The sequence below is a fragment of the Acinetobacter sp. TGL-Y2 genome (assembly GCF_001612555.1).
In the GTDB taxonomy this organism is placed as follows: domain Bacteria; phylum Pseudomonadota; class Gammaproteobacteria; order Pseudomonadales; family Moraxellaceae; genus Acinetobacter.
Genome location: NZ_CP015110.1, coordinates 2304434 through 2362104, shown reverse-complemented (window position 1 = coordinate 2362104; position 57671 = coordinate 2304434). Strand labels below are relative to the sequence as shown.

Genomic DNA, 57671 nt, shown 5'->3' with positions numbered 1-57671 from the left:
TATGAAAGTTGGTATGAGAATTGCTTAATATCTACTAACTTCTAACACGCACGAATACGTGCAACAAAAAATTCATTGGAGCAAAATGAGCATGGCGAACAAAGTCCTTCAACTCATACAAGAAAGTGGCGCAAAGTGGGTCGATTTTCGCTTTACTGATACTAAGGGTAAAGAGCAGCACGTGACTTACCCAGCTGACACAGTGGATGAAGACACCTTCGAAGACGGTAAAATGTTTGATGGTTCTTCAATTGCTGGTTGGAAAGGTATTGAAGCATCTGACATGATTTTACGCCCAGACGCTGCAACAGGTTTCCTTGACCCGTTCTTTGCTGAGGCGACAGTTGTTGTGACTTGTGACGTGATCGAACCATCTACAGGTCAAGGTTATGACCGTGATCCACGTTCGATCGCTCGCCGTGCAGAAGAATATTTAAAATCTACAGGGATTGGTGATACTGCATTCTTCGGCCCTGAACCAGAATTCTTCGTTTTTGACGAAGTAAAATGGGAAATCGACATGTCTGGCGCGCGCCATACATTGATCGCTGAAGAGGCGGCTTGGTCGACCAATAAAGACTACGAAGGTGGTAACTCCGGTCATCGTCCACGTGTAAAAGGCGGTTATTTCCCAGTTCCTCCTGTGGATTCTTCTCATGATATGCGTGCAGAAATGTGTGCAAAAATCGAAGACATCATGGGCCCTGGTCGTGTAGAAGTACATCACCATGAAGTTGCATCTTGCCAGTTAGAGATAGGTGTGAGCTTCAATACCATGGTTCGTAAAGCGGACGAAGTTCAACAGTTCAAATATGCTGTTTGGAACGTTGCGCATCAATATGCGAAAACTGCTACATTCATGCCTAAACCCATGGTGGGCGATAACGGTTCTGGTATGCATGTGCATATCTCTATCTCTAAAGATGGCAAAAACTTATTTGCTGGCGACGAATACGCAGGTTTGTCAGAAATGGCGCTTTACTTCATTGGCGGTGTGATTAAGCATGCACGTTCATTGAATGCGATCACGAACCCTTCTACGAACTCGTACAAGCGTTTAGTACCACATTATGAAGCACCGATTATGCTTGCTTACTCAGCACGTAACCGTTCGGCTTCTATCCGTATTCCTTACGTATCTAGCCCGAAAGGCAAGCGTATCGAAGCACGTTTCCCAGATCCAATGATGAACCCGTACTTAGGTTTTGCGGCATTGTTGATGGCGGGTATCGACGGTATCCAGAACAAGATCCATCCGGGTGAAGCTGCGGACAAAAACTTGTATGATCTTCCTCCTGAAGAAGAAGCGAAAATTCCTACAGTGGCACATAGCTTGGATATGGCACTAGAAGCACTTCAAGCAGATCACGATTACCTACTTAAAGGTGGTGTGTTCACTAAAGACATGCTTGATGCGTATATCGAGCTTAAAACTGAAGAAGTGCGTCGTTTGAACACGACTACGCATCCAGTTGAATTTGATATGTACTACAGCTTGTAATTCTTTTTAAGAATTCTGGTTTTAAAAACCCGCCTTGTGCGGGTTTTTTTCGATCTTGGGTTAATATGTTGTTAGAGATCAAGATTGAGAGTTGCTATGGCAAAGCCCCGTAAAAAACACACCAGTTTTTATCCTTGGATTGATCCTAAAGATCATGAAAAAGGCTTTAAACTGAATTTTTCGGAAGTCACGTATATGGAAATAGGACGGACAGCTGAAGGATATAAACAAGCTGAATTTATAGAACTCAAAAATCCAGAATTGGCTTTAAGTTTTGATTACCCAAAAAGCTTTTATCTCAGTGCTGAAGGTTTTATTTTAATTAAAACGCCACAAGGACAATTTGAAGTGATTGCTAAAACGGACAATTGTTAATCTTAACTATGTCTAAATCCATATGAACCATATTTTTGAATATAACAAGCAACTGAGTGATTTATGCAGCAGATTCCTAAACATCTAAAAAGTTGGCTGAATGCATCTGGATCATTGACTCAGCAACTGACCGATTTGGCAGATGGTACATTTAAAGTTGAACCTGTGAAAGAGCATTTTCAGCGCTTAATGTTTTTAGATGCACAGTGGATGCAGATGCCAACGCATCATACCTCATGGGTGAGAGAAAGTTTTCTCTATGGCTGTGAAGAACTACCTTGGGTCAAGGCAAAAAGTATTTTTCCAATTTTAAGTTTGCAAAAAAAAGCACGAATATTTCAGCATATTGGTACTAAGCCTATAGGCTTATTTTTATTTCAGCGTACAAATCCTGTGTGTGAAAGAAGAGTGATCTGGCTTGAAGATGGTTGGACTCGGCAGAGCTGTTATACTTGGCATGGTTGTAAATTTATTGTACAAGAAACTTTTTTGCCGAGCTTTGAGCAATTTATTCAGCAAAAAAAATGATTTTAGGTGGTTAAGGACAGTCATGGCAACAACAGCGACGATTTCATGGGGTGAACGCTTAAAGGCGTATTATTATTTATGCCGTTTTGATAAGCCTATAGGCACGGAGCTGGTGTTTTGGCCGACCATGTGGGCGCTTTGGATTGCAGCCAAAGGCATGCCAAGTTTTGCTGTTATTGTCCCAATGATACTCGGGGTGATTTTCATGCGTGCGGCAGGTTGTGCCATCAATGACTTCGCAGACCGCAAAGTCGATGGCGCAGTGGAGCGAACCAAAAATCGACCTTTGGCAACGGGAATTATAAGTGCCAAAGAAGCATTAATGGTCTTTGCGATCTTGGTGTTGGCCAGTGCATGTTTACTGTTTTTTTTACCCGTTGAAACCTTTTATTGGTCGTTTGGCGCGTTGATTCTGGCGTTCATTTATCCATTCATGAAGCGTTATACGCATTTGCCTCAAGTTTTTTTGGGCGCGGCATTTTCATGGTCTATTCCCATGGCCTATACCGCAGTGGGGCAAACACCGGATTTAACCTGCTGGCTTTTGTATTTTGCTAATCTGGCATGGACGGTGGCTTACGATACCCAATATGCAATTACGGACCGAGACGATGATCTAAAAATTGGCGTCAAATCGACAGCGATTCTATTTGGTCAATATGACATTGAAATCATTTCTGTGTTGCAGATCATGAGCATGGTTTTAATGGGGTGGGCTTTACATCTCGAAAATATCTTACTGCCTTTTGGGCTGATTGCGCTACTGATGGTCATGGCAGATTTTATCTATCAATGGACCAAAACCAAAGACCGTCATCCCCAGTTATGCTTTTGGGCATTTCGACACAATCGGTGGGTCGGATTGATGATTTTTATGGGGATATTTTTCGCCTTTTTATAAAAAACAAGTTGAGAAATAAGCATAAAGCATCCTAGTCAGATGCTTTTTTTTGTGTTCTATTAAATACAGCTCAAGGTGAGCGTACATAAAACAAAAAAGGAAGTTGAGTATGAAGATGTTCTATAAAAAATCATTATTGACACTGATGTGTTCGACGGCACTGCTACTTTCGGCATGTAATGACGATGATGATAAAGATGAATACAGTTCTGGGAAAACTTACCAATCTGAGCTTAATTACAGTCAAGATACTTTAGCAGAAGCATCCTCAATCAAAGTCATGACCTATTTGATGCCAAATGTTCAAGGGAAAAATGCAAAAGCGACAGCAATGGTCATGTTTCCGAAAACACCGAAGCCAGAAAATGGTTGGCGGGTTGTGATTTGGGCTCACGGGACGACAGGCATAGGGGATTCATGTGCACCAAGTAATAACCCTTTCAATGAACGATTTGAAATTTTAGCCAATAGTTTACTGAAAGAAGGTTATGTGGTGGTTGCACCTGATTATGAAGGTTTGGGAACAAGTGGTATCCATCCTTATCTTAATTTAAGTAGCGCTGCAAAATCTGCAACCTATGCGGTTGATGCAGTGCAAGAAAAATACGGCAAAGATTTAAATAAATCATGGATGTCGATAGGACAATCACAAGGCGGACATGCATCATTGGCGATCGCTGAATTCGCGAATGCCAATGCGGACTACAAGGGGGCTGTGGCCACTGCACCTGCATCGAGTTTAGGCTACATCATTACACAGGTTGCACCGCTTGCGATTGCTCAAATTGCAGCAGGTGAAAAAACAGGCGCATATCCACCTGGTGCATCTATTGCGGTCTATTCTGAACTTCTGGCTTATGCAGCCTACACAGGCGTCGGTATTCGTGCCTATGATCCTCAATTTAATTTAAGTACGATTTTTGAAGATGGTGCCAAACTCATTGCTGAAAAAGCCGAAGGAACGACAGGGGACAATGGTCAGTGTCTACAGCCATTAATGAACGAATTTATGACCGATATTGGGACATTCTTGGCTAAAAATACAGACAAGACCATTTTGGATTATCCAGGTTTAAAAGATGGATTTGAAAAGGATCCTGTCGTTGCAAAGTTCTTGGTCGATAACCAACCAGCAACCAAAAAATTGAACAAGCCGCTATATGTGGTTCAAGGTCAATTGGATACCGCTGTTCCATACCAAGTGACTCAAGGTTTGGTGCAACAATTAAATGCCTTAGGCACAACACCACCGGCTATTTTGGATATTGTGGAAGGAGCAGGTCATACGCAAGCAATTGTTCAGAAAAATACCGAAGTGGTGGCTTTTGTTAAGAAACATATGCCAGCACGTTAATTGATTTTAAAGTATTTTTTACATCGAAGAGAAAGGGCTGAAGCCCTTTTTCTTTAACCAAAATAAAATAAATAGGCACAATGCAATTCAATCTCGACAGAATGAGAATAAACGTTTTTTAAAATAACGATTGATGGCCTGTATTATGGATGTTCGTGCTTCATAGCGACCAAAAAAACGGATTTTAACCTTGTTTGATCCTGAGTATGATGCATTTGGTGCGGGTTGGAACATTACTGGTTCTGGCGGTTTAACGCGTAAGGGCTATTTAAACGGTACCCAGTCACATTATGCTTTTTTACCTGAGCATCATACCGACTTTATTATGTCGACCTATGCTGAAGAGTTTGGTCTATTGGGGGTGTTCGTTTATTTAGCCTGTATGGTTGTATTATTATTCGAGTCCTATATACAGTTCCCTGAACTCATTTCATGATTTCGGACGAATTTTGGCAGCAACATTGCCGCTGTCTTTCTTCTTTTTGGTTGCCGTCAATTCGGGCATGTTCAGTGGTATTTTCCAGTCACGGGAGATCCATTACCCTTTATGAGTTATGGTAGAGCTGCATTGATTACGTTGTTGGCAGGGTTTGGCATTATGATGTCGGTACATACACGTCGTTGAATAATCGTTAAATAGTCGTTGAAGAATGGTGTTTAATTTAGTCCAATTAATGATGGATGTAGAGGAGCGTTCGCTGTGCTCAGGTTTAATTTAAAGCCCCATTCTGCTATATTGCGCATGCTTTTTTACTCTTTCAGCTCAGGTACTATCATGTCTAAACCAGCGAAGAAATTGACACCAAAATTTATTTTACTGATCTGCCTTGGGCCTTTAATTCCTGCACTGATTATCGCGATTGCATTTTTTGCCATTAAAAGTGATGCCAAAAATCAAGCTAAATATGACCGTTTACGCGCAGAACAAGCGATGCGTATTGAAGCCAAGGCACAAGCAGACAAACTTAAAACTGCAGATTCTGAGCATGAGTCTCAAGCAGAATAATCATTTTATGTGCAGTGTTCAGTTAAAGAATATCTTTTTTTAAGGTTTGTACGCTCGGAATTTCGGTATAGCGCTTCACGCGATAGCCTGCTTCATACAGCATGGCATCGCGCTGGGCATCTTCAACTTCTCGTCCAATATGACTTGGATCATCCAGTTCGATCACCATCACCACTTCTAAATCTTTATCCAGCAGGACAAAGTCTGTGACTTTGCGATTAAAGCGCGCGCGAATTTTTAAATTGTTATTGGTAATGAGCGCACTAAATGCCACTTGTGCCAAAACATGATAATGCGGAAAGGCTTCCTTTAAGCGAAAGAACATTTTACTTTCAAAAGCAGTGATCACTTTTTTGGGGAAGTAACGCTGTTTAGGATTAAAGTATTGCTGTAGGAAAAGGGTGAGTAGTGCAAGTGTTGCAATACTGCCAATAATGAGGAAGGTGATTTGACTTGAATCGAGCACGGATCTTCATCTTAAAAGTCGAGATAAGCAAAAGCCCACTTCATCATGAGTGGGCTTTTTGGTATTTGGCTCTCCAACCTGGGCTCGAACCAGGGACCTGCGGATTAACAGTCCGTCGCTCTACCGACTGAGCTATTGGAGAATCTGGTACGCATTCTAGGGTTCAAACTGAACTTGGTCAAGCCTCAAAACCTAAAAATATAAGAAAAATGACTCAAGTGATTTAAAAATAATCTAAATTATACTTGTTGAATATTTTTGATGGCATCTACATCGTTTTCTTGGGTTTTTAAGGGGCTCGCCTGACGGCAGTCGTTCATAAGTTTCATGAGCGTACGTTGATCAAGATCTGCATGAATATTAGCTTGAATATATTGAATCAGTTTTTGATGTTGATCTGAATGTTGACTTAAGGCCTGAGTACATTGGTAGAGCCGTTCAAACATTAAGGCAGAAGGCAGTTGTATGGGCAGCGGATTTTTCGGAGCATTTAAAGATAAATAAAATAATCAAAACGATCCAAAAGATCATAGATTTGGGCCAAGGATGCGTCATGGTGTTTATTTTATGGAAGTTAAATTCAGCTGAGGGTAGCTTGAAATTTTGGTGTGAACAAGAGAAGATATTGGCTGCTTTAAATGGGCATAAAAAAAGCCCACTTCATCATGAGTGGGTTTTTTAGAATCTGGCTCTTCCACCTGGGCTCGAACCAGGGACCTGCGGATTAACAGTCCGTCGCTCTACCAACTGAGCTATGGAAGAATATATGGCTCTCCAACCTGGGCTCGAACCAGGGACCTGCGGATTAACAGTCCGTCGCTCTACCGACTGAGCTATTGGAGAATCTGGAGCGGATTTTAGAGATGAAAACCAATAAGGTCAACAGCTTAATCTAAAGAAAGTGTCCGATTGCTTTATAAATATTCAGATCTGCAGCAAAAACTAAAAAACCACCCATAAAGGGTGATTTTTTGAACGAAAAATAAAAAGTTAAAAAAACTTATTTCTCTACACCAGCTTCTTGACCTGCATATTTCGCGTTCGCGTAATCCCAGTTTACAAGGCTTTCTAGGAAAGTTTTGATATAAACAGGACGTGCATTACGGAAATCGATGTAGTAAGCATGTTCCCAAACGTCAATCGTTAATACTGCAACTTTGCCATGTGCAAGTGGTGTGTCAGCATTTGAGGTTTTAAGAATAGATAAGTTGCCGTTAACTTGATCAGCAACCAACCACGCCCAACCAGAACCAAACTGAGTGGTTGCAGCAGCAGCAAATTCTTCAGCAAATTTTTCGTAAGAACCGAATGCTTCATCAATTTTAGCAGCCAAAGGACCAGTCGCTTTACCGCCACCGTTTTTAGCCATACAGTTCCAGTAGAACGTGTGGTTCCAAACTTGTGCAGCATTATTGAAAATACCTGCTTTAGAGGCATCACCAGCAGACGCTGTGATGATTTCTTCTAAAGTTTTGCCTTCAAGATCAGTTCCTTTAATGAGGTTGTTAAGGTTAACAACATAAGTATTGTGGTGCTTATCATGATGGAATTCTAAAGTTTCTTTGCTGATATGTGGAGCAAGATCTTCGTAACCGTATGGTAGAGCTGGTAAAGTAATCGTTGTCATGTTTTCAATTCCTTGCATTTTGCTGGGTTTTTGACATTAAGTGGCTTTATTGTAATGGATTCTCCGCCTAAATTGCGCATTGCTTATAAATAACAATACAGAATAAAGCTCGAATTTATACGTATAAAGAAAAATGCCAAACGCCGTTAGATAAAATTAAATCGGGTTATTTAATTCGAAATAAATATACTCAATATTAAATTGTTCTGAAATAGCTTTGGCTAAACGTTGAACGCCATATTTTTCAGTAGCATGGTGACCGCAAGCATAATAATGAACATCCAATTCTCGCGCTTCGTAAAAGGTTCTTTCACTGACTTCACCTGAAATATAAGCATCACAATCTTGGCTAGCAGCTTTGGAAATGTAATCTTGCGCGCCTCCTGTGCAGAAACCTACTTTGTAAATAGATGTTTTATTTGCGGGTAAATGGATCGCATCGAAACCTAAGCGCTCAGAAACATACGTTTTGAAGGCTTCAGGTGACATGGCTTGCTTTAAATAGCCGATATTTCCAATCGGATGTCGTTCTGTGGAGTCTAGTTGTTCAAGATTTTGTAGTTCGAGTAAGTCTGCAATAGCTGCATTATTACCTAAAGTAGGGTGGCTATCTAAAGGTAAGTGGTATCCCACCAATGAAATATCTTGTTGAATAAGCGCTTTGATGCGTTTTCCGCGCATACCAGTAATGGGGTAGGCTTCACCTTTCCAAAAGTAACCATGATGCACCAGAAGCATATCAGCGCCATATGCAATGGCAGCATCAATCGCGGTCTGGGAGGCGGTCACCGCACACAGAATTTTTTTTACTTCTGCTTTGCCTTCAATTTGCAGTCCATTCGGTGCATAGTCTTTAAATTCAGGTGATTTTAGGGTGTGATCACACCACTGAATAATTTCGTTTAAGCTTGCCATAACTGTCCAAAAAGCTAAAATATTGACTCAATCAAAACATATTTTTTATTGTAACTAAAGCCGAACAAAAGTCTTTGGCGAAATTTATGTATAAGTGGCAATTTTGATTACAATAAGCAAATAGAAAATGCTTTCGCATCAATAAATTAAATAATTCTTAGAGGTAGATCAAGTGCGCCGGTCCTTTACATGGTTACCATGGGTGTTACTCATTATTGTGATTATCAGTTTTGTTACTTGGCAGAAGCTACATCAGCCGAAAGCACCAATAGCAGCTGATGGGGTGAAAATGCCAGCTGAGAAAGTTGAGCCGTTGGTCGACACTTCACGTTCAGGTGGAGTTGTGTCATACAGTGCTGCTGTCAAAGTTGCAGCGCCTGCCGTGGTGAATATATTCACGACCCAAAAGGTCAAACAAATTGATCATCCGTTGCTGAGTGATCCTGCATTTCGCGAGTTTTTTGGCAATCAGTTACCCGACCAACTCAGCCAAGAACCCAATGAAAACAGTTTGGGTTCAGGGGTAATCGTCCGTCCAGATGGTTATATTCTGACCAACAATCATGTGATTGCTCAAGCAGATCAAATTGTGGTTGCGTTACATGATGGACGCCGTGCGGTGGCTAAAGTGATTGGTACGGATCCAGATACAGATCTTGCGGTGATTAAAATTGAGCTGGATAAACTGCCTGTGCTGCCCTTTAAGCTCAGCGGTAATGAAGTGGGTGATGTTGTACTTGCCATTGGAAATCCATTTGGTGTAGGCCAAACCGTGACGCAAGGCATTATTTCTGCGACTGGTCGCTCAGATTTGGGAATTAATACTTACGAAGACTTTATTCAAACTGATGCTGCCATTAATCCAGGCAATTCAGGTGGAGCATTGATTGATGTTGCAGGGAATTTGATTGGTGTGAATACCGCGATCTTCTCACAGTCAGGTGGTTCACTCGGTATTGGTTTTGCGATTCCAGCGAAAATTTGTCAGCAAATCATGAATGCGATTTTAAAAGATGGACGTGTGATTCGTGGCTGGTTGGGGATTAGTTTGGTTCAGCCGACTCAAGAAGATGTGCTCAAACCACGTGAAACGGGTGTTTTGGTAGCAGATGTCCTTAAAGGCGGCCCTGCAGCATTGGCAGGCTTAAAAGTGGGCGATAAAATTGTGAAAGTGAATGACGTGGATATTAGCTCTGCATCACATTTGATCAATTATATTGCTTTGCAAGCACCGAGCAGCACGGTGAACATTTCAGTGATTCGTAAAGAGCAATTGGTGAGTGTTGCCGTCGTGGTCGGAGAGCGTAAAGTACAGAGCAATGCGGACTCACAGTATATTCCATTGCCACAATAAGTCTTTTTAATCTATAGAATTTTATAAACAAAAGCCCTCAATTGAGGGCTTTTGTTTGGATCAAAGTTGATTGAGATGAAAAAGATTTTGTTGTTTTTAAGTTTGAAATGGATGAATAAATGACTGAGTTAAAGTAGTTTTTAAATACAACTTCGAGTTTTTAGTTATGACTAGAAAAATGAAAACAATTGGTTTGATCGGGGGGATGAGTTGGGAGTCCACTGATCTATATTATCAAGGGTTAAATAAAGGTATTCAAAGCCACTTAGGCGGATTTCATTCAGCGCAAATTGTACTTTATAGTGTTGATTTTCATAAGATTGAAGCCTTTCAACGTCATCAGCATTGGACGGAAGCGGGTACATACCTCGCTGAAATCGCTAAAAAATTAGAAAATGCAGGTGCAGATGTGATTGCGCTATGCACCAATACTATGCATAAAGTTGCAGACCAAATTCAACATGATCTAAGTGTTCCTTTCTTACATATTGCAGATGTGACTATGGCTGAGATTCTGAAGTACGGATTAACTAAAATCGCATTGCTGGGGACTGCCTTTACGATGGAACAAGAGTTTTATCATTCGAGATTTAAGCAGCAAGGTATTGAACTCATTGTTCCCGATGAGTCTGATCGTCAGATCATTAATCAGATTATTTATGATGAGCTATGTAAAGGTGTGCTGTTAAATAAGTCTAAACAACAGTATTTAAATATTATTGCTCGCGCAGTCAAAGCGGGTGCGCAAGGTGTGATTTTAGGATGCACCGAAATTGGTTTACTGATCGATCAGCAGGATTTAAATATCCCAGTCTTTGATACCGTGGAAATTCATATGAGTGCTTTGCTTGAATTTGTCTTAAATGAAGCAGATTAAATGTGGTAGGTGAATATGTGGAAGAATAGATTTACACATAAAAAAACCAGTGACGAATCACTGGTTTTTTGAATCCTTAGCATTAGCTTTCTTGCTGGATACCTGCAACCAGCCAATCTTGCGTTGAACCCGCAGGTTTAACAAAGTGCCAGATTTCAGCGAAAGGTTGTGGAAGACTGTTTAAGTCTTCGCTGACTGTACCTGTGAAACGAACGCTAACCACGTATTGACCATTCTCAGTTGCTGAATCAACCACCATTGCATTTAAGTTTGAAAACTCTGCAACGTCTTGATCTTGGTTCGACATAATGTCGCTATGCATAGACTGATACAGATCAGGGGTTAAGTAACGTTGAATCTCAGCAATATTGCTTACTGTATTCATCGATTGAATATGGTTAAAACGCTGACGAGCAACACGTAAGAATACAGCTGGCTCAGTACCATCTGGAAGTGGATTGCCGCTATGCGTCGATGCGCTACCGAATGGTGCTTGAGTTGCTGCTGCACCACCTGCTACAGACTGACCAAAAACATTGGTATTGTCATTTGAAACAGGGGCACGTGGTGCTGCGGTTTGACCAAATGGCGCAGTTGTTGAACCGGCATTATTCGGTGCAAAAGGATTGCTATTAGGGGTTACTTTTTTTTTTGCGCCGAATTTACGGAAGATGAAGAATGCACCTGCAGCAATTAACAAAAGCCAGATCCAACTTGGGATGCCACCTTCCTTTTCTTGTTGCTGTGCAGCTTGTGCTTCACTTGCTGCTACTGCATCATCATCAGCCATAGCATTCATTGCAACAGCACCAATAGCAGCACCAGCAACACCAGCAGCGACCATACCACCGACACCTGGACCAGATTTCTGTGGTGCAGTTGCAGGAGCAGCAGGTCGTTGGGCAGGAGTAGCTTGACGAGGTTGAGATTGGCTTGGCGCAGCAGAACGACTCATGCCATGGCTTTTACCGCCACCGGCACGTTTTGCTTCTGCAAAAGGAGCGACCATTAATGTTGCCATTAAAATTCCTGCAACCAAACTACGCTGTCGAACTTCCATCGAATATTCCTAATAAAAATAAATTTTAACATCCTATTTATGCAAGCTTTCTTGCCAAATTTCAATCTAAATAGTCAGTTTTTTATTTGCGATTTTGCAACTGTTTGTTTTTTATTCATGGATAAACATTTATGAATGTTCATCCGCCAATGCCATGGCTTCGGTTAAGGCCTCATGTAAGCGTGCAACCGAAATAATCGTGACCCCAGACACCGGTTTTTGTGGCGCATTACCACGGGGCACAATAATGTATTTAAACCCATGTTTAATGGCTTCTTTTAAGCGTTCTTGGCCATTGGGAACGGGACGAATTTCACCTGAAAGTCCCACTTCACCAAACACCGCCAGTTGCTGAGGTAAGGCTTTAGAACGTAAACTTGAGGCACATGCCAGCAGCACTGCAAGGTCTGAACCTGTCTCTGTAATTTTCAAACCACCGACCACGTTAACATACACGTCCTGTCCTGAGGTTTGCACCCCGCCATGACGATGCATCACCGCAAGCAGCATATTGAGTCGGTTCTGATCTAATCCCAGTGCAACACGGCGAGGTTGACCATGGGCGTCATCGACCAAGGCTTGCACTTCAACCAAGAGTGGACGTGTACCTTCACGGCTGATCATGACCACTGAACCCGGAATGGCTTCATCATAGCGACTGAGAAAAATTGCAGAAGGGTTAGACACTTCTTTAAGTCCCTTATCCGTCATGCCAAATACGCCCAATTCATTGACCGCACCGAAACGGTTTTTCACCGCACGAATCATACGATAACGCGAATCGGACTGACCTTCGAAATACAGAACACAATCAACCATATGTTCTAAAACACGCGGACCTGCCAGTGCTCCTTCTTTGGTCACATGACCGACTAAGAACAATGCAGTGCCACTATTTTTGGCAAAACGGGTGAGTAGCGCTGCGGACTCTCGAATTTGTGAGACACCGCCAGGCGCAGACTGTAAGGTTTCTGTATATAAAGTCTGAATCGAGTCCAAAATAGCAACCGCAGGACGTTCGTGTGCCAAGACTTCACAAATCCGTTCTACACAGGTTTCTGCCATCACCTTAAGTTGATCTGTGGGCAAGTCTAAACGGCGGGCACGTAATGCCACCTGAGACAAGGATTCTTCACCTGTCACATACAAGGCATGGCTTTTGGCAGATGCCATATGGCAAGCTGTTTGCAATAAAATGGTCGATTTACCAATACCAGGATCACCCCCAATCAGTACCACTGAGCCTGTGACTAGACCACCACCAAGTACACGATCAAATTCACCAATACCGGTATGTAAGCGCGTTTCATGCGAAACGGACACTTGATTGAGCGTGGTAATCGTAGCGGCTTGACCTGCATAACCGCCCCCCATTTTCGGCTGAGCACGATGGGTTACGGCAGGCGCTAGACTCACTTCGGTTAAGCTGTTCCATTCGCCGCAGTCTGTACATTGACCGCCCCATTTTGGATGGTCTGCGCCACATTGCTCACAACGATAAACGGTTTTAACTTTAGCCATATTTCAAACAAAGAGTATGCAATTATGAAATAGCATAGCGATGAATATGGGTGAACACCATGACTTTAGATTTGAATCCATCATATTCATGTCAGGAAAAGGGCTTTATTTTGAGACAAGGGTGTTGAAAGAGACTTCAGCCCCTATAATGGCGATAAGCTTATATTGAAATGGAATGCGACATGCCACAATTACTCCAACATATTGATGCGATTGCACGTGAAAAAAATCGTGACGTGCTGTTTCTACATTTCGAAAATTTTGAACAAGATGATCAGGGCGATGATCCAATTCGATCGATTGTTCTTGCATGGCTTGAAGATCATGACATTGCCTACCAGCCGTGTATGGGGCTTGAACAAGAAGGTTTTGTAGATACCTATTCTGGCGATATTTATATTGATTTGCCCTTGGATGAAACAGATCCGACCTATCAGAAACTCAGTGAATATTTAGAGGATGATGAAGGCAATATGATGCTCGATGGTGTTTTATTTTATGTATTGTCACTTGAAACAGCACTAGACATTGAAGCAGACGCACTGAAACAAAGTGATGATAACGAAGGCTTTACAGGCAAGCCGTCTTAATTAAATAGGCATATATAAAAAGCCACATGGGTGGCTTTTTATTGCTTTAGTAATCTGGTCAAACAAGATTCACACTGGTTTAATACAACTCACCAGATTTACGACGTGCGATAAAGTCTTTAGATTCTTTGGCAATGACACCTGAGAGCAATAACAAGGCAATGAGGTTAGGCACAGCCATTAAGCCATTAAAAGTATCTGCAAATAACCAAACCAAATCAAGTGTTGCAATACAGCCAACAAATACAGAAGCGATATAAATTAAACGATAAGGCAGGACAAACTTTTCACCCAATAAATAGGTACAGCATTTTTCGCCATAATAACTCCAACCTAAAATGGTCGAGTAAGCAAAGAAAATAATGCCAAAAGTCACCACCCAACCACCAATTCCAGGCAGTAATTTGTCAAAAGCGGTAATAGTGAGAACCGCACCAGTTTGATCACCAAAGCTATTGTCGGCACTAATATATGCCATCACCAACACGATCCCAGTGATTGAGCAGACAATAATCGTGTCAATAAAGGTGCCCGTCATCGAAACTAAACCTTGACGAGCAGGGTGATCGGTTTTTGCAGCAGCAGCGGCAATAGGTGCAGAACCCATACCGGCTTCATTTGAAAATACTCCACGTGCCACACCATAACGAATGGCTGCGCCAATCGCACCGCCCACAGCAGCCTCACCAGTAAAAGCATAGGTGAAGATCATTTTTAGAGCAGGTCCAACCAACTCAAGGTTATTAAAAATAATGATTAAACCACCCGCTACATAACCGACCGCCATCACAGGAACAATCACGGAAGAGGCTTTAGAAATGGTTTTAATGCCTCCTAAAATCACCAATGCGGAAAAGGCAGTAATGATGAGCCCAGTTACCCAAGTTTCAAGACCTAAACTGTTTTCTACAGCTAAAGCAACAGTATTGGACTGAACTGAGCTACCAATACCAAATGAAGCTAAAGTACCAAACAGAGCGAAAATAAGCGCTAACCATTTCCATTTTAAGCCACGCTCGATGTAATACATAGGACCACCAGACATTTCACCTTTGTCATTTTTAACGCGGTATTTAACGGCCAAAACACCTTCACCATATTTGGTTGCCATACCAAATAAAGCGGTCATCCACATCCAAAACACCGCACCAGGTCCACCGAGGACACAGGCAGTCGCCACACCTGCAATATTACCTGTACCAATGGTTGCGGAAAGTGCAGTCATGAGGGAGGCAAATTGAGAAATGTCGCCAGAGTCTTGTGTGTTGGGGTGCTTACCAAAGACTTGTTTAAATGCCAGCGGTAACATGCGGAACTGCCAGAACAGCAGTCTAAACGTGAGAAACACACCCGTACCGACAATAAGAACCAGCATATATGGTCCCCAAACCCAGCCACTCAATGTTTCCATTATGGATTGTAATTCTTGCATAGTTCATCCTTATCATTTTACTGTTTGTTATTAATGTTGTCTAAAGCAAGGCTTGTGCCATTGATTTGTTTTAGCTGACGAAATCCATTCGCGTTATTGTTGTCTTTCTAGTTTTTACATAGAGAAGAGGATTTATCAATAAATTTCTCTGTTAATTTGTGCTGAAAAAATAAACTGATGTTTTTGAATATTTAATATAAGAAAAATGAATAAGTTTTTGCAATCGAAATGAAAAAATAGATGGTCACATTTTTCTTTTTGAAATCATTCAATTTTGAGTTAATTTGACGATCTGAACATATAAGGTGAATCTAATAATGTCGGATCAAATAACAAATTCGCCTACCGAAAACGGTGAGTTGCAGCGCAGTTTATCCAATCGCCATTTACAGTTAATTGCGATTGGAGGTGCGATAGGAACAGGATTGTTCATGGGCTCAGGGAAGACCATTAGCCTTGCAGGACCATCAATACTGTTTATTTATATGATTATCGGTTTAATGGTGTTTTTGGTCATGCGTGCGCTTGGCGAATTACTCCTGTCAAACCTTCAGTACAAATCTTTTATCGATTTTTCTACCGATTTAATCGGACCATGGGCGGGCTATTTTGTCGGATGGACCTATTGGCTGTGCTGGATCACCATTGGAATCGCAGACTTATCTGCCATTATTTACTACCTACAATTCTTTAATGGCGGCATGCCCTTTACGCCTCTAGAAGGCGTGCTCATTAGTGTTGCAGCGATTGTTTTTATCACCGGCTTGAACCTTGTAACGGTGAAGTTATTTGGTGAGATGGAGTTCTGGTTCGCCATGATTAAGATCATTGCCATTGTGGTCTTGATTGCTGTGGGTCTATGGATGGTGTTTACAGGGTTCACATCCACCGCAGGTGAAGTGGCTTCATTTACGCATTTGTGGAGTCATGGTGGCATGTTCCCAACAGGATTGGGCGGCTTCTTGGCGGGTTTCCAGATTGCCATTTTTGCATTCGTTGGGGTTGAACTTGTCGGTACAACAGCAGCTGAAACCAAAGATCCTGAGCGTAACTTGCCGAAAGCGGTAAACTCTATTCCAATTCGAATCATTATTTTCTATGTATTGTCTTTAGTGATTGTGATGTCGGTGACACCGTGGAATCAGATTGATCCCACCATTAGCCCATTTGTAAACTTGTTTAGCCAAGCGGGTATTGCAGCTGCTGCCATCATCATGAACTTGGTGGTGTTGTCATCTGTCATGTCTTCAATGAATAGTGGTGTATTTTCAACATCACGTATGTTGTTTGGTTTATCACGTGATGAGCAAGGACCAAAAGCGTTTGGTTTATTGAACCGCCGTGCTGTACCTGCAAATGCCTTGTATTTCTCTACGGTATGTTTGTTGGCCGGTGCTGCTTTACAGTACTTTGTACCGAATACGGTAGAAGCATTTACTTTAGCAACAACCTTATCAACGATCTTGTTTATCTGTGTGTGGTTAATGATTATCTGGAGCTATATGGTTTACTACAAAACTCGTCCAGAATTACATGCAAAATCAACCTTTAAACTGCCAGGCGGTTTGTTTACCTGTTGGTTAGTAATTGTGTTCTTTGTGGGTATGATTGGGGTGCTGGCACTTGAAGAAGATACTCGACGTGCGTTAATGGTCAGCCCAATTTGGTTGTTAATTTTAATCATTGGTTACTATGGTTTTTATAAGAAAAAGCATGTTCATTAAACAATAAATAGACATAGCAAAAACGTCAGCTTGAAGCTGGCGTTTTTTTATGGGCTGTGATTACAGAGACTTTATAAAAGTTGAGCAAAAAAAATGAAAGTGGCTTTACATCTCGTGTGCTTTATTCCTTTGGCGAAACGTGTGATCAGGGTATACTTTGCAAAATTTTAGCAATGAGTAAATCTGATGCGTATTGTCATTTGTTGCATGAGTATATGGGCGACGACTGTATTGGTCGGTTGTGGGCAGACGGGTGCATTGCAGTTACCCAATGACCCAAATTATGACAAACGCGCTCAATATTTGCTGTATAAAAATAACCAAGCCAAGACCCAAGTTGAAAATCAAGCTCGCGATCAGACCGAACAAGCTAAAGAAAATAAAGCGAATAACACCATAGATCAGCCCGCAGCTTCAGACATTACTGAATAAATTTACGCTCACACTCGCTTCATAGAAAGGATACATTCATGAGTTTCTCTCGCATTCATGGGGTTTTGCACGCAGAACAATGTTCACTCAATCAGCTTGCGCAGCAATTCGGCACGCCACTGTATGTTTATTCAAAAGCGACATTTGAAAAACATTATCTAGATATGGATCGTGCATTTGACTTTATTGACCATCAAATTTGTTTTGCGGTGAAGTCAAACTCTAATCTTGCAGTTTTGAATGTATTGGCAAAGCTCGGTTCTGGTTTTGATATAGTGACAGGCGGTGAGCTGGCACGTGTTTTGACTGCGGGTGGTGATGCATCGAAAATCGTATTTTCAGGTTTGGGAAAAACAGAAGCGGATATTCGTAAAGCATTAGATGTGGGCATTGCCTGTTTTAATGTGGAATCTTATGCAGAATTGGATCGCATACAAAAAGTTGCGGCAGAAATGGGTAAAAAAGCCCCCATTTCACTGCGTGTAAACCCAGATGTCGATGCCAAAACCCATCCTTATATTTCGACAGGCTTAAAAGAAAATAAATTTGGTATTCCTTCAGATTCAGTTTTTGACACCTATACCTATGCAGCGTCATTGCCCAATTTAGAGATTATCGGCATTGACTGTCATATTGGTTCACAGTTAACCGAAACTCAGCCTTTCGTTGATGCTTTAGATCGTGTGATTAGCATGGTTGATCATTTAAAAACCTTGGGTATTCAACTCAAACACATCGATATTGGTGGCGGTCTAGGCGTAACGTATAAAGATGAAGTCCCGCCGACCGTGGTTGAATACGCCAATTCAATGAAACCTGCCTTAGAAAAGCTCGGTTTGAAGGTGTACATGGAGCCAGGTCGTAGTATTTCTGCGAATGCAGGTGTACTGGTGACGAAAGTCGATTTGTTGAAACCGACCACCCATCGTAATTTCGCCATAGTCGATGCCGCGATGAATGACTTGATCCGCCCATCTTTATATGAAGCATGGATGGATATTCAAGAAGTCGATAAAAACACCACAGCTGAAGTTAAGGAGTGGGATGTGGTGGGCGCGATTTGTGAAACAGGTGATTTCTTAGGTAAGGAGCGTAAGCTTGCCATAGAAGCCAATGATCATCTTGCGGTCATGGGTGCAGGCGCGTATGGTTTTGTAATGAGTTCAAACTATAACTCGCGTGGTCGCGCTGCTGAAGTCATGGTTGATGGTGATCAAGCATATTTGATTCGTGCACGTGAAAGCTTAGAATCATTATGGGAAAATGAGCGTTTATTGCCTGCGGAGTAAGTGAAATGTTATTAGAATTTACCAAAATGCATGGTTTGGGCAATGACTTTATGGTGGTTGATCTGATCAGTCAACGTGCTTATTTAGATACGGGCACCATTCGCCGTTTGGCAGACCGTAACTTCGGTATTGGTTTTGATCAATTGTTGATCGTGGAAACGCCAGACCATCCCAATGTCGATTTCAAATATCGCATTTTCAATGCCGATGGCTCAGAAGTCGAGCAGTGTGGCAATGGTGTGCGCTGTTTTGCCAAATTTGTACATGATCGGAAACTAACCAATAAAACTAAATTTAAAGTTCAAACCAAAGCGGGCGTAGTAGAGCCTGAACTTGGTGCCAACGGTTGGGTGCGCGTGAATATGGGTTATCCTAAGTTTGCACCCAATGAGATCCCTTTTATTGCAGATAAACCTAATGCTTTGTATGACATTGCTTTAGCCAACAATGAAAAGCTCACCATTGATGTAGTGAATATGGGTAACCCTCATGCGGTGACCATTGTGTCAGATGTTTTAAGGGCGGATGTCGCAAAAATAGGGCCACAAGTTGAGTCGCATGAACGTTTTCCACAACGTGTAAATGCGGGCTTTATGCAGATTGTTGATCAGCATCATGCACGGTTACGTGTGTTTGAACGCGGTGTGGGTGAAACACTGGCTTGTGGTACGGGTGCGTGTGCCGCAGCTGTTTCAGGTATGCGCCGCGGACTTTTGTCCAATAATGTTAAAATAGAATTGGCAGGTGGAACGCTACAAATTGAATGGGTCGAGGGTGATGTGGTGTGGATGACAGGCCCAACTGCAACGGTCTATGAAGGTCGTTTGGACTTGAGATATTTCCAGCCTGAACAATAACTTTATTTTTAAAAAGCGCTGATTGGTCAGCGCTTTTTTTTGTGCGCTATAATGAGCAGAACTAGATCACAATACCTTAAATATAAAATGAATAAAGACGTCGAAAAACAATTAGAAGATCTTTTTCTACAGGCATTGCATGAGCCGGCATATCGAGCTGAATTTCTCGAGAAACTCATGAGCGCCCATATTTATTTTCCGGGCACGACGGGTCGCAGTGACGTGAGCCAGATTCAAGAAAGTTATTTGGATGAAAATACACCGGTTCAAATTAAATCATGGCCAAATGAAGCGTATGGTCAAATCATTCCATTTTTTACTTCGCTTGAAAAAATGCGTTTAGCGCTGAATCCTGATGAAAAATTTATCTGCATGCCGTGTAATGTTTTTTTTGCCATGACGCAAGGATCATTGCTTATTCTTAATCCTGAATCCGATGCGACTAAAGAGTTTACTCCTGAAGAAATTTTACAATTACTAGCGGGTAATAATTCAGATCAAACAGAATCCTATACGGTAGAAGAAGACACTCAAGTGATGGTGGAACAGCCTGAACAACGTCCTGATTTTCTGCTAGATCAATTGTCCAAATCGTTGTCTCAATATCCTGAAGTAGATTCAGCATATTTTGCACAAATGTATAATTCTGCAAAAGATCAGACACCTTCCTTTGTCATTGGATTGTTATTCGGTGATGTTTTGGAGACAGAGAAGCTGAATCGGCTGCATAGCATGATTGGGCAAGTCGCAAATGATAGTTTAGAACTTAAGACATCGATTGATCTTTTACATATTGATCCTCAACAAGGGGATGAAGGCCTTCATCACTATTTTTTAAATGAAACAGAAGCATTTTATGTGCGTCAAAAACCACAGAAAAGAGGATTGTTTGCTAAACTGTTTTCTTGATATGTATCTGATGCTCAGGAGAGTTAAATGCAATATGGTGCAATGCAATTGCTCTCCATGTGGTTAAAAGAAAGAGAAATTCAAAATCAGTCTGAGCATACTTTAGATGCCTATTTTCGAGACGTCTCAGGCTTTATTAACTTTTGTTATGACAAAGAGATAGAGTTAAAACAAGTTGAAGCCTCAGATTTAAGAGAATATCTGGCACTTAAAGTCGAGCGAGATCAACTCAATTCAACCAGTTTGCAGCGACATTTAACCTCAATTCGCCAGTTTATGAAATGGGCAAATGAAGGGCAGCATTTAGATATGAATCCGGCCAATGACTTTAAATTTAAACGTCAAACGCGTCCATTGCCCGGCATGATTGATATTGAAACAGTCCAGCAAATCTTAGATCAAGCTGCACCTGAAAAGCCCGTAGATCAACAGCTTTGGTTACGTGATAAAGCGATTTTGGAATTGCTTTATTCGAGTGGTTTGCGTTTGGCTGAAGTGCAAGGCTTATGTATTCGGGATGTGGATTTCAGTCGACATTTGTTGCGTATTACAGGTAAGGGCAATAAAACTCGGATTATTCCCTTTGGGTCCAAGGCCAAAGACAGTTTGATTGAATGGTTGAAAGTCTATCGAATTTGGCAGGGGGAGTTTCAGCCAGAATCTCATATCTTTATTACCCGACAAGGCAATCCTTTATCTGCCAGACAAATTGAAAAACGGGTCAAGATGCAAGCTCAGCGTTCGGGTGTCAGTGTTGACCTGCATCCGCATTTACTTAGACATTGTTTTGCCAGTCATATGCTATCGAACAGCGGTGATCTGCGCGCTGTACAAGAAATGTTGGGACACAGCAGTCTATCGACCACACAAATTTATACCCAATTAGACTTTGAGCGCTTGGCGCAAGTCTATGACCAGACCCATCCGAGAGCGCATAAAGATAAAGTTTAAAATCAAATGTATTATCTTGGGTAAGTCGCCTTGGTGAATCAGAATTGCATTATTCGGTTTAAAAAATACCAAAAAGATAATTGTTTTTCTATGGGCGCTATTGTATATCTTTTAGTGTCATCTGCTTGGTTGAAATTTAGCCCAAGCTTATATTGAAAAATCACCCTTTCATTGCACTGAGCATACCCATGATTCCTGATCTCCGTAAGAAATATGAACAACTGAGCAAAAAGCAACAAGATATTTTTGCAGGTTATGGCTTACGTCAGGTCAAACATTTTGTGGAAATTAGTTTGCCCAAAATTGAAGCGGTTTTGCCTGAGGGGGCGTATGTGCAGGGGATTAATGCACAAGGCAAGGTGCAGGCGATTAATCCTCATACGCATCAAACCTATATCTGGATTTCGGACTTGCAGTGGCAAGAGCGTCCAATAGAAACTGAAAATATTGATCTTAAAGAAGATGCCATTGCGGTATGGCGTATTTTTGAACTGGAATCTTATGAACTGATTAATTTGAGCCATATCCATCGTGATTTCTTGCAGGGCAACTTGGTGTAGGGGCGCTGGTTGAACACCTTGCTTAAGTACCTTGATGTAGCAGTCTGGTTTAGCCGCTTGATTTAGTAAGGCAGACTGGGATTTTGATTAAGCACAATGATGTGATTGATACTCGGTTCTCAGTTGCTTTAAAAATTTTATCAGCCTGATGTTATATATCAGGCTTTTTTATGACTCATCTTGTAAAACTTATAAATCTTTCAAGGGCAATTGAAAACTCTGTTTAATAATTTGACTGGGTAAATCCGTTTTCACACTGGTAATGCCATTTTTTTTGGTCAAATGCGCAGATTGAAACTTTCGGTAGCTTTCAAGGTCGGGCACCACTACTTTAAGCATCGCATCACACTCACCTAAAATAATATAACACTCCATGACATGGGGGAGTTCGCGCATCGCTTCAATAAAGGTGTCGATGGTTTCGGCATCTTGACCGACCAGCCAAATTCGAGAAAACAAAATTAACTGTAAACCGATTTTCTGCGGATCGACCACAGCAGTGTAGTTTTGAATCACACCCGCTTCTTCTAATATTCTGACGCGACGTAAACAGGACGAAGGCGATAAGCCGATCTCGCGAGCCAAATCATTGTTTTGGATGCGACCATTCTTTTGTAAGGCTTGAATGATACTTTTATCAGTCCGATCTAGTTTGACTGAAATAGACTTAGAGAGAAGCTTCATATATTAAAATATAATTCTAAAAAAAGTAGAATTGATAGAATATTTGAAATCCTATTTTAAGTAAATTCTAAGATACTATTTTTTCATTTTAGTGGATTGAAATGGAACAATAAAATGTCTCTTTACGTACTCTTTGCCTTAACTGTGTTACCGCTTATTTTTACACCCGGTCCAGATATGTTGTTTATTTTATCGCAAGCGATGGCAAAGAATGCAGGGGCAGGCATGAAAGCCACAATAGGCGTGTGCTTGGGGTATTTGGTACATTCGATTTTGGTGGCGCTGGGTATTGCAGCCATTATTGTGTCTTTTCCCATTTTGTTTGAAACCATCAAATGGCTAGGTGTTGCCTATTTGCTTTATTTGGCATTTGGCTTGATCAAATCTGTGTTTAACAGCAAACACATTGTGATTGAGAACAAGCAAACCGCAAGTCCAATTCAAAAAGGCTTTTTTACCGCATTGCTGAATCCAAAAGGCATGTTGATTTATTTTGCGATTTTACCGCAGTTCATGACCAAATCGGGTGACTCTGTTGGCCAAGCACTGCTGTTATCGTGTATTTTTATTGGCTTATGCTTTGTGGTGTATTGCAGTTTGAGTTTTGTATTTGTAAGGATTAGTCAAAAGTCAAATTTAGATGCGCGTAAACAAAAGTGGATTGATGGTGGTTCAGGGGTGATGCTGACTTTGGCGGCCACTTGGCTGATGAACAACTAAATCAATACCTAAAAAAACAGTAAAAAGAAGGATATTGAACAGATGTGCTTCTTTTTTGTGAAAAGAGTCGTTTAAATTGCTTTAGCGTCTATACCGAATATCTTGACCAACAACAGTGTGTGTTCACCACTATAATGATAAGCTGTTCGAAATGAATTTCTGTCTTTAATGACAATATTTGAGATTTGTTCGCGACTATAGGGCTTAGATTTGTGTCGCTTTGTTCCAAAACAAAGAAAATCATGATCAGAACTTTTGATGATGCTCATTAGTTAAAAATATATTAAAAATCAAAGCTTAAAATTGTCCATTTTTACTTTTAATATGATTCAATTTAGTCATGAAATTTTTCTTTGAACGCACCGTTCAACGAAAATTACGCTTTTTTACAGCTCTTTTGGTAATTGTGACTTGACCGAAATGCCAAACACATTGCAAGATAGGGCTCCTAAAAATTTTAAATGAAGAGTTATTATAACTTTTCTTACTATTTACTTCTGTTATAACAGCCGAGGATTACATGAAGGCTCTTGTTGCTGTAAAGCGTGTGGTTGATGCCAACGTTAAAGTTCGTGTTAAACCTGACAATAGTGGCGTTGACCTAACAAACGTTAAGATGTCGATTAACCCATTCTGTGAAATCGCAGTGGAAGAAGCGGTTCGTTTAAAAGAAAAGGGAACTGTTTCAGAAATCATCGTTGTGTCGATTGGCCCTAAAGAAGCGCAAGAACAGATCCGTTCTGCTATGGCGCTGGGTGCAGACCGCGGTATCTTAGTTGAAACTGCTGATGAGATTGGTGCACTTGAAGTGGCTAAAATCCTAAAAGGCATCGTAGAACAAGAAAAACCAGAACTTATTCTGCTGGGTAAACAAGCGATTGATGACGACTCAAACCAAGTGGGTCAAATGCTCGGTGCTCTACTTGGCGCAGGTCAAGGTACATTTGCTTCTGTGGTTAAAGTTGAAGGCAATACCGTACAAGTGACCCGTGAAGTTGATGGCGGCTTACAAACTGTAGAGTTGAATCTTCCTGCGATCATTACGACGGATTTACGTTTGAACGAGCCACGTTATGCGGCACTTCCAAACATTATGAAAGCACGTAAAAAGCCGCTTGAGACGAAATCTCCTGCAGATTATGGCGTAAATGCGGGCACTAAGCTTAAAACTGTTAAAGTTGAGCCACCTGCAGATCGTAAAGCTGGTGTACAAGTGAAATCTGTAGATGAGCTTGTTGAAAAACTTAAAAACGAAGCGAAAGTGATCTAATACAGAAGGATAAAAATCATGAGTATTTTAGTTATCGCGGAACATGACAACAAAGCACTAAATGGTGCAACGTTAAACGTTGTTGCTGCGGCTCAAAAAATTGGTGGTGATATCACTGTATTGGTTGCAGGTTCAGGCGCGCAAGCAGTTGCAGATCAAGCAGCTCAAGTGGCAGGTGTGAGCAAAGTATTGTTTGCTGACAATGCAGCTTATGCCAATCAATTGGCTGAAAATGTTGCAGCTTTGGTTGCGGATTTAGGTAAAGGTTATAGCCATATCCTTGCTGCATCGACTTCTAATGGTAAAAACGTACTTCCACGTGCGGCTGCACTTTTAGATGCTAGCATGATCAGTGATATTATTGCGGTTGAAAGTGCTAAAACGTTTAAACGTCCAATCTACGCAGGTAACGCGATTGCAACTGTAGAATCTGCTGAAGACGTTGTAATTGCAACCGTTCGTGGTACTGCGTTTGATCCTGTTGCGACGACTGGCGGTTCTGCTACTGTTGAAGCTGTAAGCGAAGTTAAAGATACGGCGATTTCTAAATTCATTTCTGAAGAAATCGTGAAATCTGAACGTCCTGAACTCACTGCTGCACGTATTGTGGTTTCAGGTGGTCGTGGTGTGGGTTCAGGTGAGAATTATCATACTGTACTTGACCCATTGGCGGACAAGCTTGGTGCCGCTCAAGGCGCTTCACGTGCTGCGGTTGATGCAGGCTTTGTACCAAACGATATGCAAGTGGGTCAAACGGGTAAAATTGTTGCACCTGATCTTTATATCGCTGTAGGTATCTCAGGTGCGATTCAGCATTTGGCAGGTATGAAAGATTCTAAAGTGATCGTTGCGATCAACAAAGATGAGGAAGCACCGATCAATGCGGTTGCTGACTACTGGTTAGTGGGTGACTTAAATACAGTGGTGCCTGAATTGGTTTCTAAGATCTAATTTTTAGAACTCTTTCGCACACTATAATAAAAAATGCTCTAAAGGAAACTTTAGGGCATTTTTTATTTCGATCAATTTTATTGGTTTTAACAAAAAATATTAAATTAAAAATTTCTAAAAATAAAAAATATCAATAACTTAAATTTTATTTTCAAACCGATTTTTTTAGAATCAATAGAATGATGATAATATTCCCATGAATGTAACGATGCTTTTAAAAAAATCCAGTAAAGTGTTGTTATAAAGCTAACTCAATTTGTGGTATTATTCGCCATTCTTTTTTAAGCTTTGCTCATAAATACGGCTATTGTATGGGTGAGGGAGTAGTGTCTTGCAGGTTGATACGCGGTTGTCTTGGCCGATTTTTGTCATTCTTATCTTATGTGTAATCTTTCCATTTTTTGATGGCATTCAATTTACATTTTTGGGTGATACAGAAGTTCGTCTTATTGAAAATATGCAGGCCTTTTTATTGCTATTTATCACCATTTTTAGCTATTTTTATATGCGCCCTTTTCAGCTTGAGCAAGGTAATAAGCAGTTTTGGCTGTGGGCCATCTGTTGGTGGTTGATGTTATTTGGGCGCAGTACCAGTTGGGGGCGTGATTACTTCCCAGAGGTGCCTAAAATCTATTTTAGGGCCATCTCTGTGGCGCTGATTGCTTCCGTGGTTTTACCGCTGTTTCAGACAAGTTTACGCCAAGAAATTGCACATAAATTCAAAATTGCAGTGATTCCTATTTGGGGATTGGTCATTGCATTTATTGGTTTGATTATTTCAGATGCAATTGAGCATCATCGTTATATCGGAACGCTTATTATAACCGAAGCTTCTAATAAAAATTTGATGGAAGAGCTATATGAGTTTCCATTGATTTTAGGTCTATTTGTGGTTGCTTATGGCTTGATGAAAGCCGAGAAATTGGACAATAATAACCATTAAATTGAATAAAGTTTAAAGCATGAAATGAATGCGTTTGGGCGAATAAATCACAACATTTGAGAACCTTCTTTTTAGGAGGTTTTTTGCTTTTTGAATAAATATTTTGAATGAAAAGAGTGACCTATTTGTCAGATATTTTTGAATCTAAAAATGTTCAAAAAACAAACCTTAAATTTAAGAAAATTAACACTATTAAGATGAATGATAAGGCACAAAAAAGTCAGTTTTTATGCTAGAATTGAGGGCTAAATTTTAGATTTTAATCCCGTGTTTTTTGGATTAATTTTTTGCAAGATTGATTATATAAATCGAACAGGTGTTAAGGCGCTGTTTGTAATAAGGAGTATGCATGAGCGTATCGGAAATTAGACCGATTGCCATTGAGGATGAACTGAAAAGCTCATATCTCGACTATGCTATGAGTGTCATTGTATCTCGTGCATTACCAGACGTGAGAGATGGTTTAAAACCTGTTCATCGTCGTGTGCTTTTCGCTATGCACGAATTGGGCAATGATCATAACAAAGCTTATAAAAAATCTGCACGTGTGGTCGGTGACGTAATCGGTAAATATCACCCCCACGGTGATTCCGCAGTTTACGAAACAATCGTCCGTATGGCGCAAGATTTTAGCTTACGTTATCAATTGGTTGATGGTCAGGGTAACTTTGGTTCGGTCGATGGTGATAGCGCAGCAGCAATGCGTTATACCGAAGTTCGTATGCGTAAGTTAACCCATGAGCTTTTGGCGGATCTAGAAAAAGATACCGTTGAGTGGGAAGACAACTACGACGGTTCTGAGCGTATTCCTCAAGTCATGCCAACCCGTGTTCCAAACTTACTGATTAACGGTGTGACCGGTATTGCAGTGGGTATGGCGACCAATATGGCACCGCATAACATGACGGAAGTTGTGAATGCATGTCTTGCTTATGCAAATAATCCGAATATCAGCATTGAAGGATTGATGGAGCATATTTCTGGGCCAGACTTTCCTACAGGCGGTATTATTTATGGTAAATCGGGTATTGTAGATGCCTACCGTACGGGTAAAGGTCGTCTGCATATTCGGGGTAAATATCACTTCGAAGAAGATCCGAAAAATGGTCGTACCACGATTGTTTTCACCGAAATTCCGTATCAAGTGAACAAAGCAAGAACCATTGAGCGTATTGCTGAACTGGTGAAAGAGAAAAAACTCGAAGGTATTTCTGAGTTACGTGATGAGTCTGATAAAGATGGTATGCGGATTACCATTGACTTAAAACGTGGTGAAAATGCTGAAGTGATTGTGAACAATTTGTTCCAAAACACACAGTTAGAGAATTCATTCAGCATCAACATGGTTTGCCTAGACAATGGTCAGCCGAAGTTGATGAACTTAAAAGATATCATTGCGGCATTTATTCGCCACCGTCAAGAAGTCGTGACACGTCGTACCATGTTCGAATTACGCAAAGCGCGTGAACGTGGCCATATTTTAGAGGGTTTGACGGTTGCGCTTGCGAATATTGACTCCATCATAGAAACCATCAAGACTTCTGCAAATCCAGCTGAGGCGCGTGAGCGTTTACAAGCGGGTGAGTGGAATGCGGGTGGTGTGGTTGCACTGCTTGAAAAAGCGGGTTCTGTCTCTGTACGTCCAGATGTGATTGAAGGTGAAGACCTTGCAAAACCTTATGGTTTTGATGGCGGTGTTTACCGTTTGTCACCAACGCAAGTGGGTGCAATTTTAGAATTACGTTTACATCGTTTAACCGGTCTTGAACAAGACAAGTTACATGCTGAATATTCTGATATCTTGGCTCAAATTGCTGAATACACAGCTATTTTAAATGATTTCGAATTGTTGATGAATGTGATTCGTGAAGAATTGGCACTGATTCTTCAGCAGTATGGCGATGGTCGTAAGACTTCAATTGTGGAATCACGTATTGATTTCTCACGCGAAGATTTGATTCCTGAAGAACAAATGGTACTGACTGTTTCGCAAACAGGTTATGCAAAAACTCAACCCTTGTCTGACTATGCCGCTCAGCGTCGTGGTGGTCGTGGTAAGTCTGCAACATCAATGAAAACCGATGATTACATTCAGCATCTGATTGTGACGTCAAACCATGCAACAGTACTGTGCTTCACCAACGTCGGTAAAGTCTATCGTCTGAAAGTCTATGACGTACCGCAAGCGTCTCGTGGTTCTAAAGGTCGCCCAATGGTGAACCTATTGCCACTCGATGCAGATGAAACCATCACCGCGATTTTACCGGTGATTGATGCACCGAAGAAATTCAAAGATCGTTTGGCAGAATTTAAAGCTTTCGTTACAACGAATGCCGTAAAACTTCAAGAAAATGAAGTGATTAATGGTCATTTCACTGAGCTTGAAGCAGCGTTAACGGAATCTGAAGAGGGTGCAGATGACATTTCTGATGCATTACGCGTTCAGTTAAAACAGTTGGGTCTCGATCTATCTACCACCGATCTTGATGATGGCATCATCAATGACTTTGCGCAGCAAGCTGAAGCGGTTCGTAAGAATTTCTATGTGTTCATGGCAACAGCGTCAGGCACAATTAAACGTGTAGAGCTTGAGCAGTTTAGTAATGTTCGTTCAAACGGCTTACGTGCGATTGAGCTCAAAGAAGAAGACACTCTAATTGGTGTTGCAATTACCGATGGCGAACAGCAAATCATGTTGTTCTCGAACGAAGGTAAAGCGATTCGTTTTGCTGAAACTGATGTTCGTTCGATGGGTCGTTCTGCCAAAGGTGTACGCGGTATGCGCGTTGCATTTGCAGTGGCAGCAACTGAAGATGACGTTGAAACTGATGTAGATTCAGATGATGAAGATACTTCAGACACCAACATGGTTAGCCGTATCGTATCACTCGTCGTTGTCCCTGAAACAGGTGAAGTACTCTGTGCATGTGCCAATGGCTACGGTAAACGTACACCAGTGGGCGACTTCCCGACCAAGAAACGTGGTGGTAAGGGTGTGATTGCCATCAAGACTTCTGAACGTAACGGTGAGCTGGTTGGTGCAGTGTCGATTGATGAAACCAAAGAGCTGATGTTGATTTCAGATGGCGGTACGTTGGTTCGTACACGTGCATCTGAAGTGGCAACCACCGGTCGTAACGCACAAGGTGTTCGTCTAATCCGTCTCGGTAATGAAGAAGTGCTTGTGGGCGTGGTTTCGGTTGAAGCTGTAGAAGAAGATGAATTTATTGAAGCAGTTGAAGGCGAAGAAATTTCAACTGATACAACAGTAGAGACAACTAATTCTGATGTTCAAGAAGTCGATACGACTGAAGTTGATGATCATTCGACAGATGAATAATTTGTAGGAAATATAAAAAGGACGCTTAGGCGTCCTTTTTATATTCGAATATTATATAAAGTGAAAATTTCAGTATCTTACTTTTTTGAATGAATGTAATTGAATATTAAGCTCAAGCAATAGGTCATAGAGGTTTACGTAAACGCATATAGCCAAAGTATAAGGATATCGCACCGACACTCAATAAATAACTTAATTTACCCATGACTAAGGCAGTGCTCATACCCATTTGATTCAATTGAATAAACATTTGCACGATTTGAGTGGAAGGAAGCGCTTGCCCCACAATTTGCATCCATAGGGGCATTGAGGCGTGGGGCCAAGCAACACCTGAGAGCATAAACAGAGGAATGGATGTAAAAACAATGAGATGACCTGCACGTTCGGGCAAGTCTAAAAAACTGGCCAAAAGGCAAGCTAACCCAATCATACAAAGGACAGATACGGGTACAGCCAAGAGTACAGCCAAGAGCATCCCTATGAAATTCCCGCCGCGTGGATAGTCAAAGAACCAAAAAGTAAAACCAAATAAGTAGAAACAGCCTAAGCAACCAATACTGAAAATAGCGAGACATATTCCGATAAACTGAGTCGACGTCATAGCTTTTTGTCGTTCTCGATATAGTAAGAGCAGCATACACAGTCCTAAGAAAATAGTCTGATAAATAATTAGAGGTGCCACAGCAGGGAATACATAACTACCATAACCCGAAAGTGAATTGAACAGCGGCATCTGATGAATTGACATGGCAGGGTTAAAGGTAGAAATACTGCTAAAGCGCTCAGCATATTCAGCCAAGCTATTTTCAATCGATGTAGCTAAACCTAGTCCAATTTGCTTGGTGACGAGAAAGTTAGCTGCACTTAAATACAAACCAATGCCACCATTTTCACCATGTCGAATACTTTGAGATAAATTCGAGGGCAACAGCAAAATACCGTCAGCTTTTTGTGCTTCCACCCATTGCCTAGCCTCGGCAAAATTACCAGTCACCGCCTTAATATCGACACTCGGACTTTGACTGACTTGTTTAATAATATTTGCAGTTAAAGTACTTTGCTCTTCGTCGACAATAATCATGGGTAAGGCTTCAGCCTGTTGTGTCTGATAAGCAGTAGGATAAAAAAGCTGTAAAACAATACCGATAAAATCAGGGTGGTAAAAATACTGCTATTTCCGACAATATCTTTAAAGGTCTGGCAGTACGCATGCCAAAGAAATTTCATTTCAGCACTCCCTGACTTATTTTCTTCAAACAGATATATGAGATTGCGCCATAGAGTAATACATACAGGGCTAAAACCATCAAAGGCTGTAAGGAAATATTGACTGGACTACCAATGACCCACTGTTCGGTTTGGAGCTTGGCAGAAGGGGTAAAGGGAATAATATTCGCCCAAAACTGAGTAAATAGAGGTGCATTGTTTAAAGGTAAAGTCACGCCTGCAAAACTTAAAGATGAGCCGCCATAGACGGCAATTAGACCAAAAGATTTCGTTAAATCTCGGGTGGCAAGCACTACCGCAGAGCTTAAAAAAGCATAAGCACTATAAAACAGAATTTGCGCGAAGATGATCATCCATAACGAACCTGCAATAAACCAACCGCGAAATTCGACCAACCACAACATCCACGCCCAGGTCCAAGCGCAAAATATCGCGATATAGACTAAATTCTTCGATACTAATGCTGACCATAATGCGGAATTATTTAACCAGTCTTGCATCGTATGTCGTTTGAGTTCTTGTCCCACTGCAAATGCAACACAGCAACAAATGCAAAATCGCTGGAATCATATAGGGTTCTAAATACAATTCGTAATTGAGCTGCGGATTATACAGCGGTGAAATTTTAATATTGGGTGTCGGTGCATCTAAGTAAGGCAGTACATTGCCCAAGTATTGCTTGCCACTAAATTCCGAGATGGCTTGCAGTGAACTCACCAACATCGCCGATGAAATGGTATTACCAATACTGAAATAGCTTTGGTTAAACGCAATACTGATCTCGGCATCTTGAGCTTTAACCAAGCGCTGTTCAGCACCATTTGGAATATGAATATAGCCCCAAATTTTATTCTCATTGAGTAGCTTTTCCACCTCAAAGGTTTGATTAGACACTGTATAAATTTTTAAGGTGTGATTTAACGCCGCATGCGCATAAATTGAATGGCTTAAACGGCTTTGATCTTGATCAATAATTGCAATAGGGAGGTGATTGGGTTTGCCTTGCGCGAACATAGTGGTAAACAGAATCAGAATACAAGCAGGTGCAAGCGTGACTAAGCACAGATCCCATTTTTCGCGCATAAGATAGCGTAATTCACGGCAAATCCCTGACCAAAATCCACTCAGCATTATTTTGACTCTTTGAGTTTAAACAGTACGCTCATGCCCACTTTTAATTCAGGTATTTCAATCTGAGGCAGGAGATGGACTTTAAAGCTTCGGACATCATAAAATTATTCAGTTGAAACAGCGCAGATGATAAATTGGCTTGGTTGTTTTGAGCGGTGCGTTCAGCATTATTTCGTGCAACTTCGAACTGCATACGCTGACCTTTACTAATAAAGCCTTGCTGCTCCATTTTTAAAGCATTGCGGTAATGCTGTTGCATGGAATTTAAATTGGACTGTGCTGCATTCTGTAATTGATTTTGCAGTTGCACATTAAAGTAGGCTTGAATCAATTCGAAACGTTGTACATCTTGTTGTTCTTGATTGGTTAAGCGACTACGGCTGGATTGAATCTGCGCAATTTCTTTCGCACTTGAGGTCAAACCACCCGTATATAAAGGCATCATTACTGACACAGTGGGACGAATAACTTGATCTTCAAGTACCACGTTTGATGTATCTGGAATTAAGCCAATACCGCTATGAATAGTATTATTGATCCCATTCTGCAAAGGGTCAGTAATGCCCGAAGGTAAGCCGTTTGAGGTTTCCCATTGACTGATTTGACCATTAATCCCTTGTGAAAGTGACCCTTCGAGGTTGTTTTTAAATTGTTTCAGTGGAATATCCACTTCATTATGAAAGGCATAAGCGCGTACATTTAAGTCGACACGAGGTAAACCTAAACCCTTTGCAGCTTCGGCTTCGAGTTTTGCGGCTTGTTCTAGCTTATTATAAGCCTGTGAGCTATAAGAGGATTTTATTAATTGCTGTTCGGCATCTTGGAAACTGATGCTTTGTGCATGTGCAAATACACTACTGAACAGCGTGATGCTGAGTAGAGATAATCTAAAATCTAAGCATTTAGATTTTTTGTTTTGAGTCATAAAGCAGTCAGCTAAATGAGTGAGATCAAAAAATTTCATTTATTATAAGTCAACTGTAGGGAAGAGGGTGAAAAATGCAAAGTAGTAGTGTTTTTTCTTCAAAAAAAGAATGCTTTCGTCTCCTATACTAATGATTTGCTGATCTCTTAAAGTTCTCATCGTTCGAGCAGAAGCTTAAACAATCTTTGAGAATTCCTACGGCGCGATAAAATTGGTGATCACGCCAATTGTAGAATTAAAGTAGCGCGAAAGCTGCGGAGCATGATTGGTTAGATTGCTGGTATATGTCTTTGCCTCAATTAACATCACAGTTTGACCATTGCAATACAGGGTATAATCAACACGCTCTGTAGATTATGCGCCCGGAAAGTTTGCAGCAAATTCCGCTAGGACTTTGGTAAGGTCAAAAGGGCTGAATCCTAATATATCGAGTAAAGGGAAAATTAAGGCTTGTTTGGTTGTTTCTTCGGTCGAGCAATGTTGCCCGACACGATTAACATGTTCTATATGTAGTTTTAGGCAATTAATAAAGTCTTGCATACATTACCCCGTATAAAAAATAGTTTAACTTTTGTTCGTTATTTATTCATCCTAATTGTTTTATGAAGAAACTCAGACATTTAACAAAATTATTCAATTTATTGCTTATTTGAGAGCAGGGCATTCTATCTATCATATTATTCCATATTGATTTTTTGACTGTATCTTGAGTCTAAGATTGAAATAATTTTGTGCAATACCACAACAGATATGATTAAATGCCATGATTTTATTGTGTTTCACTTTGAAAGGAAAAAACATGCGCGCGTACAACTTCTGTGCTGGTCCTGCTGCATTACCCACTGCCGTTTTAGAGAAAGCCCAAGCTGAAATGCTCGATTGGCAAGGCAAGGGACTTTCCATTATGGAAATGAGCCACCGTAGCAAAGACTACATCTCAGTCGCGGAAAAAGCAGAAGCAGACTTACGTAAACTCATGAATATTCCTGAGAATTACAAAGTATTGTTCCTTCAAGGTGGTGCATCGCTGCAATTTGCTGCGATTCCACTCAATTTATTGGGTAAAAATAATAAAGCAGACTACATCCACACAGGTATTTGGTCTGAAAAAGCGCTCAAAGAAGCTCAGCGTTATGGTCAAATTAATGTTGTTCAAGCAGGTACAATGGTAGATGGTAAAAGTGCAATTGCAGATCAAAGCAAGTGGAATTTATCGAGTGATGCTGCTTACGTACATTATGCAGATAACGAAACCATTGGTGGACTTCAGTTCGCCAGTATTCCCAAAACAGATAAACCGCTCGTTGTAGACTTATCTTCCAGTATTTTATCTACGCCAATTGATGTCAGCAAATTTGGTCTGATCTATGCGGGTGCTCAGAAAAATATTGGACCAGCGGGTTTGACGCTCGTGATTATTCGCGAAGATTTACTTGATCAAGCGAAACCAGAAATTCCAAGCATTTTAAAATATGCAGACCAAGCCAAAAATGATTCTATGGTCAATACACCATCAACCTATGCATGGTATTTGTCTGGTTTGGTGTTTGAATGGTTACTGTCGCAAGGTGGTGTAGAAGCCATTCATCAAGTGAATATTGCTAAAGCTAAGTTGCTTTATGGTTATATTGACTCAAGTGATTTCTATGCAAATCCAATTGCGCCAGAAAACCGCTCAATGATGAACGTACCCTTTACTTTGGCAAAACCTGAACTTGAAAAACAGTTCTTGGTAGAAGCGGAACAGCATCATTTACTGAATCTTGCAGGCCACCGCTCAGTGGGTGGTATGCGTGCAAGTATTTATAATGCTGTCCCTTTAGAAGGCGTACAAGCACTAGTCAACTTCATGGAAGACTTTGCTAAGCGCAATGCTTAATTCATTCTCTAGATATAAAAAACCCTCGAATGAGGGTTTTTTATTACAACTGAAATATGTTTGAAATATGAAATAACTAAAATGTAGGGAAAATGCCCATTAAATGTAGAATCATGGCAGATAAAAACATACCTAAAATAAAGAAGCAGTAAGCACCAGCATCAACGCGTAAACGCGGGCGAGGAGGGTTCATTAAGCTTGTAGATTGTTCCGGTATCATTTTCATTCAGGAGCCTAAATTCTACTTTTAGTTAAATCCTATTTATTTATTGTATTTTTAGCATAAATATTCGCCTGAATCCAGAGATTACCGCGAATATATTGACCAATTTCAAAATTTTTGAATAAATCGTCTTTAGTTGCAATACGAATGAGCGTTGCAGGCTGATTTTCATCAAGAATTAAGGTGACATCATAAAGGGTATAAACCTGCTGCATAAATTGCATTTCAGTTTTGCCCACCACTTTGCCTTGGAACCACGCTTCATCTTCTTGACCCAAGGTTTCACCATATAAATAGGCGACCATCTTCGAAAAATCTACGGTTACTGGCTCTTTGTCAAAGTCATTTTTAGGCTCCCAAGCGTCAATCAATTGTTGTAGATTTTCTGGTGGAATGCCATTATTTTCACTCAATATTTCATTCAATGCGCGATGATGTTTAATCGAAGCAGGATCATCGACAATGATTTGTTCTTGATCAGATACTTTTTCTAAACTATAGGCCCAAGCATTTAGTTGAACTTTATATTTTTGCTCTTTTTCATAGTGTGCATGATTAACTGAATAAAGGTTATCAAATGCATAAACCACACTGTTTGGACTGACTTGCAGTTGTAAAACCGCTTGAGTGTTGCTGGTGCAGGTGATGATTCTTTCAATTTTTGCGTCAAGTGTGTAGGGGCTTTCAAAAATAGGAAAGGCTGTTTTAACGGCTTTGGGTTTATTGTCTTCAACCGCAATCACTTGTGCGAGTTGTACAGGTGCAGCACTTGGACCTTGTATGAGCCATGTGCTGCTGTCCATGTCACTTTCTTGTTCGCAGATACCCATGGGCATGATCGGAGCATTGAGTGCCAAACCTAACCATTTTGGGACATCATTGCTTGGATCGTCTGTCAATAGGTTCCAATGTTCTACATGGCTGCCAAAGTTTTGATCTTCAATGCGAATAATTTCTGGTCTGTTTTGATTGTTCATATGCTCATTTTAAATTTGAGTGACTTATGACATTAATATCGAGGATGATTGTTATTTTTCAAGTCCCGATATGTAATTTCCTCATTTAAAGCAGAGATTTAATCGGTTTAGATGAGTTCGCGGCTTATTTTGGTCATCAAATTAGAAAAAAGAGTGCGCAAGCACTCTTGTTGTAATGTTTTGCTTTAGAATTTGAAGGTGACATCGGCAATGAATTGGCGACCGATTTCAGAGTAAAGTTTGCTATCTGAAACATATAAATTATTACGATCTGTCAGATTATTGATCGTGAAACCAAAAATGGTGTGGTAATCAGGATTCATTTTCCAATCGTAGGTCGCACGCATATCCCAAGTAAAACGAGGTTTAATCTTTTGACTGATGTAGGTGTCAACTTTTTGGCCTTCATATTCAACTTTATTATTGGTTGAAAGAATTTGTTTGTATTCATCTTTATAGCTAAAGAAGTTAGAAATTTTTATCGGTGCATAATCAAAATTAATATCCCAAGTCACACGAGCGGTAAATGGTTGGTTAAAGTTTGATGCGGGTCGATCACCATACTGGATAAATTTACCATCATATGAGATCCATTCTGATAGATCTTCTTCAGTAAGGTTCGTGGTGTAATCAGGTGTACCACGGAAGCGTTCGTTGTAGTCAATCGCTAAACCAAAATGATGTTTAGCACCTAAGGCATTTATAGGGGAGATTGTATTGGCACTGAATGTATAGGTGTCAGATTCACCATAACCACTATTGCCATATTCATATGAATATTTGTAAACGTCATTAGCTGGAATGTCAGTGCGGTTTCGCGTAATTTCATCTTTATACTGACGATTCACCGATTTTAAACTCAAATTTGTGTTTTTAAATTGAGTATTCAATCCAAGTACGAGTTCATCTGCATACGGTGTTTTTAAATCTGATTTACGTGTACTGCTCGTATCACCATCTTCTTTTGCATTCCATTCAGTCAAATGATCAGGACGTGTAATTACATATTTTAAATTTGAAATTTCATATTGTAAATCAGTGATATAGATTGGGGCACTATAATAGCGATTCCAACCTGTAGCAAAAGTAAGTGTATTGTCGTCAAAGGGTTGATAACTCAAACTATGACGTGGTGCAAAATTTAGATTGTTATTCGCACTGTCGTAATCTGCACGTAATCCAAATCGAGCAATAAAATTATTCCATTTTATCGTATCTTCTAAATAAGCAAATGATTGCTCATAAGTGCGATTAAATGTACCTGCCCGATATAAAGTGCCTTTAACAAAATATTGGCCTTGGTATACGTAATTTTTATCTTTATAAGGAAAAGCGTTAGTTGTTGCTTCATCACAAAGTGGGTCATTTGCCAAACAACTTTGCCCTTTTAAATCAAGTAAAGTGATGTTGTCAGGGTTATTGTTATGTGTGGTAGCAGCAAAGAGGGTGGTATCACTTGGTCGAGCCCAAGAAACGTCATCATATCTATAGCGTACTCCAAAATTGATTTGATGTGTGCTGTTTGCAAATTTAAAGCTATTCCAAGTTGCATCGAATTCATAATTTATGGATCGTTGATCCAGTTTAAGATCTGAGCCAAGCGAGCCTTCCATGACTTTACTTGCATTTCCCCAGTCTTTACTACCTTCTGCATATAACCAAATTTTACCTGAATTGTTTTCCCAGTCTCTTTGATTGGTAATATTTTGAAAATTTAATTTATGCTTAAATTCGGCAAAGTCTGTATTTTGACTGAATTCACCAAATAATAAGACTGAATCATTCTGAACGGTATTGTGAGAATATCGGCGAGATTCTGTATAGTTGTTATCTTCTAAATCACCTAATGTAAAACCAAATTTAGCTGCAATTTTTTCAGATGGTTCATAAAAAGCAGTTGCCCCTAAATTTGTATTTTTCTTTTGTTGATTAATAATCGGATGATCTTCGAAACCACTTGCAATAGGTAATTTAGATTCTCGATGCGAGCTAAATAAATTAATACCCCATACATCTGAGAGTTTGCTGTAAATATTGGTGTTTATCCCTTGGCGTGTATATTCTTTTTGATTGGCTTGATTTGCTTCATCTTTAAATAGCCCTTTATCTGCCTCGGTCTTCAAATGATAACTCGACCAATCACTTTCGGTGTAGTCATAGCTAATACTGCCATGTATTTTACCAATTTCTGTATCAGGAGCACAGGTGTCCGCACCAATGACACCACCAGTGAAATTTCCGTGCTTGGCAGAAACATTACTGTCTAACACTTCAAGTTTACACAATAAATCAGTATTGATCGCAACACCTTGTGAACCTGAATTAAGTTATACCTGTATAAGATGTACCCATTCCTACTGGATCAAGGACATTAGAGTTACTTACGCCATTAATCACAAATTTATTTTGAAATGATTGTGCACCATTAATGGATATCTCTGCGGGTTTTAATTCGGCTTGGGAATTTGCTGCACGGTGATCATTGCTAAATTGCACATTAGGATTTACTTTTAAAAAGTCTGTAATATTTTTAGAGCTATTTGGCGTTTTTTGCAGGTCTTCTTTTGAATAAACTGTTTTACCCACTTCACTGCTTTGATCAGCTTCAATGATGATGGTATTTAATTTTACAGAAGGCTCGGTCTCATGGTTGGACTTTGACGTGTTTTCGTTAGCAAATGCTGAGGTGGTTAATGTAGCCATGATAGCTAAACTTAATTTTGAGCGAACGAATGACATAAGGGTTTAGAGGAGAATAATAACGCGATCGATTATCATTTATTTAAGCATTTCAAACAATAGTAATGAGAATGATTTTCAATATAAATAATCAATGAAGTGAAACAATTAAGCAATTACTAAACTTATTTTATTTTTATAGTGTAAATAGGAGAGGAAAAGATTGGCGTCCCTACGGGGATTCGAACCCCGGTTACCGCCGTGAAAGGGCGATGTCCTAGGCCTCTAGACGATAGGGACGTTTTAAAGATGGCGTATCTTATTGATCCGCCAGCAGAGTGTCAAGTAAATGAGGTGCGAGTTTGTTCAAAATATAACAGAACAGTTCAGCAGTTTTTTGCGTGTCATACAGGGCAGAGTGAGCTTCTTTGCCATCAAACTCTATTCCAGCCTGAATACAGGATTTTGCAAGAACCGTTTGACCAAACATGACTGCGCTTAATGTCACCGTATCAAATACAGAAAAGCTGTGAAACGGATTTTGGTTTTTGGTGCCAGTACGCGTAATAGCCGCTTTAACAAAGCCTAAGTCAAAATGTGCGTTATGCCCAACCAATACCGCATGGGTACATTGTTGTTGCTTACGTACTTCATTCACTGCTTTAAACATACGTTTAAGTGCGGTTTTTTCATCTTCTGCCATGGCTACGCGCATAGGGTTGAATGGATCAATGCCAATGAAGTCGAGCGAGCGACGGTCTAAATTTGCACCTTCAAAAGGATTGATATGTGCATGATGCGCTTCACCCGGAACAAATTGACCTTCATCATTATAAATAATAGGAATGCAGGCAATTTCGAGTAATGCATCTGTATCTGCATTAAAACCAGCAGTTTCAACATCGACTACAACGGGTAAAAACCCGCGAAAACGTTGAGCAATGACTGGTTGTATTTCAGTTGTCACACCTTTCTCCAATGAATGGTTTTACCGGCATATAAAGGAATAATCTTTTCCCCATCTAGATAATCTAGACTTTCAGGAATAATATGATCTTCTTTCACCAAAGTAATGGTGTTGGTATTACGAGGAAGACCATAAAAATCTGCACCGAAATGACTTGCGAAGCCTTCTAAGCGCTCGATTTTACCGACTTGATCAAATGCTTGTGCATACAGCTCAATTGCAGTAGGCGCACTATAACAGCCTGCACAGCCACATGCATTTTCTTTTGCATCTTTTGAGTGCGGTGCGCTATCTGTACCTAAGAAAAATTTAGGGCTGCCACTGGTCGCCACTTCAAGCAAGGTCTGCTGATGGGTTTGACGCTTTAAAATTGGTAAGCAGTAGAAATGCGGTTTAACACCACCGACCAACATGTCATTGCGGTTAAATAACAAATGTTGCGGTGTAATGGTGGCAGCCACATTACGATCTTGTTCAAGGACAAAATGTGCAGCTTCGCTGGTGGTGATATGCTCTAAAACCAGTTTAAGTTTTGGAAATTGCTTCAATAAAGGAGAAAGGACTTCGTCGAGAAAACGCTTTTCACGATCAAAAATATCCACATGATTGTGGGTGACTTCGCCGTGTAAGAGCAGCGGCACTTGATGTTCTTCTAATTGTTCAATCACGCCGTAGACTTTACGAATATCACTGACACCATTGTCTGAGTTGGTGGTTGCACCCGCTGGATAAAGCTTGATGGCGTTGACATGTTCAGACTGTTTAATTTTGAGCACTTCACTCGGTGGAGTGTGGTCTGTAAAGTAAAGCACCATGCGTGGATCAAAATTTACATTCTCAGGTACATTTGCCAAAATTCGTTCACGATAGGCATTGGCTTCCTCAACCGTTTTTACCGGTGGAACAGTATTGGGCATACAGATCGCACGAGCAAATTGACGAGCTAAATCGGGCACAGTACGCTTCAGTGCAAGACCATCACGTAAATGGGCATGCCAATCATCAGGTTGAAGCAGAGTAATCGTATTCACGGCAATCATTACTGAAAAAATAAGCTAGATGATAATCCAAAAAGTGTGAAATTGATAACCGCAATCATTAATAAAATGTTGTATTGGGTTGCCAAAATGTCAACTCAATCGTCAAGATTACATCGCTTGCTCATTTATTGTTATGGAGTTGAGCAGAAATACATCGAAATGCTCGAACTTCAGATCAGGTTGATTTGGTCTTAATTTTTAAAAGTGTGATATTTTATCATTTAACTGAAGTGTTTGAGAGTTTATTCTGATATTGAAATATAGGTTGCTTAGATTAATATTTTGATTTTATTGAATAAGTGTTAATATTTAAGTTAGATTAACACTAACTAATCGATGGATAAAAATAATAAACTTACAGGTTGTTATCTGCAAACAATGAAATCCGAATTTAATATAGATCAATTAGAACAACAAAAAAATAAAATCGAGCAATTGCTTGAGAAACATCATCGCAAGCTAAATTCTAAATTTGAACATGATTTAGAAATGCAGTTCTGGAAAGATCGTGAAGATCGTCTGATTAAGATGATTGTTCGTGCAATTGTGCCCACCATTATTATTTTTATTATTTTTGAATGTATTAGTTTGCCACTAAATTATTTAACCACTGAGCCAGAGCATCGTTTTAACGATGTAAGTTTGACTTTGATTTCGTATGGTACAGGCTGGATTGCATTATTCACTATTTTTGCTATGGCACGGCGACCTGCTTGGAATCGTTATTATTCACAAGTAGTTGCAGGTATTATTTGTTTCGGTTTAAGTGTTGTTCAATCTGTTCTGTTGTCCATGCATTCGCTTTCCATGACATGGCGTGGCACATTAATCATTGTTTTCGCTCTAATGTTTGCTTATTTATGTTCAGGCTTAAGACCGAAAACCACCTTCCTTGCCAGTATGATTTCAGCAGTCATTGCATGTACTTATTTGTGGGTAACGAGCGTTAAGCTGCCGATTTGGGTGATTACCAACACTATTATATTGTCTAATTTTGTGGGTTTGGCGCTCTCGGTATTGTCTATTTCGACTGAACGAATTCGCTTTTTACAATCCATTATTATTGACTATGACAAGCAAATCTACTCACAATTAAATCAACATTTTATTCAATTGAGTCAACAAGATACACTGACCATGTTGGGGAATCGTCGGGGCTTTGAACAGCATGTGCAAGATGCGATTGATCTAACCAAAAATACTAAAAAGCCCTTTGCTATCTTATTCATCGACGTGGATTATTTCAAACTTTATAATGATTTGTATGGGCATGATCATGGCGATAATGCACTGATTCGTGTTGCTCAAACATTGTTAAGACATGTTGATGAAGGTGATGCAACTATTCGCTACGGTGGAGAAGAGTTTGTGATTTTACTCAAAGATACTCGTCATAACGAGGCTGCACAAGTCGCAAAAAACATTTTAGATGATATACGGGCCCAAAAAATTGAACATCAGAATTCAAGTATTGCAGATTATTTGACGGTCAGTATTGGTATGACGGTTTATGAAGGACAGTATGAGATGAGTTATCCTGAATTATTAAAAATTGCAGATCAAGCGCTGTACTTAGCAAAGAATCAAGGACGCGATCGTTATCAGGTTTTGTAATACATAGCTTAATCAATGCTGAAATGTGATCAATCCGCACAAAAAAACCGCTCATTGAGCGGTTTTTTTCTTAATACGACGGATTAGTTTTTGTCTTTAAGCTGTGGAACTGCAGAGCCTGTACCCACAGCGAGCAAGCCCGCATTGGTGTAAATACCCAATTTAGCACGGGTATCTGTAATATCAAGATTACGCATAGTCAACTGACCGATACGATCCATTGGGGTAAATACAGAATCACCTTTTTCCATCGTTAAACGCTCAGCTTCATAGGTGAGGTTTTCAGATTCAGTGTTCATAATGGTGAAGTCATTACCACGACGAAGCTCTAAAGTAACCGTACCTGTAACCGCTTTCGCAACCCAGCGCTGCGCAGTTTCACGAAGCATCAGCGCCTGTGAATCGAACCAACGACCTTGGTAAAGTAGGCGACCTAAACGTAAACCATTAATGCGGTATTGCTCAATGGTATCTTCATTATGAATACCCGTTACAAGGCGTTCATAAGTGATATGAAGAAGTGCCATACCCGGAGCTTCGTAGATACCACGAGATTTTGCTTCAATAATACGGTTTTCGATTTGATCCGACATCCCTAGACCATGACGGCCCCCGATACGGTTCGCTTCAAGGATCAATTCAACCGGATTGTCAAAACGCTGACCATTCAATGCAACTGGCATACCTTCTTCAAAAGTCACTGAAACTTCTTCAGCTTTTACTTCTACGTCATCTTTCCAGAATGCAACGCCCATGATTGGATCTACGATTTTGATCCCAGCATCAAGATATTCAAGATCTTTTGCTTCATGAGTCGCGCCTAACATATTCGAGTCGGTTGAATATGCTTTCTCTTTTGACATTTTGTAGTCGAAACCATTGTCGATCAGGAACTGTGACATTTCTGCACGGCCACCGAGTTCATCAATAAAAGTTTGATCTAACCACGGTTTATAAATTTTAAGCGCAGGATTGGTCAACAAGCCATAACGATAGAAACGTTCAATGTCGTTTCCTTTATAGGTTGAGCCGTCACCCCAAATGTTCACGTCATCTTCTTTCATTGCGGTAACAAGCATTGTCCCTGTTACTGCACGACCAAGTGGCGTCGTATTGAAATAAGGAACACCACCGGTACTGATATGGAATGCACCACATTGAATGGCAGCAATCCCTTCAAGTGCAAGCTGTAAACGGCAGTCGACTAAGCGAGCTTTTACAGCGCCGTACGCTTCAGCTTTACGTGGAATCGCGTCATAGTCTTCTTCATCAGGCTGACCCAAGTTTGCTGTATAAGCATAAGGTTCTGCGCCTTTTTGCTTCATCCACAATAAAGCTGCTGAAGTATCTAGACCACCAGAAAAGGCGATACCCACTTTTTTGCCCACTGGTACATTCTGCAAGATCGTTGCATTATCAGTCATTGCTCGTCCTAACTATTTCGAAAGAGGCACCACATACATGGGTGTCCAGAGAGAATTTTATGAAGGCATCATTATAACACTCTTCAATATAAATTTTAGAGTGTTGTCAGTGGAAATCTTTTTTTTAATTTAAAAAACAGATTAATATGGCGAAAACGATGGTTTTACATCAAGTAAATAAAACTGAAATGGAATCAAATGACAATGATAAAAAATAGTGATAAATACCGATAAAAATCAAGCCCTATTAATCTTACATAACAATGAACCATCAAGCATGAATGATGCAGGTTAAATTTTTTAAAAAATATCAGTAGGGTTAAAGTTGATCATTTAACCCAATAAACTGTTTTTCAATCGGGGTAAACATATGATCGTTGCGGGCAATCAGATATAAACCAATATTGCGGTATTGCTCAGGTATATCCCGATAATATTGAATATTAAATTTCTGAATCAATGATTTGGCAATCATGGATATTCCCATGCCCAATTGGGTAAATTGAATCAATGCTTCATGGTCATAAATATGCGTCAATTCACCTTTGCTGAGTTGATAATCCATATAAATTTGATCTAGAGTGGTTGAGTAACAACATTCATCTGAGGCAAGTAAAATGTTCTGATGATTCAAACAATCCGCAAGATTGTCATGGTTGATGACATTTTTCCCAATAATCACCAATTGATCATCTGCTTTTTGAATATACTGGATGTTTTTCTGCTTTGGATGGCCTAAAACATAAGCGATATCTAGATTTCCATGTAAAATTTCATCTTCAATATAACCCGTCGCACCTGTTTTCATAGTGATTGAAAGTTCAGGATAGGTTTCATAAAGCTGACTAAAAGAAGGATAGAAACGCATTCCACCTAAACTGGTATTGGTACCAAAGCGTAATTTTTTTTCCTGCTGATAGATTTTATTTTCAGTTTCTTCCCATGTGAAGATCATCTTTTTGTATTGCTGATATAAATTCATTCCAGATTCAGTCAGCTCAACACCTTTGGGCTTTCGGATGAATAATTGACGTTTATAATGATTTTCTATTTTTGCTGTCATATTGGACTGTAAATAATTGAGTTTATTTGCCGCCGCGGTAATACTTTTGAGTTCAGCTACAGTTACAAATGATTTGATATCACCTATATCGATATTCATTTCAGTTCCTTAATCATTCATTGAATAAGTGTTGGTGTCAGCTTTATACACTGTAACATCAAAAAAAGTGATGTATGAGTTATAATATAACATTATTCATGATGTCATTTGTTTTCTATACTCTATGAACTTTCTTTCTGTTGAGTACAGCAAATGAATCTTCGAGTGATTGGTGCAATAGTTTTATTGTGTCTGGTCTGGGGATCTTTGTGGGGATTGGTCAAGCATAGTTTGCAAATATTCCCGCCATTCTTATTTATTTCTACGCGTTTAATTTTCGCTGCACTTACGCTGATGCTGGTGCAATTTTTATTAAGAAGATCTGTTTTGCCCGCAAAAGGTGAATGGCAACAACTGATCATCTCAAGTTTAATGATTTGTATGGGTTTTTACGCCACACAAACGTTCGCAATGCAATTTGTTGATTCGGGATTATCAGCAGTTTTAGTGTTTACCATGCCGATTTTTATTGGGGTATTGGCGCATTATATTTTGAAAGAACGTTTAAACACGCAGAAAATAATTGGACTGGTATTGGGAACATCAGGGTTGATTGCGATTCTGTGGCCTCAGTTACATCAAATCCATTTTAATTTATCTTTGATTGGTCAGCTTATACTCATTCTATCTGGCTTTTTTTGGGCTTTGACCACAATCTATATCAAGCAGAATTTTGCGACATATGACAAAATTAAACTAACCGTGTGGCAGTTATTGATAGGCGGGATTGTGATTTTGATTGGAGCATTAATCATTGAGCCTGTTGAATTAAAGGTTTGGATGAATCCATTTAATGATTCTATTTTACTTTATATTGCAGTGATCGGGACAGGTTTTGCTTTTGCGTTGTGGAATTGGATTGTCAGTCAAGTCGATACTTTTATTGCTTCAATTTCAATCATGTGTATTCCTCTTCTGAGTCTATTTTTTGGTTATGTATTTTGGCATGAATCAATCACGCTGAATATTATGATCGGGGCAGTCTTTATTTGTTCTGGAATAATTTCAAGTTCTTTAAACATCAATACGCAGCAAAAAGAATAAGATTAGTGGGCTGTAATGGTTGTTAAATGCAAGGATTATTGAATGCATTTTTATTTCATTTGGGCTTTGTTGCACAACTCTACCATTAGATGTTCATTCAGCAATATAATTTCTGAATGAACAAGCCTACGCCTAAAATTTATCGTACAACCAATTGGTCTTCCTATAATCGGACCTTAATCAACCGAGGAAATATCTCCATTTGGTTTGATCCTAACACTCAGTGGTATGCCCAGCCAAAAGGTAAACACGGTCGAAATCACACCTATTCCGATACCGCTATCCAATGCTGTTTGATGATCAAATCTCTATTTCGCCTATCTTTACGTATGGTCACAGGCTTTGTTCAAAGTCTGATTAGACTCTGTGGATTAGATTGGACAGCACCAGACTATTCGACCATATGTAGAAGACAAAAGCATATTGATATCGCAATTAGCTATCAGAAAAGGGTAGTGCTAAATACCAACGTGTAATAATTCATTTATATATTTTAATATCAATAACTTATTATTTTTATCACGTCGTATTCATGCACTACCATGGTTTTTATACTCATTTCCCATCCCGTCTTCAAGCATCCTGTTTTTTCTTTTTACATCCAAAATTTTATGCGCGGTAGGTTGTAAGGTAGAATACTAAGCAATAAAAAAGCCCTTGTAAAAAACAAGGGCTTAATTAAATATTTGGCGGAAGCGGTGAGATTCGAACTCACGGAGGGGGTAAACCCTCGTCGGTTTTCAAGACCGGTGCATTAAACCGCTCTGCCACGCTTCCATGTGCGCCATCATACGAAGCTTTTCATTTTATGACAAGCAATAATTACATCTGAAGCATCCAACTGAATAATGTTTCAGCAAAATTTTAAAAATAATCACAATTTGGCTGCAATTTCAGCACCTTCACGGATCGCACGCTTGGCATCCAGCTCTGCTGCAAGCTTGGCGCCACCAATAATATGGTATTTAGCAAGGGTCATCTCGTTGTCAGCTGGCATAATGGCTTTCACTGACTCTTGGCCTGCACAGACCACCACTGTGTCCACGCGGAGCAGTTGTGCTTGACCATCAGCTTCAATCCACAATCCCTCATCTGTCACCGCTTTATATTGCACACCGCGTAGCATACGTACCGCATGTTTTTTGAGTTGCGCACGATGTACCCACCCCGATGTTTTGCCTAATCCTGCACCGAGTGCTGTGGTTTTACGTTGCAATAAATAAATTTCACGAACAGGGTGATCCACTTCAGCAGGTTGTGAGCCTCCTTCAGAGATGTAATTTGGATTTGGATCAACCCCCCATTCACGTTTCCAGTCATCTAAAGGTTGTGGTTGTGGCTGATGTTCAGGTTTGAGTAAGAACTCTGACACATCAAAACCAATCCCCCCTGCACCAATCACAGCCACCTTTTGACCCACTGCCGCACCACGTAATACTTCTGCATATGACAATACTTGCGGAGCATCACTGCCTTCAATTTTTAGCGCACGTGGTATAACCCCTGTTGCCACAATAACTTCATCAAAGCCTTCACGCTCAAGCTGTTCACGATTCACTTTGGTGTTTAAACGAAGTTCAACGCCCGTTTTTTCAATTTGAACTTTGAAATAGCGGATCGTTTCGTGGAACTCTTCTTTTCCCGGAACCACTTTTGCCAAATTAAACTGACCACCCACCTCATGGCTAGCTTCAAATAACGTCACCGCGTGACCACGGCTGGCAGCAACGGTCGCAGCTGACATGCCTGCTACACCACCACCCACCACCGCAATTTTCTTCGGAGTTTTGGTTTTGACGTAGACCAATTCGGTCTCATAGGCTGCTTGTGGATTGACTAAACAAGTCGCACGTTGGTTTTTAAAGGTATGGTCTAAGCACGCCTGATTACACGCGATACAGGTATTGATTTCATCCACACGATTGGTCGCGGTTTTATTGACCCAGTTCGCATCTGCCAAGAATGGACGTGCCATTTGCACCATATCCGCTTTACCTGCTGCCAAAATTTCTTCGGCCGTATCAGGCATATTGATTCGGTTTGAGGCAATGACGGGGATTGCAACATGCTTTTTCACTTCGGCGGTGTAATCGACAAAGGCTGCACGCGGAACAGAGGTCACAATCGTTGGAATACGCGCTTCATGCCAACCTATTCCGGTGTTTAATAGCGTGACACCCGCTTTCTCCAAAGCTTGAGCGACCGTAATGACTTCATCCATGGTGTTTCCGTCATGCACCAAATCCAGCATCGATAAACGAAAACAAATAATAAATTTTTCGCCAACTTTGGCACGAATTGCTTTCACAATTTCAACCGCGAATTTCATGCGGTTTTCAATCTCACCACCCCAGTGGTCAGTCCGCTGGTTCACATGGCGACTCAAGAATTGATTCAGCAAATATCCTTCTGAACCCATGATTTCCACGCCGTCATAGCCTGCTTTTTTAGCAATACTCGCAGTTTGTGCATAATCCTGAATGGTGCTCAAAATTTGTTTATCAGACATTTGACGCGGTTTAAAGGGTGAAATGGGTGATTTAATTGGGCTTGAAGACACCACAAAAGGCTGATAGCCATAACGCCCTGCATGTAATATTTGCATTAAGATTTTAGCGCCATGCTTATGTACCGCATGTGTCACCAAACGATGCGGTGCAATATCAGCTAAATGATTCATGGTGCCGCCCGCAGGTAGTAACCAACCTGAACGATTCGGTGAAATACCACCTGTAATGATCAGTCCCACGCCACCTTTGGCACGCTCGCCAAAATATGCTGCCAGTTTAGGATAATTATAAAAACGATCTTCTAAACCTGTATGCATCGACCCCATCACCACACGATTTTTAATCGTGGTAAAGCCTAAATCAAGCGGTTTTAATATATTTGCATAGCGAGTTGTCATGGCATGTCCTTTAATTATGGGCTTTGCAACTTGTTGCATACTACTTTAGCTGTTTTAAAATAATTTTGGATGACTGCAATTGATTATTTGCATGTAAATAAGGTCAATTTCTGAATGAATCATGCTCTATATTTTTTTATCCTTAATTTCTTGGCAGTTCAGCATGACTTTGTTGCATAAAGGTGTGAAAGATAAATCTATCCTAGGCCAATCAAATTTAAGTGACTACTTGGGTATGAGGGCGACCAAATTCTGTGAATTTATTCAAGACTGCTACGCGTGCATGAATCTCATTCACCTGACTAGGGAAACTCCTTGCTGTTAATTTATCGCCTAATAATTTGATGCAATGCATCTTGGTTTCTACCAAACTTCGACGGTGATAACCAGACCACCTTTTCCAAAGGGATCTTCCTGAGAAGCACTGCTTCGCAAGATTGACTGTTTTCAATAACTCATTCCGCTCTATAGACCTCGCTTGCTGATCTTTCCAAGGCTTTGCATTCTTCCTTGGTGGAATTACCGCATGTGCATCTCGATCTAAAATGACTTGTCGGCAGTGCTTTGTGTCATAAGCACCATCCGTATAGACAGAATCAATTTTCTCATCCAAGGGGGTTTGAGCAAGTAAATCTTCTAGTACTTGTGAATCACTGACATTGTTTGTGGTTAACTGAACAGCCCGTATTTGTAGGGTTTTAGCGTCTATACCAATATGCAGTTTGCGCCATTGACGACGGTATTCAGGCTGATGTTTCTTACGTTTCCATTCACCCTCACCTAAAAATTTCAGACCAGTAGAATCGACGAGTAGATGCAGTCCATCACTACTTTTCTGGGTAGTGCATGAATACGACGTGATAAAAATAATAAGTTATTGATATTAAAATATATAAATGAATTATTACACGTTGGTATTTAGCACTACCAAAACCATATCTAGATTTAACTATATTTATAGCCTCTATTAGTTTTTGTTGCATAAACATTCGTCTATAAAGAGCATTGAAAAAGAAACTGGATGGAATATATTTTTAATGTATTACATTTATTAAAAAAATAAATTATAGATAAATTAATCACACATTTAAATTAATCTGTTGAGTAGTAGATTTTTGTTTACACAACTGTATTAATTGGTAATAATTCAATAACACTAAGCTCAATATAAATTTTTAAAAAATGAAAAAAAATCAAATATTCATTATGTTCAGTTTATTAGGCTCTTCAGTTTACGCAGCAGATCCACAATTACGCTCAGGGTGGGAATTAGATAATGTCCAACGCCAACAACAACGAGATCAAGCCTTAGAAAAACAATTACAACCCACACCAACAGTGCAAACAGGTTTAGATCAAAGTTTACAAAATAAACAGCAACTTCAATATTTAAAATCACACAGTGAGAGCGTGTGTTTTGATATTAAAAAAATCATATTACAAGGTGATGATGCACGTAATTTCACCTTTGCCATGCGTCCAGTCATACAAGGTAAGCACAATCTTATCGGTCGTTGTATTGGAGTACAAGGCTTAAACCAAGCCCTAGATTTAGTCCAAAATAGCATTATTAGTCATGGCTATGTGACAACACGAATGCTTTTACCCCAACAAAATATTGCATCGGGAGTTGTTCGTTTACAAGTAATTGCAGGAAAAGTCGATCAAATCCAATTTGTTCAAGGGACGTCTAAGCGTGCGCATAAATTTAATGCACTCCCAGTAAATTCAGGTGACATTTTAAATATTCGAGATATTGAACAAGGTTTAGAAAACTTTAAACGTGTGCCGACTGTTGAGGCTGATTTTAAAATTAAACCCTCAGAACAACACAGCGAGCCTGGTTACAGTAATCTTGAGTTGGTTTGGCAACAATCTAAACCTTATCGTATTCATTTAGGTGTTGATGATGCTGGCTCAGACTCAACTGGGAAATACCAAGGCACGGCAACCTTATCTTTAGACCATCTCTTTACAGCAAATGATCTATTTTATGGCAGTTATAACCATGACTTAGGTGGTGGTGACAGTGGTGAACGAGGAACAGATGGATATTATCTCAGTTACTCGATTCCATTTGGTTACTGGCTATTCAATACAAGCTACAGCAAATCTGACTACAATCAAACTGTGGCGGGTGCCAGCGAAAGCTATGAATACAGCGGTAAAAGTAAACTGATCGGTGCCGATTTGTCACGTGTCTTATATCGAGATGCAAAACGCAAAACCACAGCGACAGTCGGTGGATGGTATCGAGAGTCACAAAACTATATCAATGATACAGAAATTGAAGTACAGCGCAGAAAAACAGCAGGCTGGAAAGCCAGTCTTGATCATACTGAATATTTTGCCAATACAACACTTTCAGGAAACTTGACCTACAAGCGTGGGACAGGTGCTTTCAATGCCATGCGTGCACCTGAAGAGGATTTCGGTGAAGCTTATACCCATGTGGGTATTTTACAAGCCAATGCCAGTCTGCAAGTACCTTTTAAAATAGGGAATCAATCATTACAGTACCTCGCTGAATGGCGCATGCAACACAGCCAAAAACCACTCACGCCTCAAGACCGTTTCTCTATAGGTAACCGCTATACCGTAAGAGGATATGACGGTGAACAGACGTTATTGGCGGATAATGGTTTCTTAGTGCGTAATGAAATTAGTGGCTCGATGTTTAAACTTCCAATGCAATGGTACACAGGCATTGACTATGGCGAAGTGGGTGGAAAAACAGCACATGAGCCAAACCCACTCTTAGGTACTAGCTTGATGGGTGCTGTTGCAGGACTCAGAGGACAAGTACTGAAATCTGTGAGCTATGATGTTTTTTTGGGTACACCGCTAAAAAAACCTGAGCACTATAGAACAGACAATGTGACGACAGGATTTAGCTTGAACTGGATGTACTAACACCAGTTCATTTGGACACTGATTGAACGAAGATATTTTATATAAAACATTATAAATCAAAGCATTTAAATATTTAGATATTAGGGTAAACATCATGAATAAGAACCGCTATCGCGTGATATACAGCCAAGCACGAGGCATGTTTGTTGCTGTTGCAGAAATTGTAAAAAGTCGTACCAAAACAGCTGGACAATCTGAATCCAATGTTACAGTTGAAGATAAAAGTACAATCACTACATTGTGCTATAAAAAAATAAATCCGCTCAACTTTGCTGTGATCAGCTTACTGGGTGCAGTGATCTATACCATCCCGATGTCTAGTATCGGTAATACCCAAATCATTGCCGATAAAACTGCACCAAACTCACAACAGGCAACCATACTCAACAGCAGTAATGGTCTGACTCAGGCCAATATCCAAACCCCAAGCGCAGGCGGTGTATCACGCAACACCTACAGCCAATTTGATGTAGGACAGGAAGGGGCTATACTCAATAACTCACGCAATAACGTACAAACACAAATTGGTGGCTGGGTGCAAGGCAACCCATGGCTCGCCAAAGGTGAAGCCAAAGTCATTCTCAATGAAGTCAATTCTAGCAATCCTAGCCAGCTAAAAGGCTATTTAGAAGTTGCTGGAAAACAGGCCCAAGTGGTGATTGCCAATCCATCAGGCTTAATCTGTGATGGTTGTGGTGTGATCAATGCTGATCGCTTTACCTTAACCACGGGACAAGCAGTGGTGAACCAAGGTTATCTTGAATCATTCCGTGTCCGAGAAGGACAAGTGACCATTGAAGGCAAAGGTTTAAATGGTAGCCTAACACCATATACTGATATTTATGCACGCGCATTACAAGTCAATGCAGGACTGTATGCCAATGAGCTGAATACAGTACTTGGACAAAATGACATCAATGTACAGAATGCGAATACAGCACAGGTCAGTCCTACGACTGCAATTACACCATCGACCAATCAGGCAGGTTATGCACTGGATGTCGGGCAATTGGGTGGGATGTATGCAGGTAAGATTTACCTTGTCGGTACAGAGCAAGGCTTGGGTGTACGAAATGCGGGATCAATCAATTCTACCACAGGCACTATGAAGCTGAATGCCAATGGTGACTTGGTCAATACAGGCAATATCATTGCCAATCAAGATCAGATTGCGATTCAAGCACATAATCTTAAAAACAGCGGCAATATCAGTAGCACAAAAAGCAAAATACAGATTGATGCGACTGACATTAAAAATGATGGATTGATTGCCACCAGTGATGAACTAAAACTTAATGCACAGGGTAACATCAATAATAATGATGGAGTGATCAATGCTGGACGACTCGATTTTACTGCACAAAACTTAAGTAATAACCAAGGTAAGATTGATCAAACAGGACAACAACAACTCAACATGACTGCTAAAACCTTGGACAATACTCAAGGTTTGATTGGGCAAGCGACCAAAGACAACAACACAGCAGGAAATCAAACAGGCACAGCGACGCCACCTGTCACAGATCCTGAACAAAATTCTTCTGCGCAAGATTCGAGTAGCGTTGGAGTTGCACCAACAGATACCACTGTTCCAAAAACATTTGAAGCAGGCAATATCCAGATTGCACAAGATATTCAAAATATTGCAGGTCAGATCGTTAATAATGCGGACATTAATTTAAGGGTTCAAGACAGCATTAAAAATAATGGCGGTGAAATACAGCTGCCAGAACTCCAGTTCAATGGACAAAACTTCGAAAACCAAGACGGTAAATTCACAACCAAAGTGGTGAACATTACTGCGCAAAATGTCAATAACCAGAAAGGTTTCATTGGTGCATCAGAAAGCTTTGATGTCAATGCGTTACAACTGAACAATACCCAAGGACGCTTACAAAGTAGTAAGGCCCTCAATTTAAAAACCACGGGACTTGAGAGTAGCGAAGGTCAAATTGTTGCAGGACAACTACTCAATCTCAATGCGACGCAAATTAATAACAGCAAAGGGATCATTGCCTCTACGGACAGCGATACTGTATTGAACTTTAATAGTTTAAGTAATATCGCAGGGGAAATCTCTGGCCAAAATATCCAGCTGACAGGTCAGAACCTAAACAATCAACAAGGAAGCGTACAATCAAAAAGTACTGATCTTAACCTACAAGTAGGTCAGATTGATAATGGCATTGACCAAGCGACAGCAGGTCACTTAATTGCTGCACAAAATCTGAAATTGAATGCACAGCAACTGAACAGTACAGGACAGATCTATGCAGGTAATACGGCAGATTTAACGGTCAACATGCTTCAGCAACATGGGCAACTGGCTGCACTGAATAAAATCAATGTTCAAGCGGACAGCATTAGTAGTAATCAAAATGCTGTTTGGGCAGCTGGACTCGATACAGATGGCAAACTTAGCAATGCTGGTGCTGCACTCAATATCAAAGCCCAGCAAGCTCAAATTGCAGGCAAAATTTTATCGGGTGCGGAACTACAGATTCAGGCAGACCAACTCGCAGATTTAAGCAACAGTGAAAGTCAAGCCAAACATATCCAAATTGATACAACACAGCTTAAAACTACCAATACACGTTTAATTGCAGATGCTCAACTTGATCTCAATGCAACACAAAATATTGATAACCAAAAAGGTCAATATAGTGCTGCTCAGATGAATATCCAAACCCAACAATTAAATAATGATCAGGGTTTAATCCAGCATACAGGTCAGGACAATTTCACTCTCGATATTGCAGATCGTATTGATAACAATACGGGACAAATTATCAGTAATGCGAATAATACTGAAATTAAAACCAACAATTTAAATTCAGTTGAAGGTGCAATTTTACACGCAGGTGATCAACAGCTCACGATCACTGCACAAAATATTCTAGGACAGAAAGGCAAAATTCAAAGTAACAGCAAACTGCAAATTGATGCAGGTATTGTGAATCTCGATGAGGCCATCACTGCTGCACAGAACATCGATTTAAAAGCAGCAGAACTCAGTCATCAGCAAGGGCAGATGATCCAAGGGGATGCCAATGGACAGTTGAACATTGAAGTAGCACAGAAATTAAATAATAACAGTGGGGTGATCAGTGCTGCAGGTCAGTCGAGTATCAAAGCAACTGAGCTGAAGAATCAGCAAGCGGTGATTCAAACACTGGCTGGCAAAGACCTGAAACTGACGACACAACAATTGGATAACCAGTCAGGTAAAATTATTGCAGGGCATGATATTAGCCTCCAAACAGGTGAATTGAACAACGATACTGGTACTGTATATGCAGCAGGAAAAATTGATCTTGATGCAAGCAAAGATGTCAGTAATCAACAAGGACTGATTGCTTCGCAACAGGCCCTGATGCTTAAGGCGCAGAATTTAAATAATCAAAAAGGACAAATACAGTCTGAACTAGGCGATGCAAGTTTAAACACTGCCCAAACCTTAAATAATCAGGAAGGCAGTATCCAAAGTGCAAATACCTTGAATATTGCCACTGCTGAGTTGAGCAACCAAGGTGGACAACTCGTTGCGGGTACTGATACGCAAATAAGAGCCACTCAATTGAATAACCAGTCAGGGACTATTTATTCCAAAAAACAATTGGATTTAAATGTTACAGGTACTGTTGATAACAGTGCAGGTACACTGGCTGCAGATCAAAATATCAATCTGAATACACAGAATTTACTGAATACAATAGGACAAATTCGTTCAGAAAATGCTGATTTAAATTTAAGTAGTACTCAAGACATTCAAAACAATACAGGTCTAATTTCAGCTGCAAAAAATCTTAATTTGATTGCGCAAAATGTTATATCACAACAAGGTAAAATCCAGTCAGGTGCGACTGCAAAAGTTCAGTTAAATAACTTGGACAATACCGAGGGTGTCGTGTATGCCGCAGAGCAATTACAACTCACTGCAACAGGTGAGTTGAACAATAGCAAAGGTGTGGTTGCAGCCGAGCAATTAGTTGATCTACAAGCAGGTTCAGTGATCAACGATGCAGGACAAATCCGTTCACAACAAGACCAACTGAAACTCAATGTTCAAAATGAGCTCAGCAATCAAACGGGTGAAATCTCAGCGGGGAAAGCCATTGCATTAACAGCAAATAAATTGAGTAATCAACAAGGTAAAGTGATTGCCGGGACATCCTTAAATGCAACCACACAGCAGATTGACAATACCACAGGCACAATTTATGCCAATGATCAGCTGACATTGAGTGTTGCGGATCAACTGAATAACCAGTCAGGTAGCATTGCGGCAAATCAACAGGTACAGATTCAAGCGAAAAATTTAAATAACAATGCAGGCAAAATCCGTTCAGAAAACAATGTATCCGATTTAACCGTACACCAGACCTTAGACAATCAGTCAGGTGAAATATTTGCAGGCACACAAGCAAAAATTAATGCAACGATAGTCAACAACCAACAAGGGGTTGTGTACACCAAAGATCAGATAGATTTAACAGCAGGACAACTGAATAACCAACAGGGGCAAGTGTATTCAGTCGGTTCAGCCACGGTCAAAGTTCAAGGTGATATCAAAAACCAAAAAGGCGTCGTGGTTGCTGGGCAAAACCTCAATGTACAAAGCAACACCTTGGACAACGCAGAAGGTACTTTACGTTCAGAAAAAGCAGATTTAACGGTCAATGCACAAGGGCAATTGATCAACCAACAAGGCGATATTTATGCAGGGCAGAACCTCAGTATAAATAGCAATGGCTTGGTCAACACTGCTGGACAAATTGCTTCGCAGAATCAGCTGAGTATCAATACAGAGCAACAGCAACTCAGCAACCAAAATGGTAAAATTATTGCCAAAACCCTAGATTTAACCACGGGGACCTTAGACAACCAAGCAGGATTAATTCAAGCTGAACAGTCGGTTAAAATTGATACTCAGCAAAATGTATTAACTAATAATAATTCAGGAACGACTGCAGGCATTCTCAGTCAAGGCAGCTTGGATATTGCCAATGTTTCCCAGTTAGATAACATCGGCGGGTATATTGCTTCTGTAGGTTCAACGCAGATTGCTGCGCAAAATCTGAATAACAATCAAGGACAAATCAACAGCCAAGCAGATTTGAACATTCAGCAACAGGCTTCAGGTGGTCGTATAGATAACTTGGCGGGACAAATCCAAGCTCAAAAAAATGTGAACTTGAATACCGACACGATCAATAATGCTGGAACGGGTAGCCATATCGTCGCAGGAGGAAAACTGACAGCGACGGCGAATAAAGTGATCAATTCACAAACCAAAGATAGCACCATACTTGGTGGTTTAGATGCAAAAAATATTGAAATCAATGCACAAGAGTTGGATAACCAAGTGGGTGCAATTCGTGCCAGCGAAAATGTGACACTGAATATTCAAAATCAACTGTC

At 40.3% G+C, this 57671-nt stretch carries 43 protein-coding genes, 5 tRNA genes and 8 pseudogenes (1 of these 56 cut by a window edge); 28 read left to right on the top strand and 28 right to left on the bottom strand.

Annotated features, from left to right (window positions below; all coding sequences use genetic code 11):
- Positions 1-85 precede the first annotated feature (85 nt).
- The 7 genes and pseudogenes from glnA (at position 86) to AMD27_RS11220 (ending at position 5665) form a co-directional block, all read left to right on the top strand.
- Positions 86-1501, top strand: a complete 1416-nt coding sequence (gene glnA / locus AMD27_RS11250; RefSeq protein ID WP_171254802.1) for a type I glutamate--ammonia ligase — start codon at positions 86-88, stop codon at positions 1499-1501.
- 96 nt (positions 1502-1597) lie between these two features.
- Complete coding sequence (locus AMD27_RS11245; RefSeq protein ID WP_067660468.1) at positions 1598-1876, top strand: hypothetical protein; 279 nt, start codon at positions 1598-1600, stop codon at positions 1874-1876.
- Positions 1877-1939: 63 nt separating this feature from the next.
- A complete protein-coding gene (locus tag AMD27_RS11240) occupies positions 1940-2404 on the top strand; it encodes a chorismate--pyruvate lyase family protein (RefSeq protein WP_067660466.1) in 465 nt (154 codons plus the stop codon).
- 22 nt (positions 2405-2426) lie between these two features.
- Positions 2427-3305, top strand: a complete 879-nt coding sequence (ubiA, locus tag AMD27_RS11235) for a 4-hydroxybenzoate octaprenyltransferase (RefSeq protein WP_067660463.1) — start codon at positions 2427-2429, stop codon at positions 3303-3305.
- 109 nt (positions 3306-3414) lie between these two features.
- Positions 3415-4659: an alpha/beta hydrolase family protein gene (locus tag AMD27_RS11230; protein ID WP_067660460.1), complete on the top strand. Its 1245-nt coding sequence runs from the start codon at positions 3415-3417 to the stop codon at positions 4657-4659.
- 190 nt (positions 4660-4849) lie between these two features.
- A pseudogene (locus tag AMD27_RS19290) lies at positions 4850-5284 on the top strand (FtsW/RodA/SpoVE family cell cycle protein).
- A gap of 150 nt (positions 5285-5434) precedes the next feature.
- Positions 5435-5665 (top strand): hypothetical protein, encoded by a 231-nt coding sequence (locus AMD27_RS11220; RefSeq protein ID WP_067662981.1) that lies wholly within the window; start codon positions 5435-5437, stop codon positions 5663-5665.
- 22 nt (positions 5666-5687) lie between these two features.
- On the opposite strand, the gene AMD27_RS11215 is transcribed toward AMD27_RS11220, so the two are convergent.
- The 7 genes from AMD27_RS11215 to AMD27_RS11185 form a co-directional block, all read right to left on the bottom strand.
- The gene (locus AMD27_RS11215) at positions 5688-6131 is read right to left on the bottom strand and encodes a DUF2726 domain-containing protein (RefSeq protein ID WP_067660454.1); all 444 of its coding nucleotides are present in this window, start codon (positions 6129-6131) and stop codon (positions 5688-5690) included.
- Between the two features lie 66 nt (positions 6132-6197).
- Positions 6198-6273, bottom strand: a tRNA-Asn gene (locus AMD27_RS11210).
- 97 nt (positions 6274-6370) lie between these two features.
- The gene (locus AMD27_RS11205; protein ID WP_067660451.1) at positions 6371-6577 is read right to left on the bottom strand and encodes a hypothetical protein; all 207 of its coding nucleotides are present in this window, start codon (positions 6575-6577) and stop codon (positions 6371-6373) included.
- Positions 6578-6817: 240 nt separating this feature from the next.
- A tRNA-Asn gene (locus AMD27_RS11200) sits at positions 6818-6893 on the bottom strand.
- Positions 6894-6898: 5 nt separating this feature from the next.
- Positions 6899-6974: transfer RNA gene (locus AMD27_RS11195), tRNA-Asn, on the bottom strand.
- Positions 6975-7131: 157 nt separating this feature from the next.
- Positions 7132-7758, bottom strand: coding sequence for a superoxide dismutase (locus AMD27_RS11190; protein ID WP_067660448.1), 627 nt, complete (start codon positions 7756-7758; stop codon positions 7132-7134).
- 156 nt (positions 7759-7914) lie between these two features.
- The gene (locus tag AMD27_RS11185) at positions 7915-8673 is read right to left on the bottom strand and encodes a Nif3-like dinuclear metal center hexameric protein (RefSeq protein WP_067660445.1); all 759 of its coding nucleotides are present in this window, start codon (positions 8671-8673) and stop codon (positions 7915-7917) included.
- A 172-nt stretch (positions 8674-8845) separates the two neighbouring features.
- Here AMD27_RS11185 and AMD27_RS11180 point away from each other — a divergent pair, with 172 nt between their 5' ends.
- Together AMD27_RS11180 and AMD27_RS11175 are read left to right on the top strand one after the other, a co-directional pair.
- A complete protein-coding gene (locus AMD27_RS11180; protein WP_067660442.1) occupies positions 8846-10027 on the top strand; it encodes a trypsin-like peptidase domain-containing protein in 1182 nt (393 codons plus the stop codon).
- 178 nt (positions 10028-10205) lie between these two features.
- Positions 10206-10904 (top strand): aspartate/glutamate racemase family protein, encoded by a 699-nt coding sequence (locus tag AMD27_RS11175; protein WP_067660439.1) that lies wholly within the window; start codon positions 10206-10208, stop codon positions 10902-10904.
- A gap of 82 nt (positions 10905-10986) precedes the next feature.
- Here AMD27_RS11175 and AMD27_RS11170 read toward each other — a convergent pair whose 3' ends face one another.
- Together AMD27_RS11170 and radA are read right to left on the bottom strand one after the other, a co-directional pair.
- Complete coding sequence (locus tag AMD27_RS11170) at positions 10987-11964, bottom strand: Tim44 domain-containing protein (RefSeq protein ID WP_067660436.1); 978 nt, start codon at positions 11962-11964, stop codon at positions 10987-10989.
- 129 nt (positions 11965-12093) lie between these two features.
- A complete protein-coding gene (gene radA / locus AMD27_RS11165) occupies positions 12094-13485 on the bottom strand; it encodes a DNA repair protein RadA (RefSeq protein ID WP_067660433.1) in 1392 nt (463 codons plus the stop codon).
- Between the two features lie 182 nt (positions 13486-13667).
- Here radA and AMD27_RS11160 point away from each other — a divergent pair, with 182 nt between their 5' ends.
- Positions 13668-14075, top strand: a complete 408-nt coding sequence (locus AMD27_RS11160) for a hypothetical protein (protein WP_067660430.1) — start codon at positions 13668-13670, stop codon at positions 14073-14075.
- Between the two features lie 79 nt (positions 14076-14154).
- Here the strand turns inward: AMD27_RS11160 and AMD27_RS11155 are convergent, their stop codons facing one another.
- Complete coding sequence (locus tag AMD27_RS11155; protein WP_067660427.1) at positions 14155-15507, bottom strand: alanine/glycine:cation symporter family protein; 1353 nt, start codon at positions 15505-15507, stop codon at positions 14155-14157.
- A gap of 317 nt (positions 15508-15824) precedes the next feature.
- On the opposite strand from AMD27_RS11155, the gene AMD27_RS11150 reads away from it, so the two are divergent.
- The 7 genes from AMD27_RS11150 to AMD27_RS11120 all read left to right on the top strand — a co-directional run bounded on the left by AMD27_RS11150 (position 15825) and on the right by AMD27_RS11120 (position 22229).
- The gene (locus AMD27_RS11150) at positions 15825-17231 is read left to right on the top strand and encodes an amino acid permease (protein WP_067660424.1); all 1407 of its coding nucleotides are present in this window, start codon (positions 15825-15827) and stop codon (positions 17229-17231) included.
- Between the two features lie 186 nt (positions 17232-17417).
- Positions 17418-17663 (top strand): LPS translocon maturation chaperone LptM, encoded by a 246-nt coding sequence (gene lptM / locus AMD27_RS11145; RefSeq protein WP_067660420.1) that lies wholly within the window; start codon positions 17418-17420, stop codon positions 17661-17663.
- A gap of 38 nt (positions 17664-17701) precedes the next feature.
- Complete coding sequence (gene lysA, locus AMD27_RS11140) at positions 17702-18952, top strand: diaminopimelate decarboxylase (RefSeq protein ID WP_067660417.1); 1251 nt, start codon at positions 17702-17704, stop codon at positions 18950-18952.
- Positions 18953-18957: 5 nt separating this feature from the next.
- Positions 18958-19809, top strand: coding sequence for a diaminopimelate epimerase (dapF, locus tag AMD27_RS11135; RefSeq protein WP_067660415.1), 852 nt, complete (start codon positions 18958-18960; stop codon positions 19807-19809).
- Between the two features lie 51 nt (positions 19810-19860).
- On the top strand, positions 19861-20718 hold the full coding sequence (locus tag AMD27_RS11130) for an enhanced serine sensitivity protein SseB C-terminal domain-containing protein (protein WP_081405970.1): 858 nt from the start codon (positions 19861-19863) through the stop codon (positions 20716-20718).
- A 27-nt stretch (positions 20719-20745) separates the two neighbouring features.
- Positions 20746-21669, top strand: a complete 924-nt coding sequence (locus tag AMD27_RS11125; protein ID WP_067660408.1) for a tyrosine recombinase XerC — start codon at positions 20746-20748, stop codon at positions 21667-21669.
- Between the two features lie 188 nt (positions 21670-21857).
- Positions 21858-22229, top strand: coding sequence for a hypothetical protein (locus tag AMD27_RS11120; protein ID WP_067660405.1), 372 nt, complete (start codon positions 21858-21860; stop codon positions 22227-22229).
- A gap of 189 nt (positions 22230-22418) precedes the next feature.
- On the opposite strand, the gene AMD27_RS11115 is transcribed toward AMD27_RS11120, so the two are convergent.
- The gene (locus tag AMD27_RS11115; RefSeq protein WP_067660402.1) at positions 22419-22913 is read right to left on the bottom strand and encodes an Lrp/AsnC family transcriptional regulator; all 495 of its coding nucleotides are present in this window, start codon (positions 22911-22913) and stop codon (positions 22419-22421) included.
- A 114-nt stretch (positions 22914-23027) separates the two neighbouring features.
- On the opposite strand from AMD27_RS11115, the gene AMD27_RS11110 reads away from it, so the two are divergent.
- The 5 genes from AMD27_RS11110 (at position 23028) to gyrA (ending at position 30137) form a co-directional block, all read left to right on the top strand.
- A complete protein-coding gene (locus tag AMD27_RS11110) occupies positions 23028-23633 on the top strand; it encodes a LysE family translocator (RefSeq protein WP_067660399.1) in 606 nt (201 codons plus the stop codon).
- 520 nt (positions 23634-24153) lie between these two features.
- Complete coding sequence (locus AMD27_RS11105; RefSeq protein WP_067660396.1) at positions 24154-24903, top strand: electron transfer flavoprotein subunit beta/FixA family protein; 750 nt, start codon at positions 24154-24156, stop codon at positions 24901-24903.
- 18 nt (positions 24904-24921) lie between these two features.
- Positions 24922-25854, top strand: coding sequence for an electron transfer flavoprotein subunit alpha/FixB family protein (locus AMD27_RS11100; RefSeq protein WP_067660393.1), 933 nt, complete (start codon positions 24922-24924; stop codon positions 25852-25854).
- A gap of 331 nt (positions 25855-26185) precedes the next feature.
- Positions 26186-26797, top strand: coding sequence for a hypothetical protein (locus AMD27_RS11095; protein ID WP_067660390.1), 612 nt, complete (start codon positions 26186-26188; stop codon positions 26795-26797).
- 349 nt (positions 26798-27146) lie between these two features.
- Entirely contained in the window at positions 27147-30137 is a 2991-nt protein-coding gene (gyrA, locus tag AMD27_RS11090) for a DNA gyrase subunit A (protein WP_067660387.1), read from the top strand.
- Between the two features lie 124 nt (positions 30138-30261).
- Here the strand turns inward: gyrA and AMD27_RS11085 are convergent.
- The 5 pseudogenes from AMD27_RS11085 to AMD27_RS18175 form a co-directional block, all read right to left on the bottom strand.
- Positions 30262-31364: pseudogene (locus AMD27_RS11085) on the bottom strand (ABC transporter permease).
- Positions 31361-32495: pseudogene (locus AMD27_RS11080) on the bottom strand (ABC transporter permease). The pseudogenes AMD27_RS11085 and AMD27_RS11080 overlap by 4 nt, the downstream one beginning before the upstream one ends.
- Positions 32495-32596: pseudogene (locus tag AMD27_RS19395) on the bottom strand (hypothetical protein); the annotation flags it as partial. The pseudogenes AMD27_RS11080 and AMD27_RS19395, both read right to left, overlap by 1 nt.
- A pseudogene (locus AMD27_RS11075) lies at positions 32566-33420 on the bottom strand (TolC family protein); the annotation flags it as partial. The pseudogenes AMD27_RS11075 and AMD27_RS19395, both read right to left, overlap by 31 nt.
- Before the next feature lie 210 nt (positions 33421-33630).
- A pseudogene (locus AMD27_RS18175) lies at positions 33631-33960 on the bottom strand (type I restriction endonuclease); the annotation flags it as partial.
- A gap of 259 nt (positions 33961-34219) precedes the next feature.
- Here AMD27_RS18175 and serC point away from each other — a divergent pair.
- The gene (gene serC, locus AMD27_RS11065; protein ID WP_067662978.1) at positions 34220-35299 is read left to right on the top strand and encodes a 3-phosphoserine/phosphohydroxythreonine transaminase; all 1080 of its coding nucleotides are present in this window, start codon (positions 34220-34222) and stop codon (positions 35297-35299) included.
- Between the two features lie 76 nt (positions 35300-35375).
- Here the strand turns inward: serC and AMD27_RS18745 are convergent, their stop codons facing one another.
- The 7 genes from AMD27_RS18745 to pyrC all read right to left on the bottom strand — a co-directional run bounded on the left by AMD27_RS18745 (position 35376) and on the right by pyrC (position 41176).
- On the bottom strand, positions 35376-35525 hold the full coding sequence (locus AMD27_RS18745) for a hypothetical protein (RefSeq protein ID WP_171254801.1): 150 nt from the start codon (positions 35523-35525) through the stop codon (positions 35376-35378).
- 32 nt (positions 35526-35557) lie between these two features.
- Entirely contained in the window at positions 35558-36499 is a 942-nt protein-coding gene (locus AMD27_RS11060; RefSeq protein WP_067660381.1) for a hypothetical protein, read from the bottom strand.
- A 185-nt stretch (positions 36500-36684) separates the two neighbouring features.
- On the bottom strand, positions 36685-38769 hold the full coding sequence (locus tag AMD27_RS11055) for a hypothetical protein (RefSeq protein WP_228140659.1): 2085 nt from the start codon (positions 38767-38769) through the stop codon (positions 36685-36687).
- A 52-nt stretch (positions 38770-38821) separates the two neighbouring features.
- Complete coding sequence (locus AMD27_RS19165) at positions 38822-39202, bottom strand: TonB-dependent receptor plug domain-containing protein (RefSeq protein WP_228140658.1); 381 nt, start codon at positions 39200-39202, stop codon at positions 38822-38824.
- A 200-nt stretch (positions 39203-39402) separates the two neighbouring features.
- Positions 39403-39478, bottom strand: a tRNA-Glu gene (locus tag AMD27_RS11050).
- Positions 39479-39497: 19 nt separating this feature from the next.
- Positions 39498-40157 carry a ribonuclease T gene (gene rnt / locus AMD27_RS11045; protein ID WP_081405969.1) on the bottom strand — a complete coding sequence of 220 codons (660 nt, stop codon included), beginning with the start codon at positions 40155-40157 and terminating at the stop codon, positions 39498-39500.
- Positions 40142-41176 carry a dihydroorotase gene (gene pyrC, locus AMD27_RS11040; RefSeq protein WP_067662975.1) on the bottom strand — a complete coding sequence of 345 codons (1035 nt, stop codon included), beginning with the start codon at positions 41174-41176 and terminating at the stop codon, positions 40142-40144. The genes rnt and pyrC overlap by 16 nt, the downstream gene beginning before the upstream one ends.
- A gap of 387 nt (positions 41177-41563) precedes the next feature.
- Here pyrC and AMD27_RS11035 point away from each other — a divergent pair, with 387 nt between their 5' ends.
- Entirely contained in the window at positions 41564-42799 is a 1236-nt protein-coding gene (locus AMD27_RS11035; protein ID WP_171254800.1) for a GGDEF domain-containing protein, read from the top strand.
- 83 nt (positions 42800-42882) lie between these two features.
- On the opposite strand, the gene argG is transcribed toward AMD27_RS11035, so the two are convergent.
- Both argG and AMD27_RS11025 read right to left on the bottom strand, forming a co-directional pair.
- Complete coding sequence (argG, locus tag AMD27_RS11030) at positions 42883-44223, bottom strand: argininosuccinate synthase (RefSeq protein ID WP_067660372.1); 1341 nt, start codon at positions 44221-44223, stop codon at positions 42883-42885.
- A 319-nt stretch (positions 44224-44542) separates the two neighbouring features.
- Positions 44543-45385, bottom strand: a complete 843-nt coding sequence (locus AMD27_RS11025) for a LysR family transcriptional regulator (RefSeq protein WP_067660369.1) — start codon at positions 45383-45385, stop codon at positions 44543-44545.
- Positions 45386-45538: 153 nt separating this feature from the next.
- Between AMD27_RS11025 and AMD27_RS11020 the strand changes: the two genes are divergently transcribed.
- A complete protein-coding gene (locus AMD27_RS11020; protein WP_067660366.1) occupies positions 45539-46429 on the top strand; it encodes a DMT family transporter in 891 nt (296 codons plus the stop codon).
- A 116-nt stretch (positions 46430-46545) separates the two neighbouring features.
- A pseudogene (locus AMD27_RS18170) lies at positions 46546-46878 on the top strand (transposase); the annotation flags it as partial.
- A 238-nt stretch (positions 46879-47116) separates the two neighbouring features.
- On the opposite strand, the gene AMD27_RS11015 reads toward AMD27_RS18170, so the two are convergent.
- From AMD27_RS11015 to AMD27_RS11005, 3 genes and pseudogenes are all read right to left on the bottom strand, one after another.
- A tRNA-Ser gene (locus AMD27_RS11015) sits at positions 47117-47206 on the bottom strand.
- Between the two features lie 97 nt (positions 47207-47303).
- A complete protein-coding gene (locus tag AMD27_RS11010) occupies positions 47304-49337 on the bottom strand; it encodes an NADPH-dependent 2,4-dienoyl-CoA reductase (RefSeq protein WP_067662972.1) in 2034 nt (677 codons plus the stop codon).
- Between the two features lie 217 nt (positions 49338-49554).
- Positions 49555-50175: pseudogene (locus AMD27_RS11005) on the bottom strand (IS5 family transposase); the annotation flags it as partial.
- A gap of 368 nt (positions 50176-50543) precedes the next feature.
- Between AMD27_RS11005 and AMD27_RS11000 the strand changes: the two are divergent.
- Positions 50544-52250 (top strand): ShlB/FhaC/HecB family hemolysin secretion/activation protein, encoded by a 1707-nt coding sequence (locus AMD27_RS11000; protein ID WP_067660363.1) that lies wholly within the window; start codon positions 50544-50546, stop codon positions 52248-52250.
- A gap of 94 nt (positions 52251-52344) precedes the next feature.
- Positions 52345-57671 carry the beginning of a deaminase domain-containing protein gene (locus AMD27_RS10995; protein ID WP_067660360.1) on the top strand. The gene runs 7543 nt beyond the window's last position, so only the first 5327 of its 12870 coding nucleotides appear in the window; it begins with the start codon at positions 52345-52347; its stop codon lies beyond the right edge, outside the window.

Excerpts from the sequence above, each read along its gene's own strand:
- glnA (WP_171254802.1), top strand. The coding sequence starts at position 86 with ATGAGCATGGCGAACAAAGTCCTTCAACTCATACAAGAAAGTGGCGCA.
- AMD27_RS11245 (WP_067660468.1), top strand. The coding sequence starts at position 1,598 with ATGGCAAAGCCCCGTAAAAAACACACCAGTTTTTATCCTTGGATTGAT.
- AMD27_RS11240 (WP_067660466.1), top strand. The coding sequence starts at position 1,940 with ATGCAGCAGATTCCTAAACATCTAAAAAGTTGGCTGAATGCATCTGGA.
- ubiA (WP_067660463.1), top strand. The coding sequence starts at position 2,427 with ATGGCAACAACAGCGACGATTTCATGGGGTGAACGCTTAAAGGCGTAT.
- AMD27_RS11230 (WP_067660460.1), top strand. The coding sequence starts at position 3,415 with ATGAAGATGTTCTATAAAAAATCATTATTGACACTGATGTGTTCGACG.
- AMD27_RS11220 (WP_067662981.1), top strand. The coding sequence starts at position 5,435 with ATGTCTAAACCAGCGAAGAAATTGACACCAAAATTTATTTTACTGATC.
- AMD27_RS11205 (WP_067660451.1), bottom strand. The coding sequence starts at position 6,577 with ATGTTTGAACGGCTCTACCAATGTACTCAGGCCTTAAGTCAACATTCA.
- AMD27_RS11190 (WP_067660448.1), bottom strand. The coding sequence starts at position 7,758 with ATGACAACGATTACTTTACCAGCTCTACCATACGGTTACGAAGATCTT.
- AMD27_RS11185 (WP_067660445.1), bottom strand. The coding sequence starts at position 8,673 with ATGGCAAGCTTAAACGAAATTATTCAGTGGTGTGATCACACCCTAAAA.
- AMD27_RS11175 (WP_067660439.1), top strand. The coding sequence starts at position 10,206 with ATGAAAACAATTGGTTTGATCGGGGGGATGAGTTGGGAGTCCACTGAT.
- AMD27_RS11170 (WP_067660436.1), bottom strand. The coding sequence starts at position 11,964 with ATGGAAGTTCGACAGCGTAGTTTGGTTGCAGGAATTTTAATGGCAACA.
- radA (WP_067660433.1), bottom strand. The coding sequence starts at position 13,485 with ATGGCTAAAGTTAAAACCGTTTATCGTTGTGAGCAATGTGGCGCAGAC.
- AMD27_RS11160 (WP_067660430.1), top strand. The coding sequence starts at position 13,668 with ATGCCACAATTACTCCAACATATTGATGCGATTGCACGTGAAAAAAAT.
- AMD27_RS11155 (WP_067660427.1), bottom strand. The coding sequence starts at position 15,507 with ATGCAAGAATTACAATCCATAATGGAAACATTGAGTGGCTGGGTTTGG.
- AMD27_RS11150 (WP_067660424.1), top strand. The coding sequence starts at position 15,825 with ATGTCGGATCAAATAACAAATTCGCCTACCGAAAACGGTGAGTTGCAG.
- lptM (WP_067660420.1), top strand. The coding sequence starts at position 17,418 with ATGCGTATTGTCATTTGTTGCATGAGTATATGGGCGACGACTGTATTG.
- lysA (WP_067660417.1), top strand. The coding sequence starts at position 17,702 with ATGAGTTTCTCTCGCATTCATGGGGTTTTGCACGCAGAACAATGTTCA.
- dapF (WP_067660415.1), top strand. The coding sequence starts at position 18,958 with ATGTTATTAGAATTTACCAAAATGCATGGTTTGGGCAATGACTTTATG.
- AMD27_RS11130 (WP_081405970.1), top strand. The coding sequence starts at position 19,861 with ATGAGCAGAACTAGATCACAATACCTTAAATATAAAATGAATAAAGAC.
- AMD27_RS11125 (WP_067660408.1), top strand. The coding sequence starts at position 20,746 with ATGCAATATGGTGCAATGCAATTGCTCTCCATGTGGTTAAAAGAAAGA.
- AMD27_RS11120 (WP_067660405.1), top strand. The coding sequence starts at position 21,858 with ATGATTCCTGATCTCCGTAAGAAATATGAACAACTGAGCAAAAAGCAA.
- AMD27_RS11115 (WP_067660402.1), bottom strand. The coding sequence starts at position 22,913 with ATGAAGCTTCTCTCTAAGTCTATTTCAGTCAAACTAGATCGGACTGAT.
- AMD27_RS11110 (WP_067660399.1), top strand. The coding sequence starts at position 23,028 with ATGTCTCTTTACGTACTCTTTGCCTTAACTGTGTTACCGCTTATTTTT.
- AMD27_RS11105 (WP_067660396.1), top strand. The coding sequence starts at position 24,154 with ATGAAGGCTCTTGTTGCTGTAAAGCGTGTGGTTGATGCCAACGTTAAA.
- AMD27_RS11100 (WP_067660393.1), top strand. The coding sequence starts at position 24,922 with ATGAGTATTTTAGTTATCGCGGAACATGACAACAAAGCACTAAATGGT.
- gyrA (WP_067660387.1), top strand. The coding sequence starts at position 27,147 with ATGAGCGTATCGGAAATTAGACCGATTGCCATTGAGGATGAACTGAAA.
- serC (WP_067662978.1), top strand. The coding sequence starts at position 34,220 with ATGCGCGCGTACAACTTCTGTGCTGGTCCTGCTGCATTACCCACTGCC.
- AMD27_RS18745 (WP_171254801.1), bottom strand. The coding sequence starts at position 35,525 with ATGAAAATGATACCGGAACAATCTACAAGCTTAATGAACCCTCCTCGC.
- AMD27_RS11060 (WP_067660381.1), bottom strand. The coding sequence starts at position 36,499 with ATGAACAATCAAAACAGACCAGAAATTATTCGCATTGAAGATCAAAAC.
- AMD27_RS19165 (WP_228140658.1), bottom strand. The coding sequence starts at position 39,202 with ATGGCTACATTAACCACCTCAGCATTTGCTAACGAAAACACGTCAAAG.
- AMD27_RS11035 (WP_171254800.1), top strand. The coding sequence starts at position 41,564 with ATGAAATCCGAATTTAATATAGATCAATTAGAACAACAAAAAAATAAA.
- argG (WP_067660372.1), bottom strand. The coding sequence starts at position 44,223 with ATGACTGATAATGCAACGATCTTGCAGAATGTACCAGTGGGCAAAAAA.
- AMD27_RS11025 (WP_067660369.1), bottom strand. The coding sequence starts at position 45,385 with ATGAATATCGATATAGGTGATATCAAATCATTTGTAACTGTAGCTGAA.
- AMD27_RS11020 (WP_067660366.1), top strand. The coding sequence starts at position 45,539 with ATGAATCTTCGAGTGATTGGTGCAATAGTTTTATTGTGTCTGGTCTGG.
- AMD27_RS11010 (WP_067662972.1), bottom strand. The coding sequence starts at position 49,337 with ATGACAACTCGCTATGCAAATATATTAAAACCGCTTGATTTAGGCTTT.
- AMD27_RS11000 (WP_067660363.1), top strand. The coding sequence starts at position 50,544 with ATGTTCAGTTTATTAGGCTCTTCAGTTTACGCAGCAGATCCACAATTA.